Origin of the sequence: Massilia agrisoli (genome assembly GCF_020831365.1) — a bacterium.
GTDB classification, from domain to species: domain Bacteria; phylum Pseudomonadota; class Gammaproteobacteria; order Burkholderiales; family Burkholderiaceae_D; genus Telluria_A; species Telluria_A agrisoli.
On the sequence record NZ_JAJHPV010000020.1, the window covers coordinates 286,491 to 339,938 of the forward strand.

The window sequence follows — 53,448 nt, forward strand, 5'->3', positions numbered from 1 at the left end:
TCCCGCATTTCCGCGTGGTGGCGGAGGCCGACGGCGCCGACGACGCGCTCAGGCAGGCGGGAGCGGAGCAGGTGGACCTGGTCCTCATGGACATCAACATGCGCGGCACCAACGGCATCGAAGCGACCAGCCGGCTGTGTGCGGCGTTCCCTCACATGGCGGTGCTGATCTTGTCGATGCATGACAAGCTGGAATACGTCAGCCAGGCGATGCAGGCGGGCGCGCGCGGCTACGTGCTGAAAGACGCGCCGGGGAAGGACATTGTCCTGGCGATTGAAACGGTCATGTCGGGCGGGATTTACTATAGCGCAGCGCTGGCGCGGCAGCTCGCGCACCCGATGGCTCAGGACAACCAGTTGACAGTGCGTGAACAGGAAGTGCTGCAGCATATTGCCGCCGGCCAGTCGAACAAGCAGATCGCGCGAGACCTTGATTTGTCAGTGCGTACTGTTGAAACGCATCGGCTGAACATCAAGCGCAAGCTGGGCATCGAAGGGCAGGCCGAGCTGATCAAGTTTGCCGTACAGCACGCCCATTTTGAGGGCGGACGCTAAACCAGATTTCCGCCCGCTGCCCATCCGTGGATGATTTCTGTATAATGCGGGCCTGCAGGAAGCGTGGCCGAGCGGTTGAAGGCACCAGTCTTGAAAACTGGCGACGGGGGAACCTGTTCGTGAGTTCGAATCTCACCGCTTCCGCCAAGGATATGGAACAAGAGCCCCACAAGTTGGGGCTTTTTTTCGTCTTCTTATAGAAGAAATCTCAAAATCTTAATCCGGTGATGTCGACTGAAGTCCCCTAAATGTTGGTTGGAATTTTGGCCTGGGCCGGATCGAGAGCATCCTGGATTGGGCGACGGTAAGTAGATTCAGGCAGGTCGACAATCCTACTCGCTGGCGCGGGCATCTTGAAAACCTGCTGGCCAATCCACACAAGGTTGCGCCGGTCACGACCGTCCTTCGCTTCCGCGGCGCCAGACCGGTGGATTTATGACGCTGTGCGCGAGCGTTAAGGACTGTCAGTGAGGGCCATTGAGTTTGTGATCTTGGCGGCCTGCCGTTCGGGCGGAGTGCGTGGCGCCAGGTCACACGCAGCCCATTTGAAATAGCTTCCAAATACGTTCGCTTTTCGCTGGAGGTCTCCCACTTGGAGAGGTGCCGCAGTCTTCTAGTGATGGGGCGCAGTGTCCAACGTCGGAGCTGATGCGGTTGGTCCGACGATCGCGAGCCGGATGGCATCCGCCCGAGGCTTGGAACGCGACTGAAATCGCACTGTTCGGATTCCGGCCTGCTCCAGGCGGGAGTCCCGTAGTTGATCTTTGGTGGCCGAGTGCGTCCGGTCGTCCAACTCGATGACGGCAACCAGGTCACAGCTTCTTGTGCAGATGATGTAGTCGGCTCGCTGCTGCGCAATTCGAAGGCGGTCGCTATGCGATTTTTTCTTGTCACTGCTTGCGGCTTCGAGCAAGGCTGACATTGCCACCTGAGGGAACACGTAGTGGTCTGGCAGGGCTGACACAAGGCGGCCAAAGAATTCAAGTTCATTTTCCGTCATGAGCTTACGCGCGCGATATGCTCCGGCTCGTGCTTTGCCTTGTAGCCGTTTCATCGCGACCGTCAGTGCGGCGGCAAGGATGGCAAAAATTGCGATTGCGATAAAAATTTTCATGAGATCCATCTGATTAGGTTTGCGGGGAAAGCCCGATGTCGAACGCAATTCATCTTCCCCGGAGCTGCAGCGCCCCGGAACCCGATGGGCCCTTAGCGGGGAAAATACAGCGAACTTTAGGTGCGGGAATCCGTCACTCCGCTGGCCCGTCTCTCAAAATTCCGTCTATGGACACCGCTTCCACCATCGCTCCGACCAGACCCGCATTTCTTTCCCAAATGGCGATGAGGCTGGCAGGTACGGGTCAGCGAACTTGCTCCAGGCGGTTCTTGATCCTCTGCATTTGCTCGATTTCGCGCCGCTGAGCTTTGATAATTTCTCCGCACAACTTCAACAGTTCAGTATCACGTAGCTCGGCTTCACGGCACATGAGAATTGCCCCGGAATGGTGCGGGATCATCGAGTCGATGAACTGTCGATCATCGATCATTGTTTGCGCGCGTGTGGCGGCGAGCGAGGCGATGGTGAGAAATAGGAATACCGCGTAGAGCACGATATTGAGCTTCTTCAAGGGAAACATCCCCGGCATTGTAGCCAGCATGAAAATCCCCATCGGTGCCCACATGGTCACCGCCATGTACAACATGTTGAGGTTGTTCCGGAAATCGTGAACGCCGTCGATCATCGAAAACATCACTACATACATGATGACCAGGCCAAGCGCCATGTTGATCCAGAACATCAGATAGGGACGGTCAGAGCTGCCGCCGTGCTGGTGCTGACTCGTGTGTGAGGGCTGCGCCATGTCAAATCTCCCTTGTGGCTTCGGGTGACTGCGTGTGGGGATATCCGGCGCCGCTAAGGACGGCCAGAAGAGCACGCTCCTCCAGGTCGCTGTCGACCCGAACTTCGCGCGTGGGCGGGTCGGTCTCGACGCGGGCTTTCGGATCGGCGCTCATCAGAACTTTGGTGACGGTCCTGGCGCATCCTCCGCAGCCCATGTTTGGAATATAGAAACGAGGCATCCTGATCTCCTGGCTGGTTAGTAGTCCAACTAGTATGTAGTTTGCCAGTGTGGCAAGGCAAGGCGATTCTAGCGAAATTTTTTTACTTCAACTTCAACTTCGAAATCGTGACCCCGCGTGGTCGAGAACCAAACCGGGATAACTGCAGTGACCCCCTCCGAGCAGGGTCCTGCTTGACCTTTCCATTGTGGGAAGAACTACGGTAGCGCTGTCTACAACTCGGAGAGCGATTATGTTAGAGCAAGAAAACGATGGCACGGGCGTCCCCGCCGTGGTGGCCACCGGGATTGTCGCGGACGTCTGTGGAAGTCCGAAACGAGCGCCACAAAAGCGATTAATCGACCGGGGTGGGAACCGTGATGAAGTGCCGGGTCCAACAATCGACACGGGCAGGCCCAACAGGCCAGTGAGCGCATGTCTTATTTGTCGATATCGAAAGCCAGCTGAGCTGGCCAGGGAGGGACGCTAATGCCTAAGCTCACGATATTGCCGCGACTGGCGGCGTCGCGAATTGACCTGACAGTCGCTGCCTTTAAACCGGGCACTGTCAGGTCAAGTTGGGATTACTGCAGAAGTTCAATGGTTATCCCGGCTCGCCACTCATGTATGCCAGCTCCCAGGTATGCCCATCCAGGTCCTCGAAAGCGTGGCCATACATGAAGCCATGATCCTGTGGAGGGCGCGGCGCCTTGCCGCCGGCCGCCAACGCTTTTGCCACCAGGCTGTCGACTTCCTCACGGCTTTCGCACGACAGGCAGGTCAGTACTTCCGTTACCTCATGCGCCTTGGCAATCTGTTTGTCGGTGAACGTTTTGAAGAAATCTTCCACCAGAAGCATCGCGTAAATGCTGTCTTCCGAGATGATCATGCAGGCGCCTTGCTCATTCGTGAACTGGGGATTGAACGTGTAGCCCAAAGCAGAGAAGAAGGCCTTCGATTTATCCAGGTCTTTTACCGGCAGGTTGACGAAAATTTGCTTGTTCATGGTATGCCCTTATAGTTGGTTGAATGGGTGCTTCTATACCTACGACGTTTGAGCTTTTGGAAAATCGACAGGCTGGCAGAAATTTTTTTTACGCCGCCAGCCCGGCCCGCCAGGATTGCGGAGGTCGTTTTTCGTCGTGTATCATCTGCAAAAATTACGGGGGAAATATGAAGAAACTGATGTTCTTGGCTGCCATTGCATTGGCTGGCTGCGGAAAAAATGAGGCGCCTGTCAGCCCGCTGGATGCTGCCGCGCGTCGTACCTGCATGGATACCATCGAGTCGCGCGCAACCAATAAAAAGTCGGTTGACTATGCCAACGAAGATCCCGCGGTGACGAAGGATGAAAAAGGGCAGCTGCAAGTGTCCATCGAATTCTCGGCAAAGAATGAAATTGGCATGGCTTCGCGAATGGCCGCAAAGTGCGTCGTCAGCCCCGACGGTAAGACCCTGGTCGACATCGCTGTCAGGGAAAAGCGCTAAAAGCGGGCGGAGCACGGCGTGGCCATCCGGCCCGCGCCTGCTATTCGCCGATCTGTCCCGTCGATCTCGGAATCGGGTAAATCTGCCTCTGTCGCCCATCGATGTAGCGGAAGCCTGATTCATCAAAGTATCCGTCTTCTTCGAGCATCACGCGAATCTTCTTGCCCCACTCGGGTACGGTCGATTCGGCGTTGAGCTCGATCGAGTAGGCTGTCTTGTAGTGCATCGGGAACTCGCCGCTGCCGGGGACGCCGCCTTGCATATCCCACATGCCAATCGTTGGTCCCGCTGCGTGCCCGTGCATGCCAAGCGGGTGGGTGTAGATCGTCGCATTGATGCGCTCGGATTTCGCCTGTGCCAGCGCCGCCGCCAGGATCTCGTTGCCGCTGCGGCCCTGCTTGAACTGGCTCGTTAAGATATCCTGCAGTCGGTTGCCGTTTGCAAAGGCGGCCCTGAGCGACGCCGGAATGTCCTTCTCACCTGGTTTGAGCACGTAGGCATGCTGTTGTACGTCGGTGTTGAGGCGCAGGTAGCTGATGCCGATGTCGACGTGCAGCAGGTCGCCCGGAACAATGACATTGCTCTTTGGGCGGACAGCGAAGTTCTTGGCTTCCGCGGTGTCCTTGCGCTGCAAGGAAACCGTTGGGTGAAACCACGTGTCGTAGCCGCTGTCGCGGATTTTTTGACGGAACCACCACTCGACGTCTTCCGTCGTCGTCACGCCCGGCGTGATGACCTGTTCCGAGAAACCGGTGGCGATAATCTTATGGGTTGCGTTGACCAACTGCGGGTAGAGTTGCATTTCCCGTTCGGTGCGCGACTCCAGCCACATCACGGCCAGCTTTTCGGCGGAGACGACTTTATTTTTGTAGTCAGCGGGCAGGGTCCGCATGAACTCCGCGTAGTCCGTCTGGTCCATGCCGTCCGCGTGCCCGTACGCGGCTGAGGTGTTGATTCCAATCCTGTTGGGCATGCGCGTCTTGATGAGGTCCGCCAGGGCATCCCACTGGTCGGGGAAGCGCTTCAGGTCCCACGCGCCTTTGATCGCGGTTCCCACGTCGTAGCGGGCGATCGCCAGCTTTTCGTACTTGGATGTTTTGGGATTCTGGTAGAACACGAGAATGGTGCGGCGGCGCGCGTTGAGCCATTCTGCCGGCAACATGGTCTTGAGGACAGGGTCTTCGTTGTATTCGCGCGAGATCAACACCCACATGTCGATGTCGTTTTTCTTCATCAACGCGGGAAGCAGAATATCCAGCCGCTCGGCCAGGATGTCATTGACGATGCGCGCTTGCTCTCTTACCGGCAGGGCTTGGGCCTGGGCTACACCGGCGGCAGTTAAAAGTAAGGCTGCTAACAGCTTTTTCATTGCGATTCCAGTTCGGTGTTCGGGTGAGTACGAGGGATTCAGCGTGGATGGCTGACGAAGACAAATACGAAGGCGACGATTCCCAGGACGATCAGGCCGATGATGAAGTAGCGCATCGTCGTCGCCAGCGACTTCACCGCCTTGTTCGCGCCTTCGTTGAGCTTGCCTCGCTTGCTCGCCTTGTTCATCACCGTCCAGAACAGGAAAAACAGGGCGGCCAGCGTGATCACGTATTTCATGCGTTCCTTATACTCCGCAGTAAGCCGTCTTCACTGTCGTAAAGAACTCGGCGGCGTAGGTGCCTTGCTCGCGCGAACCGTAGCTCGATCCCTTGCTGCCGCCGAATGGCACGTGGTAGTCGACGCCGGCCGTCGGCACGTTGACCATCACCATGCCGGCTTGCGCATGGCGCTTGAAGTGGGTGGCGTGCTTCAGCGATTGCGTGACGATGCCGCTCGATAGGCCGAACTGCGTGTCGTTGGCCAGGGCCAGCGCGTGTTCGTAGTTGTCGGCCCGGATCACGCTGGCGACCGGGCCGAAGATTTCCTCGCGGCTGATGCGCATGTCGTTGCTGCAGTCGGTGAACAGCGCAGGACGCAGGTAGAAGCCCGGCGTTGCGCATTCGATGCGTTCGCCGCCAAATGCCAGTGTCGCGCCTTCGTCCTTGCCGATGCGGATGTAGTCCAGGTCCTGGTCGAGCTGGCTTTGGTCGACGACCGGGCCGATGTCCGTGCCGGCCGCGAGTGCGTCGCCTATCGTCAGGCTTGCCAGCTTTTCTTTTACTGCGGCCACAAATGCCGGGTAGATGCCTTTCTCTACGATCAGGCGGCTCGACGCGGTGCAGCGTTGGCCGGTGGAGTAGAACGAACCCTGCACGGCGCAGTTCACTGCCGTTGCCAGGTCGGCGTCGTTCAGCACCACCATGGGGTTCTTGCCGCCCATTTCCAACTGCATCTTGGCCAGGCGGCCAATCGCCGCCTGCGCAACCTTCGCTCCGGTTCCCACTGAACCCGTGAAGCTGATCGCATTGACGCGGCGGTCATTGAGGAAGGCCTGGCCGACCACGCTGCCGCGGCCCATCACCAGGTTAAACACGCCATTCGGCAAGCCCGCGCGGCTGATGATTTCTGCCAGGGCCCAGGCGCTGCCGGGCACGAGTTCCGCCGGTTTCAGCAGTACGCAGTTGCCGTAGGCGAGGGCGGGGGCGATCTTCCATGCAGGAATCGCGATCGGGAAGTTCCATGGCGCGATGATGCCGACCACGCCTACCGGTTCGCGCGTGATCTCGATGTCGAGGTTCGGTCGTACGGACGGCAGCTTGTCGCCGCGCAGGCGCAGGCATTCCTGGGCAAAAAACTTGAAGATGGCGCCGGCACGGGCCGCTTCGCCGATGCCTTCGACGCGGGTCTTGCCTTCCTCACGCGACAGCAGTGTGCCAAGTTCTTCCTTGCGGGCGATGATTTCGGTGCCGATCTTGTCGAGCGCGTCGGCGCGCATCTGGATGTTCGACAAGGCCCAGCCAGGCGCAGCCGCAGCGGCCACGGCAATGGCCAGCTGCGCTTGCTGTGCATCGGCCTGCGCGTAGTGGCCGATGACGTCGTTCGTGTTCGATGGGTTGATGTTCGCGGTGCTGCTTGCACCGTCCAGCCAGGCGCCGTCGATATAGTTCTGCTTCATTGTTGTCCTTATTTTTTTGTGTCGATCTTCCAGGTCCAGGCCGCCATGGTCTTGCGCGCCTTGGCGCCACCGAGGGTGTACTGCTGCGGGACGGCGGATACATTGGCGACGACGGTCACGCTGTTGCCATCCAGCTTGCGGCGGTAGGCAATGACCTTGTCGTTGGCGGTGTCGATAAATTCCAGCGTGCCGCCGTACTGGCCATTCCACAGGGCCTTGTTGTCTTTTTTAAGCTTGAGCAGGTCGCGGTAGAAACCTTCGAGCGGGTAGTCTTTCCAGTCGATCTGGTCCTTCTCGAAGAAGGCGAGGCGTTTGTCGAGGCCCGATTCCTGGCCACTGTAGATCAGCGGCATGCCAGGCAGGGTGGCGGCAAGCACGGCCATCGTCTTGAACGCTGGGCCGTACAGCTCGGTGTCGCTGCCTTGCCAGGAGTTGAAGTCGTGGTTGTTGGTGAAGCGCATGCGGTAGGCGTGCGCAGGGAACACTTTGTCCGGGTGCGTGAACACGCGCTTGAGTTCGTCCGCGTCAGCCTTGCCTTTGGCGACTTGTTTCATGACATCGGCCAGGTCCCAGCCATAGGTCATGTCAAAGGCTTGCTCGTGCAGTTTCGGTTCGGCCCACTCGGCCAGCATGAACATCGGCTTGATCTTGTCGAGCTCGGCGCGCGCCTGGTTCCAGAAGGGAATCGGGAGCAGGCCGGCGACGTCGCAGCGGAAACCGTCGATGCCGGCTTCGCGCACCCAGAAGCCCATCGCGTCGGTCATTGCCTTCCAGACTTCCGGCTTGCTGTAGTCGAGGGCCACAACGTCTGTCCAGTATTCGGGTTCCGGGCCTTCATTGAAGGTGACCGGGTAGATTTCACCCTTTTCGTTCTTTTTATACCAGTCGTTGTGCTGCGTTACCCACGGGTTATCCCAGGCGGTGTGGTTGGCTACCCAGTCGAGGATGACGCGCATGCCGAGTCCGTGCGCTTGATCGACCAGGCGCTTCATGTCGGCCATGGTGCCGAATTCCGGATTGACGGCGGTGTAATCGCGCACCGCGTAGTAGCTGCCAAGCTTTCCCTTGCGGTTTTTTTCTCCAATCGGTTGCACCGGCATTAACCACAGGATGTCGACGCCCATCTTTTTTAGCCGCGGAAGGTGGGCGGCGAACGCATTTAACGTGCCTTCTTTCGTATATTGGCGTATGTTAACTTCATAGATGTTCGCGTCGCGCGACCATTCAAGATGTTTTACCGCTGCGGGGACATGGGATGAAGGCGTTTGCGCATGGACTAGCGGGGCGGCAGCGCACAGCGCAATAATGAGGGAAGCGAGGGGGCGTGCGGCGAATCTCATCTGTGTCACTTTCTGTCAGCAGTAAAAGAAATAGTTGCGGTGAGAATAATACACGCTGCCAGACGCACGGCAGAGGGAAGATGAGGCCAGCCTGCCTATTGGCCAGTCGAGCTTGGTTTAAAGCAAGCTGCGCTTATGTGTGGTAACTGACGGAACTCAGGTAGAAATTGAGGGATAAAGGGGCATGTCGAAAGATTAACTCCGGATCACTGTCATGAAAGCATCCTGCCTAGTTGTCGCCGCCTTCAGCGCTTGCGCTGGGCTGGCGCATGCCGAGTCGCCCGTTGCGGTTTTCGGATTGTTGGAAACGGACGCCGTGGCCGATAGTGTCTGTACTGATTGCGCTCCGCAAATCGACAGTATCTCCGTGTTGAATCCCTATAGTTTCCGATACCTGAGCTTGCTCGAAGTGGGTGAGGCATTCGAGGGCGTTTCCGAGGCGCCGTTCGCGCTTGGCGCCAGGCGCGAGGGAAAGCGCATCACTGGTAGCGTCCAGTATTACAGCCGGGAAAACGATAGCGTTTCGCAAGCGAGTCGTTATGGCCTCATCGATTCGCGCGGCAATGCTTCCGGCAATCGCGCATGGGGCATGTCCCTGGGCCTCGAACGCGGCGGGGTCACGCTGCGCATCGCGCACCAGAACAAGAACGTCGCCAAAGTGATTCCAAATATGTCGCTCGGCAATAACCTGTCTGCGAAGAACAGCGTCATTGCCGCGAACATCAAGATTGGCATCGCCAAGGCCTATGCCGCCTACAGCGCCAGCCGTGGCTGGGGCAGTTCGCCGTTGTGGAACCCGGATAATCCGTATGGCGCCTCGCTCAGCGCGACGCCATCGACCGACAGCCGCGACAAGCTGGTCGGCATCGCGTTGCCAATGGGCGATACCACCTTCCTGGCTTCGTTTATCCGCAAGAATGACCGTGATCTCGCCAATCATGACGCGGACCAGTTCGCGCTCGGCGCTACCTACGCGGTGTCGCGCCGCACCGATTTCTACACCACCTGTTCGGTGACGAAGATCCGCAATATCGCCGGGCAGGCCATCCACAGTTCAGTTATGCCGGGCAGCAAAAACGCTGCCATTAATGTCGGCATGCGGCACGCTTTCTGATTGCCTTTGTGCGCCGCATTGCGGCAAGAAAGCGTAGTCTCTTTTAACACATCCACTCACCATCGTTGGAGGCAGTATGTCTGGCAATAGCACATTAGATCCTGATAATTTCCCCGAAAGCCCGGACCGCGTCGTTGGGCGCGGCCACGGAACCGGCGCGCTGGGCCCGAGCGATTCGTCCGACAGCGGTAGCGATATTGCCGGTGGGGGCGGGCTGGGCCTGGACCTGGAGCGGACCGAGGCGCTTGACCTCGGCGAAGGCACGACCTCCGACCTGGACACCAGCAGCGCCGGCGGTTCCGCCGGCCCGGACGTTGGCGACGCCAACCTGGACAGCGACAGTGATTCCGGCGGTACCGGCGAGCGCGCATCTGCCGGGCGCGATACCGTCGCGCGCGACGGCGCCGACATCGATGTCGATCATATCGAGACGATGCCGACAGACTCCCTTAGCGAGGAGGATATTGATTTCCTCGGCAGTGCACCGCCGGGCGAGGATACCGGCCGCCGCGGGGACGCAGGCCGTCGATAAAAGCTTGCCGTAAACGACGCCAGGCCGCGCAAACTTGCGCAGCCTGGCGTTTTTACGTGTGCCTGGTCAGGCCAGGTGTTTTTTGAAGAAGTCGATCGTGCGTTGCCATGCAAGCTTGGCGGCGGCTTCGTCGTAGCGCGGGGTGGTGTCGTTGTTGAAGCCGTGCTGGGTGCCCGGATAGATGAAGTGCTGGTAGTCCACCTTGTTGGCCTTCAGTGCCGCTTCATAGGCAGGCCAGCCTGCCAGGATGCGCTCGTCGTGCTCGGCATCATGGATCAAGAGTGGCGCCTTGATTTTCTTGACGTCCGCCGCCGGTGCCTGCTGGCCATAGAATGGCACGGCTGCGTCGAGGTCGGGCAGCACTGTCGCGAGATAGTTGGCAATGCCGCCGCCGTAGCAGAATCCGACCACGCCCACGTTCCCGGTGGCGTTGGGAAGCTTTTCCAAGACCTTGGTCGCTTCGACAAAGTCGGCGCGCGTTTTTGTCTGGTCCAGCTTGCCGAACAGCTCGCGGGCCTTGTCTTCGTCGCCAGGGTAGCCGCCAAGCGGGAACAGTGCGTCCGGTGCGAAGGCGATAAAGCCTTCCAGCGCGACGCGGCGCGCGATGTCTTCAATATGCGGATTCAGTCCGCGGTTTTCGTGCACGACCAGTACAGCCGCCAGTTTGCCCTTGGCATTGGCAGGCTGGACCAGGTAGCCGCGCATTTCGCCGTAGCCATTTGGCGACGGGTAAGTGACATAGTTGGCTTTGATGCGTGTATCCGTTGGTGCTACCTGCTGGGCGGCCCAGCTGGGGGAAAGCGCAGCGAGCAAACTGGCGGCAGTGGCGCCGCCGACCGCATAACGGCTGGCCGAGGACAAGAAGCCGCGGCGGTCAATCTGGCCGTGTACATACTGGTCAAACAGTTTCAGTACTTCTGGATCAAAGTCGTTTGCGGTCTTGCGGGTCATTGCCGGTCTCCTTGTTATTGGTCGGATTCTCAGGACTGTTGCTCTGCATGAGAAGCGATCATAACGCGGTTTCAATTCGCTCGCGCACGGGAGGCGATGCGAGGTGAGCCGGAGATGTGGTCTACTACTGCCCGGGCTTAGTGCGCTTTCGACAGGATCAGCAGCCAGCGGCTGAACAGCAGGATCTCGACGTGGCCAGGCTCGACGCCGGTATCGCATTCGATGAACGGGTTGACCGCGTAGAAGCGCTTGCGGAAGTCACGCGTCACCAGCATTTCGCGACGGCCGAAGCGCATCATGAATGGGGTTGGGGCGTATTCCATACCGAAGGTGCTGTTCAAGGTGGTCATGACAAGGTCCTTTAAAGGTTTGCGTTGATCGAGTGGTTCCAGAATAGCACAACCACTGTATAAATCTACAGTTACTGTACGAATAAACAGGTATTTTCAACATGTGTGGTTTTTTGACCAACAACAAGAAATGAATGGCTCTATGAAAGAAATCTATCCTCGCGTCCATAAATTCGTGGCCGCGCGCCTGACGCCAGGCGAAGAGCTTGGCCTGCATTTCACTGTCGGCATCGCGCTGATGCTGTTTGCCGCCTGGGTGTTCGGCGGCATCGCGGAGGAGGTGGTCGAAGCCGAAGAAATCACCTTGCTCGATGACTGGCTGGCGCGCTGGTTCAATGCGCGGGCGACGCCAGCGTTCACGCAAGCGATGATGTACATTACCCACGCCCACAACACGGCGGGCATGCTGATCATGACCACGGCGCTTGGCGTCTATTTTTACCTGCGCAAAGCGCAATACTGGCTGCTGGCGCTGCTGGTATCGGTGCCGGGCGGCATGCTCCTGAATGTGATCCTCAAGCATATATTCCAGCGCGCACGGCCGAGCCTGGAGAATCCCCTGCTGACGCTGACGACGTACAGTTTCCCCAGCGGGCACACTGTCGCGGCCACGCTGTTCTACGGCCTGATCGCCGCCTACCTTGTGTGCCAGAGCAGCCGATGGAAGACCCGTTTCCTGATCGTGCTTGGCGCCTGCGTGATGGTGGGCCTGGTCGGCCTTAGCCGCATGTATCTTGGCGTGCACTACCTGACCGACGTCCTGGCCGCCATCGCCGAGGGTTGCGGATGGCTGGCCATCTGTATTACCGGCGTGTCGACCTTGCGTCGGCGCCGCGCGGCACGCGCCACGCGCTGACCTTGCCATCCGTGTGGCCTGTCAACCTGAAGTCGCTGTAATGTTGATACGTTGCGCACGCGGAAACCGCGAGGCGCGTCTTGAGGAGCTTACATGCGTACCCTGGTCCACCTGTCCGACCTTCACTTTGGCAGGGTCGATGCCGAACTGCTCGACCCGCTGCGCGACCTGCTACATGGCATCGCGCCCGATGTCGTGGTGGTGTCGGGCGACCTGACCCAGCGTGCCAAGAGCGAGCAGTTCGAACAGGCGCGGGCGTGGCTCGACACCTTGCCGGGCCCGCAGATCATCGTGCCGGGCAACCACGACATTTCGCTGTACAACGTGTTCCGCCGCTTCGTGCTGCCGCTTGACCGCTACAAGCGCTACATCACGGACGAGCTTGAGCCGGTATATATCGACGATGAGATCGCGGTAATGGGAATTAATACCGCGCGTTCGCTGACCATCAAGGACGGGCGCGTCAACAAGGAGCAGGTGGCGGCAATCCGCGCACGGCTCGGCGGGCTTGACCGGCACATCACGCGCATCATTGTGACCCACCATCCGTTTGACCTGCCGGCGCATGCCGACCAGGACGCGCTGGTTGACCGCGCGCCGATGGCGATGCAGGCTTTCTCGGAATGCGGCGTGGACCTGCTGCTGTCTGGGCACATGCACGCAAGCCATTCGGGCAGCACGGCGGACCGGTACCAGATGAGCGAGTACGCCGCGCTGGTGGTCCAGGCAGGTACGGCTACATCAACCCGCGGTCGCGGGGAAGTGAACTCCTTTAACGTGGTGCGGGTCGAACATGACAAGGTGGAGGTCGATCGCTACGGCTGGGATATGGTGGGAAAGATGTTTTCGGTGATGAGTACCGAGAAGTTCCTTCGTTCAGGCAATGTGTGGGCGGCGCATACGGATGGCTTGTACGCCGCAGGCTTGTAGCGGTGTGGGTAGGGCGGGTAAGCGCTTGCGCGCAGCCGCCGTTTTCAGCGTCAACACGGCTCGGCGGGTGCGCTCGCGCTTACCCGCCCTACGGGTCACGACAACGCGGGGTCGGCAAGGTATTCAATCCGGCACGCGCCCACGTCCAGTATTTAGGGGTCAGATCCAGTATTCCGTCAGGCGCGCAGCCCATTCCTTGAGGCGGTCCGCCCACGGTCGCTTGCGCCATCGCTCCAGCGTTACCTGCTTTGAGTCGCGCAGGTCTTCATTGAACGCGCTTTCCATCTCCATGCCGAAGGCCGGATCGAGAATGACGACATTCAGCTCGTAGTTGTGAAGGAAACTGCGGCGGTCGATATTTGCCGAACCAACCGTCGACCAGGTGCCATCGATAACGGCCGCCTTGGCATGCAGCACCGCAACCTGCAGTTCGTAGATCTTGACGCCATTCTCCAGCAGTTCATCGTAAAACGCCCGCCCGGCATGGAACACCAGCCCATGGTCGGTGACACCCGGAAGCACCAGCTTGACGTCCACGCCGCGGCGCGCCGCCGCGCTCAGTTCATGCACGACCTGCGGATCGGGCACAAAGTATGCCGACGTGACGTGGATCGATTTCTTCGCTTCCTGGATCGCAACAATAAACGACTTGTAGATTTCCGAGTCGCGCCCCGGTTCAGTGGCCAGTATGCGCAGCATCTTGTCACCGACCGGCGCCAGCTTCGGGAAGTATTCGCGCTCCGGCAGTTCGCCAGCTTCCTGCTGCACCCAGGCGTTGATGAAGGTCCACTGTAACTGGGCCACCGCAGGGCCTTCGATCTTGATGTGGGTGTCGCGCCAGCCGACGTCTTGCGCGTTGGTCGTGCCGGGCGACTGGCGCGAGCGGAAGAATGAGCTGTTGGCGTAGGTGCTGCTGATGTTGATGCCGCCGGTGAAGGCGACCTTGCCGTCAACCACCATCAGCTTGCGGTGGTCGCGGTTGTTGAGTTCCCACTTGCCGCCCCGGGCGGCAGGGTTGACCGGGTTGAAGGCGATCAGGCTGACGCCGGCATTGCGCATCCGCTCGAAGAATTCCTTCGGCGTGCCGAGCGTGCCCACGCTGTCATACAGCACGTTGACGGTCACGCCTTGTTTCTGTTTTTCGATGAGGATGTCGGCAAACTGCATGCCGATCTCATCCTGGTCGAAGATGTAGGTCTCGAGGTTGATTGTGCTCTTTGCCGCCTTGGCCGCCTCCATCATGGCGCGCATCGTTGCGGGGCCGTCGAATAGCAGGGTGACTTTGTTGCCTGCAATGAGAGGCACGCCCGTGGCAGCCTCTTCGAGCACAGCAAGTTCCTTGAGGTCGGGCGCGGCCCTGGCCCAGCGCCGCTTCAGCAGTTCGGCCGCTTGCTTGCCCTTGAGCCGGCCGTTTGGCGTGGCAACGGTCGGATTGGCCTTGGCGGCCGTGCCCTGGTTGAATTCGGATGCATCGGGCAGCGAGGCGCAAGCGGCCATGCTTGCCCCGAATGCGAGTGTTACCAACGATGTGGCCAGCCAGCGCGCGACGTTCATTTTGTTCCCCTTGCTTGTATGCCAGGCTCGCCTGGCGCACTATCTTTTGGCCCGATGAAAAATTGGATCGGCGCGGCCACGAAGCGCCGACCCAGGCTTTTGAGTAATTGAATACCCTGGTCGAAATGGATTTCACGGGCGCGCAGCGCCACCCACAGTGCCAAGCCGAAACTGACCACGAGGTTGACGGTGCCGATGGCAAAGAAGCCGGCCACCGACAGCGCCACCAGACGCCAGGTAACGTTGTAGTCGAGCGCGACCATTGCCGTGGAGAAGTTGGCGGCCGAGAAGGTGACGTGGCGGATGTCCAGCGGCAGGCCCAGCAAGTAGCCAATCGTGCCCATCGTGCCGAGCAGGATCCCGAAGAAGAAGTTACCCATCAGTCCCCCGAGATTGTTCTCGACATACGCCGCGAAGCGCGGCAGCCGTTCCGGGCCGAGCAGGCGTGCGAGCCAGCGCAGCTGGGAAACGCGCTGCGCCATGCGGGTGTAGAGGGCCTTGTTGTCGTAGTAGCCGGAGATCAGGCCGGCAACAAACAGGCAGACGCCGGCAATCGCCGCGTAGAACAGCGCCAGGCTGTTGAGCGGGTCGATGTCGTGCAGCAGGACGAGCGCCTTGTGGGGCGAGACCAGGTGTTTGCCGGTAATCCATTGCCAGCTGAAGGCGATTGCCCATGCGGCAGGGATCACGGTCGCCAAGTTGCCCAGCACCGCAATCGTCTGGGTGCGGAACACCTTGTTGACCAGCTCGGCCATGCTGTCGATGTCAAGATGGCGGCCGTCCTTGACCGACAGCTCGGCGGCAATGCGCGAGGCAGTCATCGCCGGCTGCTTGGTGGCAATGGTGAAGTGGAGTATGTGGATCAGCACGAAGCCGAGCGAGTAGTTCAGGCTGAACAGGAATGCCTCGACCAGCGGCGCGGCGCGCAGGTAGCCGAACAGGATCTTGATCAGCGCCATGATGCCGACGATGAAGCCGGCGCCCGCCGACGACAGGAACATGGCGCCCAGCTGGCGGCGCGTGTCGGCAATGTAGTGTTCGCCAGTCCGGCTGGCATTTTCGGTGACGTTGCGCGCCAGCAGGTCGATGTTGTCGGCGACCAGGTCGCGCATCACGTATTTATTGTTGTGCGCCTCGACCAGTTCACGCGCCAGCGAAATGGCGGCGGCGCGGTGCGGGCTGGGCGGCGCAACGCTGGCCAGCGCCGCATCGCTGGCGATCGTTTCCAGGTCAAGCGTGGGCGTGGCCGGCAGCTCGCCGCTGACGTCGACCAGGAACAGCAGCTTGCGCAGGCGGTCGATGCTCTGGCTGAGCGCAACGAGCAGGTAGGTCAGCGCAATGCTGGTGCCCTGGCTCATTGCGTTGCGGCGGATCTTGGCCACCACCGTGTCGCACTGGTCGAGCATCACCAACAGGTGCTTGGCGTCATCGAGGTCCCCCTCGGCCCCATCCAGCAAGCGGGCGTAGCCGTCGAGGTAGTCGTTGACCTCGATATTCTGCATCAGGAAGGGCGAATCGAAGTCCTCGATTTCGGCGTGGCTGCGCAGCAGGCGCGGCTCCAGCCCCAGCGCGCAGACGCGGCAGGAGAGGGTGCGGATCGCTTCGAGCATGCCGAGCACCGTGGTCTGGCGTACATCGGCGGGTTGCGCGCCCGCGGCAGGCGGCGCATCGTGGACGATATCGAACAGTTCCAGCCAATAGACGGCGGGGACGGCATTGACCCACAGGTAATCGGTTTCGACATAGAGCACCTGGTCGATGGCGTCGGCCAGGTAGGTGTCGCCCAGCGCTGGCGGCAGGAAGCGGTAGGCGAAGCGCGTCTTCAGCTCGGTAACAAAACCGTCGTTCGACAGGATCCCGATGTCGGTGTACAGGCTGGAATGGCGGCGGCTTTCGAGCAGGCGCGTCATATAGCTATGCAGTGCGGAAGCCTGCGCGGGATTCCCCTTGAGCAGATGACACAGCAGCCGCACACGCTCGATCGCGTAGTCGGCATCGCGCGGTCGTCGCGGGCGCAAGTGATCCACCAGCTCGACGAGAACGTCGATGCGGTCGCTGTGAGGATCGATGCGTTCAAGGGTGGACAGCATGGCAGGCAAGACATTTGGTACTAAAGGCACAGTGTACGTCCGTTGCGGCGGGAACTTTGTACGGTAGCGAACAAACTCAGCAATAGAAGGGCCCCCAGCGAGGGGTGGGGCACTTCGGTTACACTTTATGCGCACTCACCGGGCGCGGCAAAAGCATCGCGCGCGGGACCGATCATTACTGGGGAAGATTATGTACCTGACTTATTTCAAGGGACAATGGGCCGAGGGTAATACTCCCTTGTTCGGGGCGATGGATCACAGCGTATGGCTGGGTTCGTCCGTGTTCGATGGCGCGCGCGCCGTGCGCGGCCACATGCCTGACCTGCGCCTGCACCTGAAGCGGGTGGTCCAGTCGGCGCAGCAACTGGGCCTGAATTGCCCTTACACCGTGGACGAGATGGAAGCGCTGGTGCGCGAAGGCGTCGCCCGGTTTCCGGCCGATGCCGAGCTGTACATCCGTCCGCTCGTATATGCCGCCGATGGTTTCCTGATTCCCGACGCCGACAAGAGCGGCTTCGCGCTGACCCTGTTCGACGCGCCGATGCCTGCGTTTACCGGATTTTCCGCCTGCCTGTCGACGCTGCGCCGGCCCGACGCCAGCATGGCGCCGACCGACGCGAAGGCGTCGGCGCTGTACGCCAACACCACGCGGGCATTGCGCGAAGCGAAGGAGCGCGGATTCGATAACGCCGTCGTCGTCGACGGCCGCGGAAATGTCGCCGAGTTTGCGTCTTCCAATTTGTTCCTGGTGACTCCCGCTGGCGAGGTGGTGACGCCGGTTCCGAACGGCACATTCCTGGCGGGCATTACGCGGGCGCGCGTGATTGCGCTGCTGGAGGAGGCTGGCGTCAAGGTTGTCGAGCGTACAGTTGATACGGCCGAGCTCGATACTGCGGTGGAAATCTTCAGTACCGGGAACTATGGCAAGGTGACGCCGTGCGTCCGCTATGAGGGACGCACGCTGGAGGTGGGGCCGATTGCCACGCTGGCGCGCGACAAGTACCTGGCGTACATGGAGCGGGAGTAAGGCCTGCGGGCTACTTGGCTTTCGGCAACACCGGCGGCTTGATGTCGCCGCAATCGGCGCCGAGCCAGCGCCCGGTGGCATCCATGTTCATCGTTTCCGGCTTGCCGCTGGCGCTGGTGGTGACCCGCATCTTCATCGCATAGTCGGTATCGCTGTTGAAGGTGACCGTGCCGTCGCCGCGGGCATCTGGCTTGCTGCAGCTGAACGATACCTTCATCGTATTGCCGACAACGGGCGAGCGCTTGTGGGAGCAGTTGCCGGCGTCCTGCATCGGCATCTTGTTTTGGGCCGCCATCTCGCGGGTCATGCACATCTTGACCGACATGCTGCCGCCCGCTCCGACGGTCGGCATCTGCATGCCGTTTTTCGACATCATCGCCTCCATCGACTGGCGCTGCTCGGGCGTCATCTTGGCCATCTGCTCGTGCACCATCGCCATCGCCTGTTCCAGCTGGCCATTGCTGCTTTGCATCTTGTTATTGACCTCCCACAAACCTGGCTTCATGTTTTGCGCAGAACATGGCACGGCAATCAACAGCGCCGCGCTGACAACGGCAATGACGGTATGGCGGACGGGCATGGCTGGCTCCTGGACTGTTTACAGATGCCCTAGCATAGCTGAAAACGCTATCGCCAAGGCGTCACGTATGCATGTAAAACAGGTTTCCCGGCCATGCGGCCTGTGTCATACTTTTCTCCCGTCACTTACTCTTACCGATAGGAAGCATCACGTGAAACTACTCACCGCCTTCATGCTCAGCGCCGGCATCCTGACGCCAGCGTTCGTTTCCGCCGCAGGCGCACCGGCGGCCCCGGCCGCAGTCAAGTCCGCGCGCGTTGCCGCGCCTGTCAAAGTGACGACTGTCGAAGGCATCACCGAATATCGCTTGGGCAACGGCATGCGCGTGCTGCTGTTCCCTGACAACAGCAAGCCTACGCTGACGACCAACATCGTCTACATGGTCGGCTCGCGCCACGAAAACTATGGCGAAACCGGCATGGCCCACTTGCTGGAACACCTGCTGTTCAAGCCGACCGCCAATTTCGGCATCAAGAAGGGCACCAAGACCCCGGTTGAAGTGCTGAACTCGACCGGCGCCGAATTCAACGGCACCACCTGGTACGACCGCACCAATTACTACTCGACCTTCCCGGCCAACGAGGAAAACCTGGCGACCATGCTCGCGCTTGAGGCGGACCGCATGGTCAACTCGCCGATCGACCAGAACGACCTGTGGAATCCAAAGACCCAGAAGGGCGAGATGACGGTCGTGCGCAACGAGTTCGAGATGGGCGAGAGCGACCCGATCGGCGTGACCACGGAACGCCTGCAGGCTGTCGCCTTCGACTGGCACAACTACGGCAAGTCGACCATCGGCGCGCGCTCGGACATCGAGCAAGTCAACATTCCGCGCCTGCGCGCCTTCTACAAGAACTACTACCAGCCGGACAATGCGGTGCTGATGGTGGCTGGCCGCTTCGACGAAGCCAAGGTGCTCAAGCAGATCAATGACAAGTTCGGCCGCATTCCGAAGCCGGCGCGCGTCATCCAGCCGACCTACACGGCCGAGCCGACGCAGGACGGCGAACGCTCCGTAACGGTGCGCCGTAACGGCGGCACCCAGTTCGTCGGCGCCGGCTACCACGTCGCGCCGTCGGGCCACGCGGACGAAGCGGCGCTGTCGCTGCTGGCGCGCATCCTCGTCGATGCGCCGAGCGGCCGCCTGCACAAGGCGCTGGTGGAAACCAAGCTCGCCACCCGGGTGCAGGTCGACTCGGTCAATAACCTCGAACCGAGCTACCGCATCTTCGGCGCTGTCGTGCCAAAGGACGTGAAACTCGAGGCGACCCAGGACGCGATGCTGAAAGTGCTGGAAGACCTGAAGTCGCAGCCGATCACCGAAGCGGAAGTGGCGCGCGCACGGGTGGCGATCAACAAGCAGATCGAACTGGCCACCAACGACACCGCCCAGCTGGCCATCGCCCTGACCGAATCGATGGCGGCCGGGGACTGGCGCCTGTTCTTCCTGGAACGCGACCGCATCGAAAAGACCGACGCGGCAGCCGTGCAGGCGGCCGCACTGAAGTACCTGAAACCAACCAACCGCACCCTCGGCCGCTTCATCCCGACCGACACCGTGGACCGCGCCGAAGTGCCTGGCACGCCAGACATTGCCGCGCTGGTCAATGGCTACAAGGGCCGCGCAGTTGTCGCGCAGGGCGAAGCGTTCGACCCGAGCCCGGCCAATATCGAAGCCCGCACCGAGCGCTTCACCTTGCCAAACGGACTGAAGGGCGCGCTGCTGCCGAAGAAGACCAAGGGCGGCATGGTCAGCGCCAACCTGGTGCTGCGTACCGGCACTGCCGACAGCCTGAAAGGCAAGGCCGATGCGGGCGCATTTGCCGCATCATTGCTGATGCGCGGCACCGAACGGCTGTCGCGCCAGGAAATCAAGGACGCGTTCGACAAGCTCAAGGCGCAAGTATCGGTAGGCGGTGGGGCCGAAGGCGTCAGCGCGTCGGTCACCACCACGCGCGAGAACCTGGCGCCGGCGATGGCCTTGCTGGCGGAAGTGCTGCGCAAGCCGGCATTTGCCGACAGCGAGTTTGCCGAACTGCAGCGCGAGCGCATCGGCCGCATCGAGCAGGACATGCCTGAGCCGCAGCCGCTGGCGTTCAACGCCTTCCAGCGCCTGCTTGACGCCACGCCCGAAGGCCACGTCAAGCACGTCGACACGCTGCCCCAGAAGCTGGCGCAAGTGCGCGCGTTGAAGGTGGCGGACGTCAAGGCCTTCCACTCGGCGTTCTACGGCGCAGGCGACGCCACGTTCGCGGCGGTGGGCGACTTCGATCCGAAGGAAGTCAAGGCGCAGCTGGCCAGCCTGTTCGGCGACTGGCGCGCAGCCCAGCCGTACGAGCGCATTCCCGGCACCATCAAGCACGCCGCCGGCGAAAAGATCGCGCTGGAAACGCCGGACAAGGCCAACAGCGTGCTGATCGCGGTCCACCCGCTGCCGCTGAAGGATGACGCGCAAGCGTTCCCTGCGCTGCTGATGGCCAACCACATGCTCGGCGGCGGCGCGCTGCGCAGCCGGCTGGCGGACCGCATCCGCCAGAAGGAAGGCCTGTCCTACGGCGTCGGCTCGCAGCTCAGCATCCCGGCGCGCGACCCGGCCGGCCTGTGGCTGGCGTACGCGATCAGCGCACCGCAAAACACCGCCAAGGTAGAAGCGGCGCTGCGTGAAGAGATCGACCTGGCGCTCAAGGAAGGCTTCACCGCGGCCGAACTGGCCGAGGCGAAGAAGGGCTGGAAGCAGGGCGAGGAAGTCTACCGCACCGAAGACGGCCCGCTGGCAGGCCGCCTGGCCAGCTACCTGACGCTGGACCGCACGATGGCCTTCGACAAGGACCTCGAAACCAGGGTGGCTGCGCTGACGGTGGCGCAAGTGAACGAAGCGCTGCGCAGCAACCTGAAGCCAGGCAGCGTCTCGATCGTCAGCGCCGGTGACTTCGCGAAGTCCGGCAAGCCAGCCGAGGCGAAGAAGTAAACGCGGCAGCAAGGCGGATGCTGCTTCCATCCGCCCTGTTGTCAGCCCGGCCCGCATCAATTTTCTGCAACAAGCTCGCGGCCAGGCCAGCCACGGTCGCGAGCATTCCCACTACCGCATTCCATCCCAGCCATTTGCGCATGACAATTGTCAGGCCAAAGTCATGGCGGATGCGTCTGGCAGGTGTCGGTCGCCAACCTCATACTTGCCATACCAAAAACTGAGGAGATGACATGAACTTGACGCGCTTGAATGCAGTGCTGCTGGGGCTTGGCCTTGGCATATCAGCCGTAGCGGTGGCGGCGCCGACGCTGGTGCAGGACGTACGCGTGTTCGATGGGAGCGATGTGCATGCGCGCCGCTCCGTGCTGATTGACGGCGGCCTGATCGTTGACGCCGATTTCCACGGGCCTGCGCCGCGCGGAGCACGGCTGGTCAGCGGTGCCGGCCGTACCTTGCTGCCCGGCCTGATCGATTCACACGTGCACGCTTATCGCCATTTCGACCTGCCATTGCTGTTCGGGGTAACCACGCAAGTCGACATGTTTACCGGCGTGCAGGCAATGCAGGAAATCACCCGCGCCATGGCAGCGAACAATAACCGCCATCAGGCCGATTTATTCTCGGCCGGCACGCTCGTGACCGCTCCGGGTGGCCACGGAACCCAGTTTGGCATGCCGATCCCGACCCTGGCAAGGGCAGCCGACGCGCAGGCATTTGTCGATGCCCGCATCGCCGAGGGCTCGCACTTCATCAAGATTGTCCTCGAAGATGGCAGTCACGCGCACCGGGTGAACAGCCTGGACCTGGCGACGGTGAAAGCAGCCATCGACGCCGCTCACAAGCGTGGCAAGCTTGCCGTTGTGCACATCAGCACCCTGGCCAATGCGCGCGCAGCGCTCGTGGCCGGGGCGGATGGCCTGGTGCATCTGTTCAATGGCGAACACATCAGCGACCAGGAAACTGCGGACTTCGCGCGGCTGGCCAGGGCGAAGGGTGCTTTCGTCATCCCCACCTTCAGCGTGCTCGAAAGCGCAGCGGGCGTGCCGGTTCGGCCACTGGCTGCCGGCAGCCCGCTGGCCGGTTTGCTTGACAAGGAACAGCAGGTGCCTTTGCAAACGCGGTACGGAAAGAAGCTGGCGCCGGAGCGGCTGCGGGTGCCGGCAGCGGTGACGGCGGCATTGCACAAGGAAGGCGTGCCGGTGCTTGCCGGAACCGATGCAGGCAATCCGGGCACCCAGTACGGCATCAGCATGCACCGCGAACTGGCCGCGCTGGTCGAAGCCGGATTGACACCGCGGGCGGCGCTGGCGTCGGCCACCTCCGTACCAGCTGCTGCATTCCGGCTTGGGAAGCGGGGGCGCATCGCGAACGGCTACAAAGCAGACCTGTTGCTGGTCAAGGGCGACCCGCTGGCCGACATCTCCGCCACCCAGCAGGTCGAGGAAATATGGAAGGATGGCGAGAGCGCGCGCGCGCTGCGCGACCAGCAGCGCCTGCGGGTGGCGCAGGAAGCCGCGCCGTCGCCGGCAAACCGGGTCCGCTTGCCGGCCGACGGACGCATCAGCCTGTTTAGCGCGGCCAAGCTGGGCAGCCCGGTCGGGACGGGGTGGGGCCCGTCCCACGACGGCATGATGGGCGGCAGTTCGACGGTCGAGCTGGCGCTGCTGCCGGACACGGTTGAGGGCCAGCCTGCGGTGTCGGTCAGCGCCACGGTCGCGCCGGGCTTCCCTTATCCTTGGGCGGGCGTCGCATTCCTGCCGGGGGCCAAGCCCATGCAGCCTGCCGACCTGAGCGCAGCAAAATTAATCCGCTTCAAAGTGCGCGGCGATGGCAAGCGCTACCAGCTCAGCATGATGTCGCGCGGCGTCACGATTCCCGGCCAGGTCCCGTTTACCGCCGGCGCCGAGTGGTCGGAAATATCCGTGCCGTTCAGCGAATTTGCGGGAATCGATCCGGCAGCAGTGACCATGATAGGATTTAATGCAGGACCGAAACCTGGCGGCTACCGCTTCGATATCGCCGACGTCCGGTTGCTCGAGCGCTGATCATCGAAGAAAGGGTGTCATGAACAAGATCAAGGGTGTGCTGCGCGGCCCGTGGGTGCCGCCCGAGCACGGCAAGATGCCCTACCTGTGGGTCTTCTCGCTGTCGTTCATGCTGTGGAAGTACCTCAACGTGCCCCCTGGACCGCTGGAACTGGCGCTGCTCCTGATCACGATCGTCGGGTTCATTCCGCTTTACCTGGCAAGCTTCTGGGCCAGGGGAGAGCAGGCGGTGCTGTGCGTGCTGGTGACCGTGCTGATCGGCGTGCTGTGGGCGCCTTGGAACGTCGGCGCGAGCGCCTTTTTCGTGTACGCCGCAGCAATGTGCGCGAGCCTGAAGCCCATCCGCGCCTACCTGCTGCTGGCCGGGGTGATGATGCTGGCCCTCGTGGTATCGCTCGCGGTGCCGGCATGGGTGCGGATGGCTTTCCTGCTGCCTTCCGTTGCGGTTGGCATTCCGGTCGGAATCGCGTCGGTGATGCAGGCGGGGTTGGAGCAGTCTCGCCGGCAATTGTTGCGTAAGCAGGAAGAGGTGGAGCATATGGCGACCATCGCCGAGCGTGAGCGAATTTCGCGCGACCTGCACGACCTGCTCGGGCATTCGCTGTCGCTGATCGCCCTCAAGGCCGAGCTGGCCGGCAAACTGGCCGGAAACGACGACGACGGCTGCCGGACCGAGATCCGCGATATTGAAACCAGCGCCCGGCGCGCGTTGTCGGAAGTGCGCGCCGCGGTCAGCGGTTACCAGCAAAGCGGCCTGGCCCATGCGCTTGCCAGTGCGCGCGCCAGCCTGGCGGCAGCCAACATTTCGCTGCGCGAAGACATCGGCATGGTCGCGCTGTCCCCTGCGGCCGAGCATGTGGTGGCGCTGGCGCTGCGCGAAGCGGTGACCAACGTGGTGCGCCATGCCGGCGCGGCACATTGCACCCTGAGCCTGGCGTTGCGCGACGGTGCGATCGTGCTGAGGGTGGCGGACGACGGCAGTTCCACGCGCACCGGCATCCGCCACGGCAATGGCCTGACCGGCATGCGCGAACGCGCGGCAACGCTGGGCGGCACGCTCGCCATCCATGTTGCCAAAGGACTGGCGCTCGAACTGCGCCTGCCGGCGCAAGGGGCCGCATGATCCGCATCCTGATCGCCGAAGACCAGGCCCTTGTGCTGGGGGCGCTTGCCGCCTTGCTCCGGCTCGAGTCCGACATCGACGTGGTGGCGACGGCGGGCAACGGCAGGGACGCGCTGTCCCTTTGCCAGCAGCTGGCGCCCGATATCGTGCTGACCGATATCGAGATGCCGCACATGACCGGGCTGGAACTGGCCGCCAGCCTCGCGCAGCTCAGTTCGCCATCCCGGGTCATCATTGTCACCACGTTTGCGCGCAGCGGCTACCTCAGGCGCGCGCTGGCGGCAGGCGTGCGCGGCTATTTGTTGAAAGATGCGCCTGCTGACACGCTGGCCGCTGCGATCCGCACCGTGCACGGCGGCGGCCGGGCAGTGGCGCCGGAGCTGGCGCTGGAGGGCTGGAGCGGTGGCCAGGACCCGCTCTCCGAGCGCGAGCGGCAGGTGCTGCGGCTGGCAGGCGAGGGCAGGAGCAGCGCCGAGATCGCGCGCCAGGTGCACCTGTCGGAAGGCACGGTAAGAAATTACCTGTCGGAGGCGATCAGCAAGCTCAATGCCGGCAACCGGGTCGAGGCATTCCGCCTCGCGCGCGACGCCGGCTGGTTGTAGCGCTCATCCGCCGACAGCGGAACGTAGGGCCGGATAAGCAAAGCGCATCCGCCGATTACGTCAGCTCCGCCAACATCCATTGCAGCACCAAACTCGCGCCCAGGTAAGCCACAGCCGCGAGCAGCCCCAGCACCACCACGCTATCCCAGCCCCTGCGCGCATAGGCCGGGCCCACGGCCCTGGAATGACCAGGCAATGTCGCCCAGACCCAGGCCAGAAACACCACCCCGTTCACCCAGTCGAACAAGGGCGTATCCAAGCCCAGCCGCTGTCCGATCGCGCTGGCCAGCGCATTCCACCCAAGCACCGCCAACCCGCCCAGGCACCAGCGCCACGCCACCGCAGCGGCTGCATCATCCCCCAGCCGCCGGTAGTTGTACATCTGCAGCCAGGCCCCGAACGCGGGCGTGAACAGCACGCTCCACAGCACGATCCCCACCGGGCTCCACAATGGCAGCGTGCCTGCCTCGGCCACCTCAACAACCTGTTCCGATACCTGATCTCCTTGCATCGCCGCCCCCGGATGAGAGTTTCCACTGCTCAACTCTCGCTCATCCGCGCGCGGCGGTGTTGATCCGGCTTACCGCGCCTCGCTTCCTTGCTCACCGTCAATCTGAATGTGGCGCAACTGCAGGTACTGCAGCAGGATCACCGTCTTCGCGTCGACAATCTCACCGCGCGCCACCATTGCCAGCGCTTCATCGAACGCCAGCTCGACAACTTCGATGTCTTCGCCTTCCTCGTCCAGCCCGCCACCGTCGCCGACCCGCTTGCCGGGATCATATTCACCGATGAACAAGTGGACGCGCTCGGTCACCGAAGCCGGGCTCATGAACAGCTCCAGCACCTTTTCGAGGTTCTCGGCGCGGTAGCCGGTTTCTTCCTCGACTTCCGCGCGCACCCGCTTTTCCGGCGGCTCGCCATCGAGCATGCCGGCCGGGGTTTCGATCATGAAGCCGTCATGCTTGTTCAGGTAGGCGGGCACGCGGAACTGGCGCGTCATCAGCACTGTCCGGTTCTTCTTGTTGTAGAGCAGGGCGGTCACGCCATTGCCGCCGACATAGGCCTCGCGTTCCTGTTTCTGCCAGCGCCCGTCGGTACGGCGCAGCTCGTAGGTAATCTTCTTTAGCGTATAAAAATTATCGGAGAGGATTTCCTCCCCGGTGATGCGTACTCTTTCGTTCTCCATCAATCGCTCCTGTCAATAAAAAAGGACGCCGCGCCCCGCGAATCATCGCGGCAGCGGGGCGTCCCCGGCAGCCTGGTCCCGCGAACGGGCGACTGCTATTTAACCGCGTTCAGCAACGTAGATTTCAACGCGGCGGTTGCGTGCACGGCCGCTCGCGTCGTCGTTCGATGCAATCGGCTCGCGCTCGCCGCGGCCTTCGATGGCAATGCGGTTCGACGCTACGCCGCGCTGGGCCAGGTAGTTGCGGGTATTGGCCGCGCGGTCGACCGACAGCGGCTGGTTGACGCTGTCGTCGCCGACGCTGTCGGTGTGGCCGATGATGGTCACGCTAGCCGCCGGGTTCTCGTTCAGCGTCTGCGCGAAGCGTTCCAGCACAGGGCGGAAGTTCGCCTTGATGTCCGAACGGCCGGTGTCGAACGACACGTCGGCCGGGATCTCCAGCTTCAGGCGGTTATCCTGGGTCTGGGTGACTTGCACGCCGGTGCCGCGGGTTGCCTGCTCCATGGCCTGCTTCTGCTTTTCCATGCGGTTCGACCAGATGTTGCCGATCAGCGCGCCAGCTGCGCCGCCGATGACGGCGCCCTTGGCTGCGCGCTCGCCGCCGCCACCGCCGGTAGTGCCGCCCAGCAGTGCGCCGATGCCTGCGCCAACGCCGGCGCCGGTTGCGGTGCCGCGCTGGGTAGCGGACATGTCAGCACAGCCGGACGCGGCCAGTGCGATAACGGTTGCTGCGATGATCGACTTGTTCATAATTTTTCTCATGTGGGTGCTCCTTAAATTTTTGATCCGTTTCGCTGTCACACCAGGCTACGCCGGGCACGACCGCGAAACGGATCTTATCAAACATTAAACATTGTCTGAGGCCTTAATTGTTACTAAATGCCTCGGCCGGTGATCAGGCGTACCAGGATCATGATGACCGCGACGACCAGCAGGATGTGGATGAAACCGCCCACGGTGTAGGAAGTGACCAGGCCCAGGAGCCACAGGATCAGGAGAATGACAGCGATTGTATAGAGCATGATTTAGTCCTCGGTGATGTTTTAGAAGACCCGTAGGCCGTGACTTCAGTATGCTCAGGGGTGTATTTGCGCTCTGTTCGGTGCCGTACACTAAGCACAAGTTTTTTGTTCATTGCGCAACCCCGGCACCCATCCCATCAACCCCAACAGGCCGACCAGGCCGATCAGGCAAGTCAGCAGGCCGCCGGCGATCAGGAAGACCACGTCTTGCGGCTGCATGTCGCCGGACTGCGCTTCCGGCGGCCCCGCCATCGTCAGCCCGAATACGGTGACGATAATTCCCCAAACGATGATGCCAATCCATGCAAGGCTGTTCATATAAGCACCCCTCATTCATTTTATGTGTCGCCGGATTTGTTTCCAACGTGAATCTAGTTTGCTCGTAGCTCAACAGTACTTCCGTGCGGTGGCTCACATTGCACAAATGAAAAGACAACGCCCCGGGGCAAGCAGCCGCGGGGCGTTGTTTTTTGGAGGAAAGGCGGCGTTTGCCGCCGTGGTTCAGGCTACCGAGCGCAGCGATCCGTTGACCACTTTGACGCGCTGTCCGGTGCGCCACTGCGGCTGGGTGTCCTGGCGGAAGGTGCGCGCCGTGCCGTCATCAAGGCGGACCTTGATTTCGTAGCTGGTGGTGGCGCGCGTGTTGCCTTCGACCTGGTTGCCGACCACTGCACCGCCGACCGCGCCGGCGACGGTGGCGAGCTTCTTGCCGCTGCCGTCGCCGATCTGGCTGCCCAGCAGGCCACCCAGTACCGCGCCGCCCGCCGCGCCAAGGCCGCTGCCTTCGGCGCGCTGGGTGATGGTGCGGATCGACTCGACGTTGCCGCAGTTGGAGCACCACGCTTTGGCCGACGCTACCTTGGCTGGGGCGCGCTTGACCGGCTCTTCATAGCGGTCTTCGCGCGGTGCGGTCTCGGCATAGCGTTTCGGCTCGGCGTACTTGCTGGAAGGCTCGTCGCGCAGGTCGATGCCGGCCGGGGCCAGTTGCGATGCGCCGACCGGCGCCATCTGGGCCGACAAGGCCAGGCGGTCGGCCTCGGTCAGGTCGCCGCGCGGCGTGGTGCTGCCGACCGACGAGGGAATCCAGCCCATGATCGCGGCCGTGCCTGCCAGGCAGAACAGGATGACGGCGAGGGCGGCCAGGATCAGCATCGGGTGCATGCCGGGACGTTTATAGGTGCTGTGGAGGGGAGTGTTCATGGTGGGATCCTTTTTGTCGTACTTGCTGTTTTTTTTAACCGGCCATTTCCGGTGTCAGACAGGCCCAGCACATGGTCCATCCGATGCGGCCATTCTCCCTATGTAGTACCGGCGCTTCCGTGCGTCACCGTACATACCTTTACTATTATTGCCGCTACGCTGATTGAAATTGTTTGCAAATGTAAGCTCTACTACAGGCAAGCTCCATTCATGTATGTTTGTAACCGGTCCTGAATTATGTTTGAACACACCCATCGCGTTCGGGAGGGGCCGATGAAGGCAGGCGCCTCTCCCGACTTAGCGCAGCAGAACGGCAACAAGCTACTGGCAGCGCTGCCGGAGGATGACTTTGCGCGCCTGGTCCCCATGCTGGAACCCGTACAAATCGAAGTGGGCGCCGTATTGTGCGAGCCGTCCGAACCACTGCAGCACATCTATTTTCCGCACGACAGCCTGATTTCATTGCTCGGCGTGGCGGAAGGGCGCATGACGCTTGAGGTGGGCCTGGTGGGCAGGGAGGGAATGCTGGGCGCGACAGTCGCGCTGGGCCATGACCTGCCGCAGGTGCGCGCGATCGTCCAGCGCGCCGGCAGCGCCAGCCGCATGGACAGTGCCGAGTTCCGCACGGAGTTCGCGCATAATCCTTCGCTGCAGCGGGTGCTTTACCGCTACACCGACACCTTGCTGGCGCAGGCGATCCAGATTGCCGTGTGCAGCCGCTTCCACGTGCTCGAAGCGCGGCTGGCCCGGTCGTTGCTGGTCACGCGCGACAGGCTGCAGTCGGATAAGTTCCACCTTACCCACGAGTTTCTCGCGCATGCCCTGGGCGTGCGGCGCGTTGGCGTGACCAAGGCAGCCAGCGCCTTGCAGCAGCAGGGGCTGATTATTTACAGCCGCGGCAATATCGAGATCCTCGACGTGCCCGGCCTGACCGCGGCCTCCTGCAAATGCTACGAGATCGTCAAGGACGCGGGCGAGGAAGCGCTGTCGACTGCCTTCGTCTAGCGCCTGGTGTGGCGCGCGTGCAAGCAGCATAAGCCGCGCCGCCGCATCCAGGCAGGCAGGGCTGCCGCATTCCAGTCGCCTGATCTTGCACACTGTCCCGGTATCTTGCCGTTTGTCGCGTTTGCCACCGACATGCTTTCCTTTCCTGCAATGATAGGTTTTTCATTGATGAAGGAAAGCACGTGTCCGATCCAGTCTGCAATGACCTCACTCGCCAGCGCACCCCGCGCCTGGTGCTTCCCCTGTTGCTTGCGACGGCGGGGCTGCTTGCCAGCGCTACGGCATGGGCCGCGGCGGACCAGGCGCGCATCGACCTCATCGAGGGGCGCAAAGTGGAGTCGGTGACGATCAGGCACCCGGCGTCGAAGGTGGTGGTCGTGTTCGAGAGCGGCTTGCGTGGCACGCTCGACAAATGGGACAAGGTACTCGACGCCGTCAGCCCGGACGCCACGGTATTCGCCTACAACCGGCCGGGCTATGCGAACAGCGAAGCGAGCGATGCCCCACGCGACGGCGAGACCATTGTCCGGCAGCTGCGCCAGGTCCTCAAGCATAAAGGGCTGGCGCCTCCCTATGTCCTGGTAGGCCATTCGCTCGGCGGGCTGTATGTGCAGCTGTTCGCCAGGCGGTATCCGGATGAAGTTGCAGGCATCGTTCTCGTCGATGGCCTGTTGCCGCGCATGGTGAAGAAACCCGAGGAGTTTCCATTCACCACGCGCCTGGCAAAACGGGTGCTGTTGTCGAACGCGGTCGGGCGCGAGGTGGATGGCATTTACGACACAGGCGAAAAGATCCTGGCGTTGCCGGGAATCGACGATAAGCCGATGATCAGGCTCATCAACGTGCCGAAGTCCGCCACCGCGATCCCGGTGGATTTCGGCGCTTTTCACCGCGATGCGGACACGGTGGCTTTTGTGCGCGGACTGTATCCGAACGCCAAGAAGGTGATTGTCGATTCGGATCACCAGATGCAAACTGCCCACCCCGAAGCAGTGAGCAAGGCCATTCGCGAGCTGATTGCCCGCCAGGCGGGGCAGGCGGCAAGCGCGGCGCGCTAGCGGCTCGAACGCCGCCGTTTTGCACGCAAGGATGACCGCCATGAAAAACGCCCCGTCGAGGCGGGGCGTTCTTCTGCAAGCAAGCTAACAGGTCACTTCGGTGGCTTGACCTGGTTGCCGATCACGCCGCCGACTGCTGCGCCGCCAACCGTGCCGGCAGTGCTGCCGCCGGTCAGTACGCCGCCGATCACTGCGCCGGCGCCAGCGCCGATCGCGGTGTTCTTGTCTTGCGCCGACATGCTGGAGCAACCGCCCAGGCCGAGGGCGACGGTGACCAGTGCTGCGGTTGCTGCGAGGTGTTTAATGGATTTCATAATGGGTCCTCCTTAGTTGGTTTTATTTCAGGCGGATGTCATTCTTGACCGACTTCACACCCTTGACACTGCGCGCGACCGACGATGCGGTTGCCACGCTGTCCGCCGAGGACACAAAGCCGCTCAGCTGCACCACGCCCTTGAACGTCTCGACATTGATTTCGGAGACTTTCAGGGTAGGTTCGTTCAGGATCGCCGCTTTTACACCAGCGGTGATCGCGGTATCGTCAATGTATTCGCCCACGCTTTCCTGCCTGGCGCTGGAGGCGCAGCCGACGACCTGGGTCAGCATCAGGGCGGCCAGCAGGGTCGCGGCAAACTTCAGGTTTTTCATGTTCTTATCCTCTGTAGTGGGTTGTAATGCCTGCTTTGCGGCGCGGCTTTGCCTGCACCGTTATGGCTAGAGTAGAGCCTGGTCAGCGGGTGGTCTGTTCGCCAACGCACGTAGTGCCGAAAAGCTAATGTTGACCAGCGTCAGCGCCCCGTGGGCTTGCCAGGCGGCGGCGCCACCGGCTTCTGGCGCGCCGCGGCGAGCAACTTGCCGCACTCGCTGTCTTCGCCAGGCCCGGTATTGACCAGGGGCACCAATGCCGCGGCCGGGGCGGCCAGCGTGGCCAGCGCAATCGCGCCGCCCGCCTTCATCGCCAGCACGCCCTTGTCGACGCTGACCGTTGGCTTCTTGAACGGCCCGCGCACGTAGAGCGGGGCGCGCAGCGAGATGATGCGCAGGCCCTTGGTTTTCGGATTGATGGTCAGGTGCAGAGTTTCATCGGCCAGGCTGATGACGCCATCGACGTTGATGATGGCTTCCTCGGTGTCGACGATGAAGGTGCGCGAATACATGATGCCGCGCTCGACCGCGAAATCCGTGGCCATGCAATTGATCTGCACCTGCTTGTCGCCAAACAGCGTGGTCAGCACGATGTTGCCGATGTTCAGGCCCATCTTTTCAAGCAGCATCTTGCTGACCGTGCCCTCGTTGATCAGCGAGTGGATCTCGCCGTTCGACGCCCCCAGCAGGGTGGCGATCGAATTGCCGGTGGCCGACAGCGCGGCGTCGCCGTTGATCTGGCCGACCGACGCCTGCAGGCCTTCAATGGCGGGGAACAGCTGCTTGATCTGCAGGCGGCGGGCGGTGACTTTGGCGGTGGCCTTGATGGCGTTCTTGCCCTGCCGGCCGCTGCCGTCGAGCTTGATGTTCGAGTTGAGCGTGCCGCCCGCCATGTCGAAGGTGAGCGGCGCCAGCGTGATGACCCCGTCCTTCAGGATCAGGTGGGTCGACAGCTTGCGGATCGGCAGCTGTTTTTCTCGCACGATACTGTCCGCCGCGTAGCGCACATCGGCGTCGATCGCGGTCCAGCGCTCGGTGCGGAAGGTCTCGACCGGCAACACCTTGTTGGGCGGCTGCACCGGCGGCACGCCGCGCCGCGTCTTGCTGGCGTTGGAGTCGGCGCCGATCAGGGGGCCAAGATCGTCAAACTGCAGCAGCTTCGACCGCACGCTGCCGCTGAGCTTGCCACGCGGCGCGCCGGTCTGGAAGGTCAGGGTGCCGCCGAGGTCGCTCGAACCCACCTTGCCGGTGAACTTGTCGTAGGTCCAGCGCCGGCTTTCCGGGCTGAGCGCGCCGATCAGGCGGCCCGAGGTGCTGAACGCCGGCGTTTCCGGCAGCAGCACGCCGAGCAGCGGATACAGGCGCGCCATGCTGGGACCGGACAGCTTGAGGTTCATGTCCAGCGCGGCCAGCCTGGTGGGCTTGGTGAGGGTGCCTTCAAACGCGATGCGGGTTGGGCCCATGCGGAAATCGGCCTGCAGCGGGTAGGGCGTGGTCTGCTGTTTGAGCGACAGCACCGCGCCGGCCTTGCCGCTGCCGGTCACCGGCGCGCCGTTGTAGGTGCCGCGCAGCTTCCATCCCACGCCGTACTCGGGGTCGCCTTCGAGGGTGTCGACGTCGGCCCTGACGTCGGCCTTCTGGATCGCGTCCTTGTAATAGACGATGCCCTTGGTAAACACCACGCGCTCCAGGTCCAGCACCCATGGCGACTTTTTCTCTTGTTTCTTGAAGGTCCAGTTGTTCTTGCCATCGCTGTGGCGCTGCAGGCTGACAACCGGCGCCTGGAACTGCAGCAGGGGGATGGCGATGCGTTTGTCCAGCAGAGCCAGCGGGTCCAGCGAGAACGAGAACTGGCGCACGCTGGCCATGTCGCCAGCCGGCATGCCGGGGGGATTGCCGACGTGGACGTCGTTGGCGACCAGGTGAGGCCAGGGAATGAAGTCGCGCCAGGTGCGGTTACGTTCGGCCATCTTCTCTGACGGGCGTTCCCACGACAGCGACAGGTCGCCGGCAATCTGGAAGGGCCGGCCGATCGCCTCGCTGGTGCGCGCATTCAGCCAGGGCCTGGCCTTGTTCCAGTCGTAGGTCAGCAAGATCACCAGCGCGATCGCCGGGATGGCGACCAGCACGCCGGCGATGGCCAGGATGATCTTGGTGCGGCGCGATACCGGCTTGCCGGCGCCGCTGGCGGCTTGTGCTTCGGTCATGGCGATCCTTCCAGTCGAGAAGCCCAGCTTAGCGTGAAACAGGGGCAGTCTTTGTGCGCTGACGCACCCACCACCAACGCTGAGATTTCTTATCTGGATGATATGTGCGTCAGCGAACCGAACTTGCTTTTGAATCAGCTTATAAAGTTACTACGACATCAATCAACGCTGAATGGAGAACAAGATGAACAGGGAATCGAAGAATCGTCTGGCAACGGTGCTGTGCAGCACGATGCTGCTGGCCATGGTCGGTTGCGCATCGTCGCAGAAAGCGCCAGCGACCGCCGATGTCGCGGTCTCGAAGGCAGCGGTCGAAAACGCAGTGAGCGCCGGGGCATCGGACCTGGCGCCGGAAGAAATCAGCGCGGCGCGCGCCAAGATGCAGCGCGCCAGCCAGGCCCTGGCGGCCAAGGACTACACGCTGGCGCGCGACCTGGCCAACCAGGCGCAGGCTGACGCCAAGCTGGCCCAGAGCAAGGCCAACTCGGCCAAGGCGACGGCGGCGTCGAACGCACTGCAGGAAGACCTGCGCGTGCTGCGCGAAGAAGTCGAGCGCGCCAAATAAGCAGGCAGAACGGCGCGCCTGGCGCGCCTGGCTCTTCACTTTAAAACAATAAAGGAACGATCATGAAACACCATTTGCTCAAGTCGGCCATCCTGGCTGGCGCCGTCTTCCTGTCTGCCTGCAGCAGCACGCCCCTGACCACGCCGATCCTGGACCAGGCCCGCGGCGATTTCATCGCGGCCAACAACAACCCGCAGGTGGCCACGTACGCGCCGCTCGAGTTCAAGCAGGCCAGCGACGCCCTCGACCAGGCCAACGCCGCAGCAGCCAAGAACGAAAGCCTGGAAACGGTCGACAAGCTGGCCTATATCGCCAAGCAAAAGATCGCCACCGCGCAAGAGGTCGCCAAGCAGAAGGCGGCTGAAGCCGACATCGCCAAGGCCGGCCAGCAGCGCGACCAGGTGCGCCTGGAAGCGCGCACCGCCGAAGCCGAGCGTGCCAAGGCCGACGCGGCCGCCGCCCAGGCCCAGACCGCCGAAGCCCAGCGCCAGGCCGCCGACGCCGAAGCGATGGCGCGCGCCGCCCAGGCCAAGGCCGCCCAGCTCGAATCGATGATGGCCGAACTGCAGGCCAAGAAGACCGAGCGCGGCATGATCATCACCATCGGCGACGTGCTGTTCGCCACCAACCAGGCCACCCTGACCCCTGCCGGCGTCGCCACCGTGCGCAAGCTGGCCGAGGTGCTGGTGCAGAACCCGGAGCGCACTGTGCTTGTCGAAGGTTTTACCGACAGTACCGGCGGCACCGCGCATAACCAGGCCCTGTCGGAGCGCCGCGCCAACTCCGTGCGCGACGCACTGCTGGGCATGGGCGTCGGGCGCGAGCGCGTTGCCGCGCGCGGCTATGGCGAAGCGCACCCGGTGGCGCCGAACGATACTGCCGGCAACCGCCAGCTGAACCGCCGCGTCGAAATCGTGCTGTCGAATGAAGGCCGCACGATTCCACCGCGCTAACCGATTTTCAAAGCAAGGAACACATCATCATGGAAGAAACCAACAAGCCCCTCGCGCACGGATTTGACGTGGCGGCGATCCGCGCCGCCGCGGCCAACATGGACGAGGGCGCGGTAACGGAAGGCTACGCGGCCGACCGTGAAGCCGTGATCGCGATGCTCAATGACGCACTCGCTACCGAACTGCTGTGCGTACTGCGCTACAAGCGCCACTACTACACCGTCAGCGGCCCCAACACCGGGCACGTCAAGGCCGAGTTCCTGGAACACGCGCAGCAGGAACAGGATCATGCCGACACGATCGCCGAACGGATCGTCCAGCTGAACGGATCGCCAAACTTCAACCCGGCCACCCTGACTGCACGCAGCCATGCCGAGTACGACGAATCGGAAGACGTGCAAGCAATGGTGCGCGCCAACCTGATCGCCGAACGTGTCGCCATTGAGTCGTACCGGCAAATGATTGCCGCCATCGGCGACAAAGACCCGACCACCCGCCAGATGCTCATCAACATCATGGCGGTGGAGGAAGAGCACGCCGATGATATGCGCGATCTTCTGTCCCACTAAACCACCTTTTTAATCACACACGGAGTCCATCATGATCGATACCAATATCCGCACCAACAGCACCTCGTCGTCGGCCCTGAACCACAACCTGGACACCGTCCAGACCGACATCAAGACCCTGGTCCGTGACGCGCAGTCGCTGCTGACCGCGGCGGCCTCGCTGACCGGCGAGAAGGCCGAAGAGATGCGTGGCCGCGGCATGCAGCTGCTGGACCAGGCCATGGGCAAGGGCAAGGAATACCAGGGCCAGGCGATGGTGCGCGGTAAGGAACTGGCACACACCGCCGATGTCTACGTTAAAGACAACCCATGGCGCACGATCGCTGCCGCCGCTGGCGTCGGCCTGCTGGTCGGCGTCATCCTGGGCCGCAAATAATTCACGCCGGGAGAAGCCATGGACCACACGACCACAACAGTACATGGCCCCGGCTTGTTTAGCGGCCTGACCGGGCTGGCAAAAAACATTCTCGGACTCGTGGTGTCGCGCCTTGAACTGGCGGCACTCGAGTTATCCGAGGTGCGCAACCACGTCATCGAGCTGGTCGCGATCGGCGCGCTGGCGCTGATCTGCAGCTGGTTTGCGATTGCGTACGGCACCGCGATGATCGTCGCGCTGGCGTGGGAGTCGATGGGATGGACGATCCTGTTGGTGATGTTCCTGGTTTTCATCGCCATTACCGCGGCCCTGGTATTCAAGGCCAAGGCAATGCTCAAGGAAGGCAAGCTTGCCTTCCCGGAGACGATGAACGAACTCAAGAACGACCGCGACATGCTGCTGTGACCGGCCAATAACAAGAGGGGAACTACATGGACAAAGACGGCGAACTGATCAAGAAGGACCGGGAAAGTACCTCGGACGTGTCGGAGCGCAAGGCGCGCCTGTTGCGCCAGGGTGATTTTTACCGCGCCGGCATCGTCCAGGCGAAAGCCCACATCAAGCATGGGGCAAAGCCTGAAACAATTTTCCACAACGCGATGGACCACGCAACGTTCGCGCTGCGTTCCCGGGTGGATGGCCTGTTGAGGCCGACGGGCATCAATGTCGGCACCGTCATGCCTTACGCCATGAGCGCCATGAGCTTTATCAACCGCCGGCGCCTGCAAAAGCCGGCGATTGGCCTGGCTGTACTGATGGCTGCGGCAGGCTGGTATGCCAACCGCCACCGCGCGCGGCTGGCGCACATGTAAAGCGGCCGCAGGGCCGGCAGACCTGAAATATGGTGGGGCTTGGGCGGCGTCGCAATCGCAGATTCGGCGCCGCTTTTTTTCTGGAGAAGACATGTCCTTACTGCTTCGCAAGGCGGTGCTGGCTGGCCACGGACATTGAACGTGGCAACACCCAACGTCCTGAATCCCCACGGCTTGCGCATTGCACTGGTGCTGCAAGGCGGCGGCGCGCTGGGCGCCTACCAGGCTGGCGTCTACCAGGCGCTGCACGAACACGACCTGGTGCCCGACTGGATCGTCGGCACCTCGATTGGCGCGGTCAACGCAGCCTTAATTGCCGGCAACCGCAAGGAAGACCGGCTCGCGCGGGTGCGCAGTTTTTGGGAGCGAGTCTCCCATCCCGACCGGGTCGACATGGAGCGCGTCAGCGACAGCCAGCGCCGCTCGAATATTACCTTCAGCACCATCGACACAGTGTTCCATGGCGTGCCTGGCTTCTTCATGCCCCGCCCATTCAACGGGTTTGCCTTCGGGCTGCCGGTCGCGCCGGAATTGGCCTCGTTCTACGACACGACGGAGCTGAGCAACACGCTTGCCGAGCTGGTCGACTTCGACTACCTGAACAGCCCCGACTGCATGCGGCTGACGGTCAACGCGGTCAATGTGGCGACAGGCCAGCTGACACACTTCGACAGCCGGGCCATGCGGATCGAGCCCGACCATGTCCGCGCCAGCGGCAGCCTGCCGCCCGCATTCCCGCCTGTGCGCATCGACGGCCAGCTGTACTGGGACGGCGGACTGTACTCGAACACCCCGCTCGAGTCGGTGCTCGGTGCAATGCCCGAAGGCGACGTCCTGTGCTTCATGGTCGACCTGTGGAGCGCGCGCGGCCCCGAACCCTACACGCTCGACCAGGTGCAAACGCGGCAGAAGGACGTCACCTACGCGTCGCGTTCGACCCGCCACATTGCCGATTACGCCAAAATGCACCGGCTGCAATACAAGCTGCGTGACCTGTACGCCCGGCTGCCGCCCGAACAACGCACGGTCGAAGACGAGCGCGACCTCGCGGCGCTGGGCTGCGAAAGCACGCTGCACATCGTGCGCCTGCCGTATTCGGGGCGCGACTGGCACATGGCCGCCAAGGACATCAATTTTTCGAAGGGATCGATCGACTGGCGCTGGGACCAGGGATACGCCGACGGCATGCGCGCTGTCGGCGACGCCGCGTGGCTCAGGCATATCGAGGAAGACACGGCGGTGGTCGTGCACGAACTGCCATCCGACCGCGACCGCCGGACCGCTTTGGGCCGGGAATAGGCCGCGAGCTGATGTCGCCAATGTTCCAGGTCGCGATTGCCTCAATGGTGCGCGACGGCAAAAATTATCAGCGAATGAGCACCTGCCACGTGAGGTTGGGCGGACAAGCGTAGCGCCTCCGCCGAATTGGCCTGAATCACGACCACGCTGTGGCCAACCGGTGGAGGCTTCGCTTGTCCGCCCGGCCGCGTCAACAAATCCCGCGGGAAGTGTTTCAGCGCGCCGCGCCAGCCATCGCCTTGCTCCTGGCCTCGGACATTTCACGCTGATACGTTGCCCGCGCTTCCTTCATGCAGGCCGCGCGTTCGGCAGTCGGCTGGCGCCGGCAGTTTCCCTGCGCCTCCTGCAGTCCTGCGGCGATTTCCTTCTGCATGGTGCGCAGGCGCGCGGCCGGCGTTGCGTCTTCGCGGTACCAGCGCTGCGGATCGCCCGCCGCCACTTCGGCAGCCTGCTTGCGCGCCGTCGCCGGTGGCACGTTCTGGTCGCTCGAATCCTGGGGCAGGGCGGTGGCGGCAGGCTCCGCCGATGCGCTCGCGCTGGCCGATGGGGTCGCGCCCGTCGCCGGCGTCGCAGGCCGTGGTTCCGGCTGTGCGGCCTGCGCGGAAGGCGGCGCTTCCGCTTGCTGGGCCTGGGCTGTCGCTGCCGCCAGCATCAGGGCCAGGGCGGCTGGAATTATGCGCAGAAATCTTTGCCTCGGGTGTGTCATGTCACCTCCTTCGAAAATGTGCTTCAGAAAAGAAAACCGGCGCACGCGGCGCCGGTTCAGCTTGTTTTACAACCGCCCAGTAAGCAGCAGGATGATCAGGATAATCACCAGTATGCCGGTGATGCCGACCGGTCCGTAGCCCCAGTTGCGGCTGTGGTTCCAGGTCGGCAGGACCCCGATCAGTGCCAGGATCAAGATGATCAGCAGTATTGTTCCCATGGTCAGCTCCTCAGTAAGATTCAGACGAGATGAGCTTCGCCAGTGTTGTGTTTATCTGCTGCCCAACCTTCTGGATTAATAGCGGTAGGCGCGGCCGTCGACGATACGCACGCGGTTGCCCACGCGCAGGTCATAGACGCTGTCTTGCACCACCGAGCGGTACTCGCCGTTATCCATGCGGATGTTGATCTGATACATGTCACGGCCGGCGGCAGCGCGGTCGCCTTCGACCTTGTTGCCCAGCGCCGCGCCACCGACGGCGCCGGCAACGGTTGCTGCGGTACGGCCGCTGCCGCTACCAACCTGGTTACCCACCAGTGCGCCGACCAGGCCGCCGACCACTGCGCCGGTGCCGCTGGTGCCGGCCTGGCTACGGGTTACCTGGATGGAATCAATGGTGCCGTAGCCCATTGCTGCGCTCGATGGCGAGCCATAGGCGCCGTAGGTGCCCGTGTTGTACGGGTCGGAGGAGGTGCTTGCGCAACCGCCCAGCAGGGCTGCGCTGGCAATCATCAGTGTTGCAATGGTGGTATTCGTCGACTTCATGTTGTTCTCCTTTTGCAAATGTGTGAGGTCAGGATAGTCCTGCCAGATTTGCAAGGTCTGTGCGTTTCCGCACCTTGGACAGATCGATTTCGCGACAGTTCATCGAAACCTGCGGCCGATTGCGTTGCGTCGTTAGCACGTTTGTACAAATAAAAACTTCAGTGTTCGTTAGCGTACAGAACAGCTGGCTTAAGCAGCGTAAAACATCAACATGACTGATCGTTTTGATAACTGGAGAAAAATAATATGAGAGCTCACCTCGCCATTGCCCTGCTGTGTAGCGGCGCCTGGATGTCCGGGATGGCCCAGGCAGCGACGCCGGAAGCGAAGGTTGCGTACAACGAAGCGCGCGACCGCGCTGCGCTGGAATACAAAACGACCCGCGCCAGGTGCGGCCTGATTACCGGCAATCCAAAAGACATCTGCCTCGCCGAAGCCAAAGCGGCCCGCGTTCACGCCGATGAAGAAGCCCATGCGCATTACAAGAACACGCTCAAGGCCTACACCCAGGCCCGCCTGCGTATCGCGGCAGCCTATTTCGATGTCGACAAGGCCAAATGCGCCGCCCTGACCGGCAACGACAAGGATGTCTGCCTGCAGCAGGCCAAGGCAACGCTGGTCGCGGCCCAGGCCGATGCGCGCGCCGACAGGAAAACCATCGAAGCGCGCAATGATGCGCGTGACGACAAACGAACGGCTGAATACAAAGTCGCACTTGAAAAATGCGACGCGTTTGCCGGCGCGGCCAAGGACGGATGTGTCACTGCCGCAAAAAACCAGTACGGAAAGTAAGGCCCCGCCGTACCGACCAGCTCATTTGAGCATTTTTGATTAACCACCGAAGGAGTTACACCATGAAAATCGCACAACGCATCGCCCATATGATGATTGCAGCATCCGTCCTGACCACCATGGTTGCTTGCGCACCGACCGCAAACCGTGAAGGCACCGGCGAATACATCGATGACTCCGTCATCACCGGCAAGGTAAAAGCTGCTTTCGCTGCCGACCCTAACGTCAAGGCAACCGAAATCAACGTTGAAACCTTCAAGGGCGAAGTCCAGCTGTCCGGTTTCGTGGCCCAGCCAGCCGATGCATCGCGCGCTGCAGATATCGCACGCGGTATTAAAGGTGTAAAGTCCGTAAAGAATGACGTACGCGTAAAATAATTATTGGTCCGGCCGGACCAATCCCGGGCCGGCCTTTTGGCCGGCCTTTTTTTTTGTGAAGTTAACATGCAGCTAGCAGACCCGAACCCGGTACGCGCCGCCGAGGACGCCCTCGGGGACACCCACGCCGCCAGTTCCGATTTCCCCGACGCCGCGCCAGGCCACCCGGCCGGGCTGCGCCTGCCAATCCACGTCAATGCGCGCGGCCTTGCGCTGGGCATCATTGCCACGGTCGCCTTTGTGTACGCGCTGCAGTGGTCGCAGAAATTCCTCGTACCCCTCCTGCTGGGTATTTTCATCGCCTACACCCTCAATCCCGTGGTGCTGTGGCTGGAGCGCTGGCATATCAAGCGCGCCATCGGCGCAACGCTGGTCACCGTCGCCATTGTCGGCCTGATGGGGCTGGTGATCCACCGGGTGCAGGACCAATTCTTCAACATCATCGACGACCTGCCGCAGATCACAGAAAAGCTGACCCGCGTATTGAACAAGACATCGGGCGGACAGCCAAGCACGATCCAGCAGGTGCAGGCCGCGGCCGCACAGATCGAGCAGGCCACTGCCAGCGTCGGCATGGAAGGCAAGCGCGCCGCGCCGCGCAAACCGCCGCCGGCAGTGGGCGGCAGCAGCAGTTTCAAGGTGATGGACTGGGTACTGGCCGGCTCGATGGGCCTGGTGACCTTTGTCACCCAGGCCACGATGGTGATCTTCCTCGTGTTCTTCCTGCTCCTTGCCGGCGACACGTTTAAACGCAAGCTCGTCAAGCTGACCGGGCCCTCGCTGACGCGCAAGAAGGTCACGGTCCACATTCTGGACGACATTAATACGTCGATCCAGAACTACATGTTCATGCTGCTCGTCACAAACACGATGCTGGCGCTGCTGATGTGGGTGGCGCTGCGCTCGATCGGGCTCGAGAATGCCGGCGCATGGGCCGTGGTGGCCGGGCTGACCCACATCATGCCGTATTTCGGACCCCTGCTGATCACGTCGCTGACCGCGCTGGCCGCGTTCATGCAATTTGAATCGGTGCAGATGGTGCTCTTGGTGGCCGGCGCCTCGCTCGCCATCGCCACCCTGGTCGGCAGCCTGATCGCGACCTGGATGACGGGACGCATCGCCAAGATGAATGCGGCGGCCGTGTTCGTCAGCCTGCTGTTCTGGGGCTGGCTGTGGGGCATGTGGGGCCTGCTGCTCGGCGTACCGGTGGTCGTGATGATCAAGGTCGTGGCCGAGCGGGTAGAGGGGATGGAAGTGATTGCGGAGCTGCTGGGCGAGTAAGGGGCGGGAAGGCGGCGTGCCAAATCCGCCGTGGCTTCCGAGTCGACGCACACCAACGATCGTGCGGCTGCTCCAGTAGCCGGTCGCGTAGGGCGGATAAGGCCAGGGGCCGCATCCGCCCACTTCGCAACTTACCCTACCTTCTGCAACTTGTCCGCGCCCGTTTCCTCAGCGGGCTTGTGCTTCAGGCTGCCAAGCTGCAGCGCATACTGGCGCGCGAACTCGGCCCCGAGGAAAAAGATTTGCGCCGAGTAATACACCCACAACAGCAACGCAATCATCGAGCCGGCCGCGCCAAAGCTGTCCGCCACGCCGCTGTTGCCGATATACAGTCCAATGACAAATTTACCCAAGGTGAACATGGCCGCGGTTCCCAGCGCACCAATGGTCACGTCGCTCCACGACAGCTTGATGCGCGGCAGCAGCTTGTAGATCGTGCCGAACAGGGTCGCAATGACCAGGAAACTGATGACCTGCGCGATCCAGGACAGCAGCACGGTGGCGTCCTGCCACACGCCGGTGAAATAGTTTTCCAGGATGGCGAGCACGGCACTGACCACCAGCGACACCATCAGCAGGAAGCCCAGCACCAGGATCAGGCCGAACGACAGCAGGCGCGTGCGCACGATATCCCACCAGCTTGCGTCTTTCGGTGGCGGCACGTTCCAGATTTCATCCAGGCTGTCCTTCAGCTCGGCAAACGCGCTGGTGGCGCCGAACAGCAGCAGGGCAGTGGCAACGATGGTCGCCCACATGCCGCTTTCCTTGTCGCGCGCACCGGCCAGCACCAGCTGGATCGCTTCCGCGCCCTGGGCGCCGACCAGGCCTTTCAGCTCGCTGAGGAGTTGGCCCTGGGCGGCTTCATGCCCGTAGAAGAAGCCGGCGATGGCGATGACAACCACCAGCACCGGCGCAATCGAGAACAGGGTATAAAAGGCCAGCGCCGCTCCTTTGCTGGCGGCGCGGTCGGCAAACCATTCCGTGACCGTGCAGCGCATCAGGTGTACAAGTTGCTTTGAAAACGGCACCCATTCCTTCGCTACATCCATAAACGATTCTCCAGAAATAATAAAAGGGGCAGGCTCGCCCCTTTGTTACTAACACAGCAGGGCTTATTCGGATACCCGCCGTTCGATGGTGATCTGCTCGACCTCGACCCGGCGATTCGGTTCCAGGCATTTGATCAGCTCAGCCCGGTTCTTGTTGGTGCAGGTTACCACCGGGTTCGCTTCCCCCTTGCCGTAGGCTTTCAAGCGTGCGCCGTCAATGCCCTTGGCCACCAGGTAGTCGCGCACCGCATTGGCGCGCTGTTCCGACAGCTTGAGGTTGTAGGCGGCCGAACCCAGGCGGTCGGCATAGCCGGTGATGTCGACGTCGGTAATGCTTGGGTCGGCAGTGAGCGCGGCGGCGATTTCGTCGAGGCGCGACTGTACCGGGCCCAGCTTTGCGCTGTCGAACTCGAACAGCTCGGTGGCCGACAGGGTGATTTTTTCAAACCGCGCCGGTGCTGGCGGCGGCGGTACCGGTGCCGGCGGAGGGGGCGGCGCCGGCTGCTCGGCGACTGGCGGTGGCGGCGGCGGCGGTGCGGGCGGCTTGTTGAATGCGTAGTTAAAGCCGATCGTCAGGTATTTGTTATTGCTTTTGTCGAAGCCAAAATCTTCGTCGTGGCGCAGGCGACCGCGCACGCTGCGCAAGTCTGCCTGCATCGACCACTGGTCGGTAAAGCCCAGCTGGAAGCCGAGGCCGGCGGTCAGGTAGGGCGAGGTTTCGTGCACGCGGCGCAGCGGGTTTTCGACCTTGTCGCGCTGGGCGCCGACGCCGAACAGCAGGAAGGGACGGAATTTTCTGCGTGACATCATCAGCAGGGCATCGGCGCCGACCAGCGTCTGGCGGTAATTGAAGGGTCCGCTCTCCGAGCGCGAGTGGCTGGCGCCGATCTGCAGGTCCCACATTTCGGACAGCGGCCTGCCGAAGCGCAAGCCGCCGCCGTAGTCGCGTTCGTCCGTGCCGAACTCGACGTCCGGTTCAAAGTAATTAATGCTGGGCTGGATGTACCAGGACGGATTTATTTCTTGTGCGAAAGCAGCGCCAGCACAGCAGGCCAAGCCGACAGCCACCGCAATATTTTTCATGTTGTTCACAGGAACTCCCGAAATGTAATTAAACGTAATTGTTGACAGTGTTCTGTGAGGTTCGACTGGAGAATAAGCGTACGAGTTCAACCACTCGGTGCGTTCCCGCACTACGGTGTCCAGGTTGTCATTTTTTTACAACATAACGTCGTTTCGATCCTGCGCAGCATGAAAAAAAGCGCCGGACCGGAACTTAACCGGTACGGCGCTGTCTCATCAAGCGCTATACAGCTTACTTCGCTGGCTGCTCTGGAACGACCAGGACGGTATCGCCGTCCTTGCCAGGCTCGCCAGGGGCGCCAGGAGCACCTGGTTCGCCTTTTTCACCAGGTGCGCCGGCTGGGCCAGGCACTGGTACCGGGACAGGAACCGGCACTGCGGCAGGGGCGGCCGCCGGGGTTTCAACGACGGTGGTCGCAGGCGGGGTGACGGTGGTGCTTTCGGTCTTTTCGCAAGCGGTCAGGCCGGCGACGGCCAGCAGTGCTGCCAGTAGGGTGATCTTCATGGTGGCTTCCTTATAAAAATTGTTCATCAATGTCGATGCGCACGCTGTCAGCGCGGACAACCACAGAATAAATACCCAACCCCGTTTGCTCTGTACGGGAACGCACACAGCCGGGCCTGCTTGCATGATCGTCAGAAAAAGATGACGACGAGCAGGAAATTTCTTGAATGTTCGATGGCGCACAGACCTGATGATGTGAAACAGGCATTCTTGAGCCCAAGGAGTACGGAACCCGCGAAATTGTCAGGCTGTCAAACGACATGAGCGGTTCGTACCAAATGACTATCTCTTCGATGGAGTAACTCAACATGCATGCAACGACACCTCAATCCAACGCGGCGCAAGGCGATATGAATGCCTCGCGGTCGGCCAATTCCACCCTGATCGAGCGCGTCGCGCCTCAGCCGGCGGAGCGTGCCCCGATCTCGATGGCGCCGATTGAGCGCGTGCGTTCGACTTCCGCTACCCAGCGGCGCATTGAAAATATGCAAAAACTGATCCAGGAATTGTCGACCCACGAAATGCTGGCCGACGAAATTGCCTGGTTCCTCAAATTCTCGCCATCGGGCGCGCGTAAATACATCCGCGACCTGCGCGAAGCCGGCGTGATCGAACTGGCCCGCTATATCGAAGGCACCGCCACCTACCTGGGCAAGGCCGTGTACCAGATCTCGCCTGATCCTGAGCGGGTCAAGGCCTTCCTGGCCGCCATCGTCCAGCCAAAGCGCGAAGGGGCAGCCCCGCGCAAGGAGCGTCCAGGCCTGCGCGAGCAGAGCATGGCAGGCACCGGCCGCCACTTCCACATCCTGGCCGACGATACCCATTATGCGATCCGCGTCAACCGCAGCCCGGTCGCCCGCGATCCGCTGGTTGCCGCGCTGTTCGGCGCCGCTCCGGCGGCCAAGCAGGAAAACAACGCCTAAACAGGTGGCCGCCAGCGGCCTCCTACCCGGCACGACCGACGCCGCTGCACCTCCTGGTGCCGCGGCGTTTTGCATTTTGCGGCTTGATAGATTGAAAAGAGCTTAAGCAACCCCACTTGAGCCCCAGCGGCACGATGCCGACACCACTACCTGATCCCGAAAGGAACACCATGTTACCGACCCCCGAATCGCTGGAAGGCAAGCCTGTCCCTCAGATAACATTCAAGGCGCGGCCGGATGACCAGTGGCGGGACGTCAGCACGGATGAGCTGTTCAAAGGCAAAACCGTCATCGTGTTCTCGCTTCCCGGCGCCTATACGCCGACCTGTTCTTCCAGCCATCTGCCGCGCTACAACGAGCTGGCGCCGGTGTTTCGCGACAATGGGGTCGACGACATCGTCTGCATGGCCGTCAATGACGCCTTCGTCATGAACGAGTGGAAGCAGGGCCAGGATGCGGCCAATATCACTTTCATGCCAGATGGGAATGGCGACTTCAGCGAGGGCATGGGCATGCTGGTCGACAAGCGCAACCTGGGCTTTGGCATGCGTTCCTGGCGTTATTCGATGCTGGTGCGCGATGGCGTGATCGAGAAAGTGTTCATCGAGCCGGAAAAGGACGGCGATCCCTTCGAGGTGTCCGATGCCGAGACCATGCTCCGCTACATCAACCCGTCCGCCCAGGTGCCCGAACCGGTGGTCGTCTTCTCCAAGCCCGGCTGCCCGCATTGCGCGCGCGCCAAGGCGGCGCTGGACGATCGCGGGCTCAGCTATACCGACATTTCCCAGAGCCAGCACATCAACGCCAGCGTGCTGCGCGCCGTGTCGGGCGCGTCCACCTGGCCCCAGGTCTTCATCGGCGGCAAGCTGATCGGCGACGCCGACGCCCTCGAACAGCATCTCGCTTCCGGCGCGCCCCCGGCTTCCCCAGCAGCATGAGGCTATCCGTCCTTGACCAGTCGCCGGCCATCGCCGGCCACCAGCCAGCCGAAGCCATTACCGCTTCGCTGACGCTGGCGCGCCATTGCGACGCGCTGGGCTATAACCGTTACTGGTTGTCCGAGCACCACAACAGCAGCAGCATCGTCGGCAGCGCGCCCGAAGTGCTGATGGCGGCGGTCGCCGCCACCACCCACCGGATCCGCATCGGCAGCGCCGGCATCATGCTGCCGCATTACTCGGCCCTCAAGGTGGCTGAGCAATTCCGCGTGCTGGAAGCGCTGGCGCCGGGCCGCATCGACCTCGGCGTCGGGCGGGCGCCCGGTTCCGACCGCCTGACCGCGCGGGCGCTGAACCCGCACGCCAGTCCCGGCGCCGACGAGTTTCCGCAGCAAGTGCGCGACCTGCGCGACTGGATCGAGGGCCGCCGCATGCCGCCCGATCATCCTTACCGCGCGATCAAGGCGCAGCCGCAAGGCGAGGGCAGTCCCGCCATGTGGATACTGGGCAGCTCGAATTATGGAGCGCAGCTCGCCGCCCATCTCGGCCTGCCCTACGCGTTCGCGTATTTCTTCAGCGATGGCCAGGGCGTCGAGCAGGCCCTCGACCTGTACCGCAGCAACTACCAGCCGAGCGAGCGCTACCCGCACCCGCAGGCGACCATCTGCGTCTGGGCGCTGGCCTGCGATACCGAACAGGAAGCGGCGCACCAGCTACAGACCCGCGAACACTGGCGCGTCCGCTTCGAACAGGGACTGCTCGGGCCGCTGGTGTCGCCCGAAGACGCTGCCGCCTATCCATACACGACGGCGGAGCTCGACCGCATTGCCCAGATGCGCCGCAGCGCCATGGCCGGCAGCGCCGAACAGGTCGCCGACACCTTGCGCGCGCTGGCCAGCCGGCTCGACCTGTACGAACTGGTCGTCAACACCTGGGCCTACGAGCGCTCGGTCCGGCTGCGTTCCTACAGCCTGCTGGCCGAGGCGTTCAAGCTGAATGTGGAGGGTCCGTGGAGGCGTTAATCTTGTCACTCGCCATCGCTGCGGTGGTGGGCGCGTTCAGCGTTCCGAAGTGGCGGCTCAGGCGCGCACTGGCCCAGGCGATGCCCCAGCAGCACCTGAATATCCTCAACGCCAACATCCCGGTGTACCGCCACATGGATGCCGGGCTGCAGCAGCAGCTGCACAAGCTGGTCAGGCAGTTCCTTTATCAGAAGAAGTTTATCGGCTGCGCAGGCCAGCACATCGACGATGAGGTGCGCGTCACGATTGCCGCCCAGGCCTGCATGTTGCTGCTGAACCGGCCAAGCCGCGTCTACGCCGGCCTCGACACGGTGCTGGTCTATCCGACTGCCTTCATGGCGCCGCGCAAGCACGTCGACGAGGCGGGAGTGGTGACCGAGGCACGCCAGGACCTGCTGGGCGAATCCTGGGGCGACGGCCGCGTCGTGCTGGCCTGGGACCACGTGCTGCATGGCGCCCTCAACTGGACCGAGGGCCACAACGTGGTGCTGCACGAGTTTGCCCACCAGCTTGACAGCGAATCGGGCAGCAACAACGGCGCGCCGTGGCTGGGCGACCGCGCCAGTTACCAGCGCTGGTCGGAAGTGCTGTCGCGCGACTACGCCAACCTGCAGGTCGATGCGATGTACCGCCAGCAAAGCGTGCTCGACCATTATGGCGCCAGCAGCCCGGCCGAGTTCTTCGCGGTCGCCACCGAGGCCTTCTTCGCGCGGCCCTACGAGATGGCCAGCCACCATCCGCAGCTGTTCGGCGAGTTCCTGCGCTACTACCGGGTCGACCCGCGCGAATGGCTGGCCGCGCCGGCCGAGCCCGGGCCGGCGGCGTACTACGGCCGGCCGGCCTATGGCCAATGGCAATGATTGGCCTGGGATTCGGACGCCATAGTGCGTTAGCGAACAGAGAAAACAGCGCTGCTGGCGCATCCTGAAAACATCTTAGATGCAGGAGGGTTTTAGCATGTCCACAATTATTGCAGGTCATTTCCAACTCCAGGACGAAGTCGACATGGCTCGCCGCGAACTGGTGAACGCTGGCTTTGCGGCAGACCGCATCAGCGGCTTTTTCGTCAACCAGCCGGGACAGCACGACCTGACTGCCATCGGCGGTGACAACGTGCTGTCGCCAGGCGCCAAGGAAACCCCGGAGGGCGTGGTGGAAGGCGCCGCCACGGGCGGCGCGGTGGGCCTCGCCATCGGCGCGGCCACTTCGCCGGTGACCGGCCCGGTGGGCCCGATCGTCGGCGGCCTGGTGGGCGCCCACGTCGGTTCGCTGTTCAGTTTTTCAAAGATGAAAGACGCGGGCGAGCGCGAAGAGGGCGGCGAAAACCGGATCGAACCGCGCAAGCCGGGCATGCTGCTGGCAGTGGCGCTGCCCGACGCCGCGGATGAAGCCCGCGCGCTGGACGTGCTGCGCAGGGTAGGCGCGCACCACATTGAGCGCGCTGAAGGCACGGTGCAGGATGGCGACTGGGTGGATTTCGATCCGCTGAGCGTACCAGTGCTGGTCCGCTAAGCGGGCATGGCGCATTCAAGACCCCAGCCTTGTGCCGGGGTTTTTTTTGGCTATGTCACCGTTAAGTGTGGAAGTGCTACACCCTCGTCGTTCCCGCGCAGGCGGGAACCCATTCTGAAGACGATCAGTAATAAAGCGATTCGACCTCCAGCGCACACATCGTATGGGTTCCCGCTTTCGCGCCGAACGACGTGCTGCATTCCAAACCTAACGGTGACATAGCCTGTTTTTGCCCTTAGGGGAAATAGCCAGGTAGGGGACGGCTCAATGCGCCATCAGCACCGGTATCGTCATCCCCTCCAGCACCGAGCGGGTCGCGCCGCCGAGGATGGTCTCGCGAAAACGCGAATGCCCGTACGCCCCCATCACCAGCAAGTCCGCTGAGCGCTCCGCAGCCAGGGTCAGCAGCGCGTCGCCCACCTCATGCCGCCGGTGCCCGCGTTTCTGCTCGACCGGCACGATCGACAGCTCCGCCGTGATGCCATGCCGCGCCAGGAAAGGCACCGGATCGGCCGAGGTCGCGTCCGCCACCGTACGGGCGCCGCTGCGCGTGTCGAACACCGCAACCGTCACGGTCTCGGCCCGCGCCATCAGCGGCAGCGCCAGCTGCAGCGCGCGCGCCGCCTCGCGGCTGGCGTCCCACGACACCAGCACGTGCCGTCCCGGGTCGCACGCTTCCATGCCAAACGGCAACAGCAGCACCGGCCGCCCCGAATGGATCACCACGTAGGCCGGGAAATCGGCCATCAGCGGCGCCACCGCCTGGCCCGGCTCGGCCTGGCCGACCACCACCAGGTCGGCCGCGCGCGCATGCAGGCTGATGCCCGCGCCCGCCTCATCGTCGACCAGCCGGCCTTCGTACGAGGCCACGCCGCTGCTGTCCATTTGCCGCGTGAACAAAGCCAGCGCGTCGCGCGCCCGCTCGCGCAGGAAGTCGAGGTGCAGCGCAAGGGTCGGGTCGTTCGCTTCCGAGGGCATGGCCTGGTACAGGAAGCGCGACACGCCGCTGAGCGCGGCGCCGATCACGTGGCCGCCGCTGCGCCTGGCGATGGCGGCGGCCGCGCCCACCCTGGCGGCGGAGCGCACGCTGTCATCGACATGCACGAGGATGGTCTTGAAATCCATGGCGTCACCTCCGTGTTGGTGGAATTGCTCGGTCAGCTTAATCGTTTGATATCGCTCAACATTACGTGGCGTCTGCACTCCTAGACTTGGCCCTTCACGCTCCCTGAAGCGCGTGTACCGGATAACCGAGAATGGAGAGACAGATCAATGGAAAATAATAAAGTAGCCCTTGTGACGGGCGGAATGGGTGGCCTCGGCACTGCCATTTGCCGGCGCCTGCACGCCGCCGGCTTCAAGGTCGCGGCGACCTATTCGCCCTCCAATCCTACACCGGAAGCCTGGCTGGCGGCGCAGCGCGACGAGGGCTACCGCTTCCTGTCGTACAAGGTCGACGTCGGCAACTATGCCGATGCCGAGTGGATGATGCAAAAACTGCTGTCCGAATGCGGCCGTCTTGACGTGCTGGTGAACAATGCCGGCATCACCCGCGACCAGACCATGCGCAACATGGAGCACGCCGACTGGGCCGCGGTCATGCACGCCAACCTCGACAGCGTATTCAACATGAGCAAGCAGGCGATCGAGCCGATGATGGCGCAGAAATGGGGCCGCATCATCAACATCTCGTCGGTCAACGGCCAGAAGGGCGCCTACGGCCAGGCCAACTATGCGGCGGCCAAGGCCGGCATGCACGGCCTGACCAAGTCGCTGGCGCTGGAGATGGCGCGCCACGGCGTGACCGTCAACACGGTGTCGCCGGGCTACCTGAACACCAGGATGGTGCAGCAGGTGCCGCAGGACATCCTGGTGGGGCGCATCCTGCCGCAGATTCCGCTGGGCAGGCTGGGCGAGCCGGAAGAAGTGGCCGCGCTGGTGGCTTACCTGGCCTCGCAGGAAGCGGGCTTTGTCACCGGCGCCAACATTGCCATCAACGGCGGCCAGCACATGTGCTGAGGGCTTCAGGGCGCGCGCTTTTCGGCGCGCGTCTGGCAGGTGATGCACAGGCGCGCATCGGGGCGCGCCTGCAGCCGCGAAAAACCGATCGGGTTGCCGCATTCTTCGCATTCGCCGTAGCTGCCGTCATCGAGCTTGGCCTGGGCGCGCTTGACCGATAGCATCTGGGCCGCGTTCATGCCGGCCGCTTCCAGCGCAAGATCGTTCAGCAGGCGCACCGTGGCCTTGTCGGCGGGCGAGGTTTCAACCTCCTCGACGGGGAGGTGGTGGTTGCTCTCGACCACGTCGATATCATCCTGGCGCGCCAGCGCGGCGCGGCGCTGCTCCAGCAGCGACTCGAGGATTGCGAGCTGGCCCTGGTCGAGGCCATTCATGGCGTGCCTGCCGCTCATCATGTCGGTACCCCACGTTCTGGAAGGAAAAGAGAGCCGCCGCCACGGCAGGCTTGACCCAGTGTAGCGCGTTCAGGCGGCGATGAACATGGGCGCACGCGCAAGCGGGCGGCGCCGGCGGGGCGGCGGGTTCAGGCGGACTTGTTGACCTTGTGCGCATCGAGCGCTTCGACCTGGTGCTTGATTTTTTCAAGCGCAAGGATGATCGGCGCGGGCTGTCCCGTCGCCGCCGCGCCGGCGAGCGCCACCACCCCGGCCACCAGGCCGGCCAGGTCCTTGATGACGGCGATCTTGCGGATCTTTTCGGCGGCCGCGGCGGTCAGCTCGGCCAGGTGGCGCTGCGGCTTGCCCAGCGAAGTGACGATCAGGCTGGCCGCGTCCGCATACAGGCCATTGGCGCGCTGGCGCAGCACCAGCTCGTGGTCGAACAGCGCGCGCAGCGCGGCCTGGCGGGTGGCGCTGGGCGGCTTGCTGCGGTCTTGCTGGATCTCCTGCATGATGCGCTGGTGCAGTTCGTCGGCAATGTGCGACAGCTGGTCGGCCAGCGCCTCGACGTCTTGCACGGTGGACAGACCGCCCGCTTCCTTGTTCATCGCATACCTCGTTTGCTTTTAGTTTTCGGAAAGGCCTTCGCGGATCACGCGCAGGTCGCGCCCGAAGTTCCTCAGGGTGCCGCGCACTTCGTCCCCGGACAGGTTGTGCAGGTTTTCGCGCAGTTTCTGGTGGCCCAGCGACACCTTGGTCAGCCCCTGCAGCGCCAGCGCGTAGCGCTTGTCGACCAGCTTGTACTCCTGCGACTTGTTGAGGTAATGAACTTTCGCCAGGGTCACCAGCATGCGGTCGTTGGGCCGGTTGGCATACGGGATCTCGATGTCGAAAATGCCGAGGATCGTCTTCTTCTCATTCTCGTTGGTCTTGGCGTACAGCCGCGTGAGCGAAATCATGGCGCCGATCAGGGTCTGCAGGTCGGCGTCGCCGTCGCGCACCATGGTCTCGACGCTGCGGCCCTGGTAGCCCGAAGCGATGGCCCGCGTCAGCAGCCGGGTCAGGCCGGTGTAGGCGGTCACGTGGCGCTGCTCCAGAGCGCTTTCAGCGTTGGCCTTCAGGCCGTTGCCGAGGTCGTCCAGCTGGGGCGTCAGGTCGAAGCGGCTCTCGCCCGCCAGCAGGGCCAGCGTCTGCATGTACAGCACCACCGATTTTTGCAGGGTGCGGAAATCCTCGTACACCGCGCGGCGCTTGGCGTCGTTTTCCTTGGCGATCTTGTCGGCTGCCGGGGTCAGGTAGGGCTGTTCGCGCAGATAGGTGTCGCGGTAACGGGTCGACAGTTCCGCGTAGCCGCCCAGCCTGGCCGAGGCGCCCGCGAACTCGCGGACTTCCACCAGGCTGACGTGGGTACCCGCGCAACCGCCCAGCAGCAGGCAGGCGGCGAGCGCGGCAAGGGTGGTGCAACGTTGGAGCAGGTTCATGGGGTCCTCTCAGGCCGCATTGTTGCGTGCCGGAAGCCCCTATTCTTGCGCCTCTATCTGTAAAGCATCTTGCTGAAGGTCAACTCTGTAGAGCGTGGGCGCGCAGGCGCTCGCGCCAGCCGAGCCCCGCCACGGTACCGTGGGCGGGCGTGTACTCGCAGCCAACCCAGCCGTCGTAGCCCAGTTCGTCGAGCAGGGCGAACAGGTGCGGGAAGTTGATCGCGCCGGTGCCGGGTTCATGGCGGCCTGGCACATCGGCAAGCTGCACGTGGCGGATCAGGGGGAACAGGGCGCGCAGGGATTCCGCCACGCCGCCTTCCATGCGCTGGGTGTGGTAGATGTCGTACTGCAGGAAGATGTTGGGCGCGCCGCAATCGGCGATGATGTCGGCGGCCTGCTGGCTGCCGTTGAGGAAATATCCCGGCACGTCGTAGCTGTTGATCGGCTCGATCAGCACGCGCATCGCGCGCGGATGCAGCTTGTCGGCCGCGAACTTCAGGTTGGCCA

The 53,448-nt window shown here is 62.6% G+C and carries 62 protein-coding genes and 1 tRNA gene (2 of these 63 running past the window's edge); 30 read left to right on the plus strand and 33 right to left on the minus strand.

Going from position 1 to position 53,448, the window contains the following annotated elements; translation table 11 throughout:
• A protein-coding gene (locus LMJ30_RS17875) for a response regulator transcription factor (protein WP_229433779.1) crosses the window boundary here: on the plus strand, positions 1–554 show its 3' portion. 82 nt of this gene lie to the left of the window's left edge; the window shows 554 of its 636 coding nt (coding positions 83–636); its start codon lies off the left edge, out of view; it ends in the stop codon at positions 552–554.
• A 57-nt stretch (positions 555–611) separates the two neighbouring features.
• A tRNA-Ser gene (locus LMJ30_RS17880) sits at positions 612–701 on the plus strand.
• A gap of 466 nt (positions 702–1,167) precedes the next feature.
• On the opposite strand, the gene LMJ30_RS17885 is transcribed toward LMJ30_RS17880, so the two are convergent.
• The 4 genes from LMJ30_RS17885 to LMJ30_RS17900 form a co-directional block, all read right to left on the minus strand.
• Entirely contained in the window at positions 1,168–1,668 is a 501-nt protein-coding gene (locus LMJ30_RS17885) for a DUF2726 domain-containing protein (RefSeq protein WP_229433780.1), read from the minus strand.
• Between the two features lie 244 nt (positions 1,669–1,912).
• Positions 1,913–2,413 carry a DUF305 domain-containing protein gene (locus tag LMJ30_RS17890; RefSeq protein ID WP_229433781.1) on the minus strand — a complete coding sequence of 167 codons (501 nt, stop codon included), beginning with the start codon at positions 2,411–2,413 and terminating at the stop codon, positions 1,913–1,915.
• Between the two features lies 1 nt (position 2,414).
• Positions 2,415–2,633 carry a heavy-metal-associated domain-containing protein gene (locus LMJ30_RS21890; RefSeq protein WP_267869706.1) on the minus strand — a complete coding sequence of 73 codons (219 nt, stop codon included), beginning with the start codon at positions 2,631–2,633 and terminating at the stop codon, positions 2,415–2,417.
• Positions 2,634–3,216: 583 nt separating this feature from the next.
• Complete coding sequence (locus LMJ30_RS17900; RefSeq protein WP_229433782.1) at positions 3,217–3,618, minus strand: VOC family protein; 402 nt, start codon at positions 3,616–3,618, stop codon at positions 3,217–3,219.
• Positions 3,619–3,785: 167 nt separating this feature from the next.
• Here LMJ30_RS17900 and LMJ30_RS17905 point away from each other — a divergent pair, with 167 nt between their 5' ends.
• Entirely contained in the window at positions 3,786–4,100 is a 315-nt protein-coding gene (locus LMJ30_RS17905) for a hypothetical protein (RefSeq protein WP_229433783.1), read from the plus strand.
• A gap of 40 nt (positions 4,101–4,140) precedes the next feature.
• Here LMJ30_RS17905 and LMJ30_RS17910 read toward each other — a convergent pair whose 3' ends face one another.
• Genes LMJ30_RS17910 through LMJ30_RS17925 form a run of 4 tightly spaced genes read right to left on the minus strand, consistent with a single transcriptional unit; the run spans position 4,141 to position 8,486 of the window.
• Positions 4,141–5,469, minus strand: a complete 1,329-nt coding sequence (locus tag LMJ30_RS17910) for a M24 family metallopeptidase (protein WP_229433784.1) — start codon at positions 5,467–5,469, stop codon at positions 4,141–4,143.
• A 38-nt stretch (positions 5,470–5,507) separates the two neighbouring features.
• Positions 5,508–5,708 carry a hypothetical protein gene (locus LMJ30_RS17915; protein ID WP_229433785.1) on the minus strand — a complete coding sequence of 67 codons (201 nt, stop codon included), beginning with the start codon at positions 5,706–5,708 and terminating at the stop codon, positions 5,508–5,510.
• Positions 5,709–5,715: 7 nt separating this feature from the next.
• Positions 5,716–7,146, minus strand: coding sequence for an aldehyde dehydrogenase family protein (locus LMJ30_RS17920; protein WP_229433786.1), 1,431 nt, complete (start codon positions 7,144–7,146; stop codon positions 5,716–5,718).
• An 8-nt stretch (positions 7,147–7,154) separates the two neighbouring features.
• Positions 7,155–8,486, minus strand: a complete 1,332-nt coding sequence (locus LMJ30_RS17925; RefSeq protein WP_267869707.1) for an alpha-amylase family glycosyl hydrolase — start codon at positions 8,484–8,486, stop codon at positions 7,155–7,157.
• Positions 8,487–8,700: 214 nt separating this feature from the next.
• Here LMJ30_RS17925 and LMJ30_RS17930 point away from each other — a divergent pair, with 214 nt between their 5' ends.
• Positions 8,701–9,600, plus strand: a complete 900-nt coding sequence (locus tag LMJ30_RS17930) for a porin (protein WP_229433788.1) — start codon at positions 8,701–8,703, stop codon at positions 9,598–9,600.
• 76 nt (positions 9,601–9,676) lie between these two features.
• Complete coding sequence (locus LMJ30_RS17935) at positions 9,677–10,132, plus strand: hypothetical protein (protein ID WP_229433789.1); 456 nt, start codon at positions 9,677–9,679, stop codon at positions 10,130–10,132.
• Between the two features lie 66 nt (positions 10,133–10,198).
• Here LMJ30_RS17935 and LMJ30_RS17940 read toward each other — a convergent pair whose 3' ends face one another.
• Positions 10,199–11,083 (minus strand): dienelactone hydrolase family protein, encoded by an 885-nt coding sequence (locus LMJ30_RS17940; protein ID WP_229433790.1) that lies wholly within the window; start codon positions 11,081–11,083, stop codon positions 10,199–10,201.
• Between the two features lie 137 nt (positions 11,084–11,220).
• Positions 11,221–11,433, minus strand: coding sequence for a hypothetical protein (locus tag LMJ30_RS17945; protein WP_131422779.1), 213 nt, complete (start codon positions 11,431–11,433; stop codon positions 11,221–11,223).
• Between the two features lie 142 nt (positions 11,434–11,575).
• Between LMJ30_RS17945 and LMJ30_RS17950 the strand changes: the two genes are divergently transcribed.
• Together LMJ30_RS17950 and LMJ30_RS17955 are read left to right on the plus strand one after the other, a co-directional pair.
• Positions 11,576–12,289 (plus strand): phosphatase PAP2 family protein, encoded by a 714-nt coding sequence (locus LMJ30_RS17950; protein WP_229433791.1) that lies wholly within the window; start codon positions 11,576–11,578, stop codon positions 12,287–12,289.
• 93 nt (positions 12,290–12,382) lie between these two features.
• Positions 12,383–13,219, plus strand: a complete 837-nt coding sequence (locus LMJ30_RS17955) for a metallophosphoesterase family protein (protein ID WP_229433792.1) — start codon at positions 12,383–12,385, stop codon at positions 13,217–13,219.
• 159 nt (positions 13,220–13,378) lie between these two features.
• Here the strand turns inward: LMJ30_RS17955 and cls are convergent, their stop codons facing one another.
• Complete coding sequence (gene cls, locus LMJ30_RS17960; protein ID WP_229433793.1) at positions 13,379–14,773, minus strand: cardiolipin synthase; 1,395 nt, start codon at positions 14,771–14,773, stop codon at positions 13,379–13,381.
• On the minus strand, positions 14,770–16,863 hold the full coding sequence (locus tag LMJ30_RS17965) for a site-specific recombinase (protein WP_229434030.1): 2,094 nt from the start codon (positions 16,861–16,863) through the stop codon (positions 14,770–14,772). The genes cls and LMJ30_RS17965 overlap by 4 nt, the downstream gene beginning before the upstream one ends.
• Before the next feature lie 190 nt (positions 16,864–17,053).
• Here LMJ30_RS17965 and LMJ30_RS17970 point away from each other — a divergent pair, with 190 nt between their 5' ends.
• Complete coding sequence (locus tag LMJ30_RS17970; RefSeq protein WP_229433794.1) at positions 17,054–17,890, plus strand: branched-chain amino acid aminotransferase; 837 nt, start codon at positions 17,054–17,056, stop codon at positions 17,888–17,890.
• Between the two features lie 10 nt (positions 17,891–17,900).
• Here the strand turns inward: LMJ30_RS17970 and LMJ30_RS17975 are convergent, their stop codons facing one another.
• Positions 17,901–18,470: a DUF3617 domain-containing protein gene (locus LMJ30_RS17975; protein WP_229433795.1), complete on the minus strand. Its 570-nt coding sequence runs from the start codon at positions 18,468–18,470 to the stop codon at positions 17,901–17,903.
• Positions 18,471–18,621: 151 nt separating this feature from the next.
• Here LMJ30_RS17975 and LMJ30_RS17980 point away from each other — a divergent pair, with 151 nt between their 5' ends.
• From LMJ30_RS17980 to LMJ30_RS17995, 4 genes are all read left to right on the plus strand, one after another.
• On the plus strand, positions 18,622–21,438 hold the full coding sequence (locus LMJ30_RS17980) for a M16 family metallopeptidase (protein ID WP_229433796.1): 2,817 nt from the start codon (positions 18,622–18,624) through the stop codon (positions 21,436–21,438).
• Between the two features lie 233 nt (positions 21,439–21,671).
• Positions 21,672–23,486, plus strand: coding sequence for a CIA30 family protein (locus LMJ30_RS17985; protein ID WP_229433797.1), 1,815 nt, complete (start codon positions 21,672–21,674; stop codon positions 23,484–23,486).
• A gap of 19 nt (positions 23,487–23,505) precedes the next feature.
• Positions 23,506–24,609, plus strand: a complete 1,104-nt coding sequence (locus tag LMJ30_RS17990; RefSeq protein ID WP_229433798.1) for a sensor histidine kinase — start codon at positions 23,506–23,508, stop codon at positions 24,607–24,609.
• A complete protein-coding gene (locus LMJ30_RS17995; protein ID WP_229433799.1) occupies positions 24,606–25,211 on the plus strand; it encodes a response regulator transcription factor in 606 nt (201 codons plus the stop codon). Before LMJ30_RS17990 ends, LMJ30_RS17995 begins: the two co-directional genes overlap by 4 nt.
• Before the next feature lie 55 nt (positions 25,212–25,266).
• On the opposite strand, the gene LMJ30_RS18000 is transcribed toward LMJ30_RS17995, so the two are convergent.
• From LMJ30_RS18000 to LMJ30_RS18025, 6 genes are all read right to left on the minus strand, one after another.
• Positions 25,267–25,722 carry a hypothetical protein gene (locus tag LMJ30_RS18000; protein ID WP_229433800.1) on the minus strand — a complete coding sequence of 152 codons (456 nt, stop codon included), beginning with the start codon at positions 25,720–25,722 and terminating at the stop codon, positions 25,267–25,269.
• Between the two features lie 69 nt (positions 25,723–25,791).
• On the minus strand, positions 25,792–26,400 hold the full coding sequence (locus LMJ30_RS18005; protein WP_229433801.1) for an NUDIX domain-containing protein: 609 nt from the start codon (positions 26,398–26,400) through the stop codon (positions 25,792–25,794).
• A 99-nt stretch (positions 26,401–26,499) separates the two neighbouring features.
• Entirely contained in the window at positions 26,500–27,150 is a 651-nt protein-coding gene (locus tag LMJ30_RS18010; protein ID WP_371873049.1) for a YiaD family glycine zipper/OmpA-like lipoprotein, read from the minus strand.
• A gap of 125 nt (positions 27,151–27,275) precedes the next feature.
• The gene (locus tag LMJ30_RS18015) at positions 27,276–27,422 is read right to left on the minus strand and encodes a lmo0937 family membrane protein (protein ID WP_131422801.1); all 147 of its coding nucleotides are present in this window, start codon (positions 27,420–27,422) and stop codon (positions 27,276–27,278) included.
• A gap of 90 nt (positions 27,423–27,512) precedes the next feature.
• Positions 27,513–27,740, minus strand: coding sequence for a hypothetical protein (locus LMJ30_RS18020; protein WP_229433803.1), 228 nt, complete (start codon positions 27,738–27,740; stop codon positions 27,513–27,515).
• 183 nt (positions 27,741–27,923) lie between these two features.
• A complete protein-coding gene (locus LMJ30_RS18025; RefSeq protein WP_229433804.1) occupies positions 27,924–28,622 on the minus strand; it encodes a glycine zipper 2TM domain-containing protein in 699 nt (232 codons plus the stop codon).
• Positions 28,623–28,895: 273 nt separating this feature from the next.
• On the opposite strand from LMJ30_RS18025, the gene LMJ30_RS18030 reads away from it, so the two are divergent.
• On the plus strand, positions 28,896–29,627 hold the full coding sequence (locus tag LMJ30_RS18030) for a Crp/Fnr family transcriptional regulator (RefSeq protein ID WP_229433805.1): 732 nt from the start codon (positions 28,896–28,898) through the stop codon (positions 29,625–29,627).
• A 182-nt stretch (positions 29,628–29,809) separates the two neighbouring features.
• Positions 29,810–30,685 carry an alpha/beta fold hydrolase gene (locus LMJ30_RS18035; RefSeq protein WP_229433806.1) on the plus strand — a complete coding sequence of 292 codons (876 nt, stop codon included), beginning with the start codon at positions 29,810–29,812 and terminating at the stop codon, positions 30,683–30,685.
• Between the two features lie 92 nt (positions 30,686–30,777).
• Here the strand turns inward: LMJ30_RS18035 and LMJ30_RS18040 are convergent, their stop codons facing one another.
• From LMJ30_RS18040 to LMJ30_RS18050, 3 genes are all read right to left on the minus strand, one after another.
• Positions 30,778–30,999 (minus strand): YMGG-like glycine zipper-containing protein, encoded by a 222-nt coding sequence (locus LMJ30_RS18040; protein WP_229433807.1) that lies wholly within the window; start codon positions 30,997–30,999, stop codon positions 30,778–30,780.
• A gap of 22 nt (positions 31,000–31,021) precedes the next feature.
• Positions 31,022–31,333, minus strand: coding sequence for a BON domain-containing protein (locus LMJ30_RS18045; protein ID WP_229433808.1), 312 nt, complete (start codon positions 31,331–31,333; stop codon positions 31,022–31,024).
• A 140-nt stretch (positions 31,334–31,473) separates the two neighbouring features.
• Complete coding sequence (locus tag LMJ30_RS18050) at positions 31,474–33,537, minus strand: AsmA family protein (protein WP_229433809.1); 2,064 nt, start codon at positions 33,535–33,537, stop codon at positions 31,474–31,476.
• A gap of 184 nt (positions 33,538–33,721) precedes the next feature.
• On the opposite strand from LMJ30_RS18050, the gene LMJ30_RS18055 reads away from it, so the two are divergent.
• From LMJ30_RS18055 to LMJ30_RS18085, 7 genes are all read left to right on the plus strand, one after another.
• Positions 33,722–34,102 (plus strand): DUF4398 domain-containing protein, encoded by a 381-nt coding sequence (locus tag LMJ30_RS18055; protein ID WP_229433810.1) that lies wholly within the window; start codon positions 33,722–33,724, stop codon positions 34,100–34,102.
• 62 nt (positions 34,103–34,164) lie between these two features.
• A complete protein-coding gene (locus tag LMJ30_RS18060; RefSeq protein ID WP_229433811.1) occupies positions 34,165–35,055 on the plus strand; it encodes an OmpA family protein in 891 nt (296 codons plus the stop codon).
• A 29-nt stretch (positions 35,056–35,084) separates the two neighbouring features.
• A complete protein-coding gene (locus tag LMJ30_RS18065; protein ID WP_229433812.1) occupies positions 35,085–35,624 on the plus strand; it encodes a ferritin-like domain-containing protein in 540 nt (179 codons plus the stop codon).
• A 31-nt stretch (positions 35,625–35,655) separates the two neighbouring features.
• Complete coding sequence (locus tag LMJ30_RS18070; protein ID WP_229433813.1) at positions 35,656–36,000, plus strand: ElaB/YgaM/YqjD family protein; 345 nt, start codon at positions 35,656–35,658, stop codon at positions 35,998–36,000.
• 18 nt (positions 36,001–36,018) lie between these two features.
• On the plus strand, positions 36,019–36,405 hold the full coding sequence (locus LMJ30_RS18075) for a phage holin family protein (protein WP_229433814.1): 387 nt from the start codon (positions 36,019–36,021) through the stop codon (positions 36,403–36,405).
• 26 nt (positions 36,406–36,431) lie between these two features.
• Complete coding sequence (locus LMJ30_RS18080; RefSeq protein WP_229433815.1) at positions 36,432–36,812, plus strand: hypothetical protein; 381 nt, start codon at positions 36,432–36,434, stop codon at positions 36,810–36,812.
• A 141-nt stretch (positions 36,813–36,953) separates the two neighbouring features.
• Positions 36,954–38,111 (plus strand): patatin-like phospholipase family protein, encoded by a 1,158-nt coding sequence (locus tag LMJ30_RS18085; RefSeq protein ID WP_229433816.1) that lies wholly within the window; start codon positions 36,954–36,956, stop codon positions 38,109–38,111.
• A gap of 214 nt (positions 38,112–38,325) precedes the next feature.
• On the opposite strand, the gene LMJ30_RS18090 is transcribed toward LMJ30_RS18085, so the two are convergent.
• The 3 genes from LMJ30_RS18090 to LMJ30_RS18100 form a co-directional block, all read right to left on the minus strand.
• Positions 38,326–38,817 carry a hypothetical protein gene (locus LMJ30_RS18090; protein ID WP_229433817.1) on the minus strand — a complete coding sequence of 164 codons (492 nt, stop codon included), beginning with the start codon at positions 38,815–38,817 and terminating at the stop codon, positions 38,326–38,328.
• Between the two features lie 66 nt (positions 38,818–38,883).
• A complete protein-coding gene (locus LMJ30_RS18095) occupies positions 38,884–39,036 on the minus strand; it encodes a DUF3309 family protein (RefSeq protein WP_229433818.1) in 153 nt (50 codons plus the stop codon).
• A 75-nt stretch (positions 39,037–39,111) separates the two neighbouring features.
• Positions 39,112–39,582 carry an outer membrane lipoprotein gene (locus tag LMJ30_RS18100; protein ID WP_229433819.1) on the minus strand — a complete coding sequence of 157 codons (471 nt, stop codon included), beginning with the start codon at positions 39,580–39,582 and terminating at the stop codon, positions 39,112–39,114.
• 246 nt (positions 39,583–39,828) lie between these two features.
• Between LMJ30_RS18100 and LMJ30_RS18105 the strand changes: the two genes are divergently transcribed.
• The 3 genes from LMJ30_RS18105 (at position 39,829) to LMJ30_RS18115 (ending at position 42,032) form a co-directional block, all read left to right on the plus strand.
• Positions 39,829–40,374 (plus strand): hypothetical protein, encoded by a 546-nt coding sequence (locus LMJ30_RS18105; protein WP_229433820.1) that lies wholly within the window; start codon positions 39,829–39,831, stop codon positions 40,372–40,374.
• A gap of 62 nt (positions 40,375–40,436) precedes the next feature.
• Entirely contained in the window at positions 40,437–40,751 is a 315-nt protein-coding gene (locus tag LMJ30_RS18110; RefSeq protein WP_229433821.1) for a BON domain-containing protein, read from the plus strand.
• A 66-nt stretch (positions 40,752–40,817) separates the two neighbouring features.
• Entirely contained in the window at positions 40,818–42,032 is a 1,215-nt protein-coding gene (locus LMJ30_RS18115; RefSeq protein ID WP_371873043.1) for an AI-2E family transporter, read from the plus strand.
• Between the two features lie 131 nt (positions 42,033–42,163).
• On the opposite strand, the gene LMJ30_RS18120 is transcribed toward LMJ30_RS18115, so the two are convergent.
• From LMJ30_RS18120 to LMJ30_RS18130, 3 genes are all read right to left on the minus strand, one after another.
• On the minus strand, positions 42,164–43,081 hold the full coding sequence (locus LMJ30_RS18120; protein WP_229433822.1) for a YihY/virulence factor BrkB family protein: 918 nt from the start codon (positions 43,079–43,081) through the stop codon (positions 42,164–42,166).
• A 63-nt stretch (positions 43,082–43,144) separates the two neighbouring features.
• Positions 43,145–44,164: an OmpA family protein gene (locus LMJ30_RS18125; protein WP_267869722.1), complete on the minus strand. Its 1,020-nt coding sequence runs from the start codon at positions 44,162–44,164 to the stop codon at positions 43,145–43,147.
• 232 nt (positions 44,165–44,396) lie between these two features.
• Positions 44,397–44,669: a collagen-like protein gene (locus LMJ30_RS18130; RefSeq protein WP_229433824.1), complete on the minus strand. Its 273-nt coding sequence runs from the start codon at positions 44,667–44,669 to the stop codon at positions 44,397–44,399.
• A gap of 308 nt (positions 44,670–44,977) precedes the next feature.
• On the opposite strand from LMJ30_RS18130, the gene LMJ30_RS18135 reads away from it, so the two are divergent.
• From LMJ30_RS18135 to LMJ30_RS18155, 5 genes are all read left to right on the plus strand, one after another.
• Complete coding sequence (locus LMJ30_RS18135; protein WP_229433825.1) at positions 44,978–45,592, plus strand: winged helix-turn-helix domain-containing protein; 615 nt, start codon at positions 44,978–44,980, stop codon at positions 45,590–45,592.
• A 170-nt stretch (positions 45,593–45,762) separates the two neighbouring features.
• Positions 45,763–46,530: a glutathione peroxidase gene (locus LMJ30_RS18140; protein WP_229433826.1), complete on the plus strand. Its 768-nt coding sequence runs from the start codon at positions 45,763–45,765 to the stop codon at positions 46,528–46,530.
• Positions 46,527–47,552, plus strand: a complete 1,026-nt coding sequence (locus LMJ30_RS18145) for an LLM class flavin-dependent oxidoreductase (RefSeq protein ID WP_229433827.1) — start codon at positions 46,527–46,529, stop codon at positions 47,550–47,552. The genes LMJ30_RS18140 and LMJ30_RS18145 overlap by 4 nt, the downstream gene beginning before the upstream one ends.
• A gap of 2 nt (positions 47,553–47,554) precedes the next feature.
• Positions 47,555–48,412, plus strand: coding sequence for a M90 family metallopeptidase (locus LMJ30_RS18150; protein ID WP_229433828.1), 858 nt, complete (start codon positions 47,555–47,557; stop codon positions 48,410–48,412).
• A 97-nt stretch (positions 48,413–48,509) separates the two neighbouring features.
• Positions 48,510–49,064 carry a glycine zipper domain-containing protein gene (locus LMJ30_RS18155; RefSeq protein ID WP_229433829.1) on the plus strand — a complete coding sequence of 185 codons (555 nt, stop codon included), beginning with the start codon at positions 48,510–48,512 and terminating at the stop codon, positions 49,062–49,064.
• Positions 49,065–49,328: 264 nt separating this feature from the next.
• Here the strand turns inward: LMJ30_RS18155 and LMJ30_RS21695 are convergent, their stop codons facing one another.
• A complete protein-coding gene (locus LMJ30_RS21695; protein WP_267869708.1) occupies positions 49,329–50,189 on the minus strand; it encodes a universal stress protein in 861 nt (286 codons plus the stop codon).
• Positions 50,190–50,336: 147 nt separating this feature from the next.
• Between LMJ30_RS21695 and phbB the strand changes: the two genes are divergently transcribed.
• Positions 50,337–51,083, plus strand: coding sequence for an acetoacetyl-CoA reductase (gene phbB / locus LMJ30_RS18170; RefSeq protein ID WP_229433830.1), 747 nt, complete (start codon positions 50,337–50,339; stop codon positions 51,081–51,083).
• A 5-nt stretch (positions 51,084–51,088) separates the two neighbouring features.
• Here the strand turns inward: phbB and LMJ30_RS18175 are convergent, their stop codons facing one another.
• The 4 genes from LMJ30_RS18175 to otnI all read right to left on the minus strand — a co-directional run.
• Positions 51,089–51,478 carry a TraR/DksA family transcriptional regulator gene (locus tag LMJ30_RS18175; RefSeq protein ID WP_229433831.1) on the minus strand — a complete coding sequence of 130 codons (390 nt, stop codon included), beginning with the start codon at positions 51,476–51,478 and terminating at the stop codon, positions 51,089–51,091.
• Positions 51,479–51,606: 128 nt separating this feature from the next.
• The gene (locus LMJ30_RS18180; protein WP_229433832.1) at positions 51,607–52,068 is read right to left on the minus strand and encodes a hypothetical protein; all 462 of its coding nucleotides are present in this window, start codon (positions 52,066–52,068) and stop codon (positions 51,607–51,609) included.
• Between the two features lie 18 nt (positions 52,069–52,086).
• Complete coding sequence (locus LMJ30_RS18185) at positions 52,087–52,941, minus strand: hypothetical protein (RefSeq protein WP_229433833.1); 855 nt, start codon at positions 52,939–52,941, stop codon at positions 52,087–52,089.
• A 79-nt stretch (positions 52,942–53,020) separates the two neighbouring features.
• On the minus strand, positions 53,021–53,448 hold the 3' portion of the coding sequence (otnI, locus tag LMJ30_RS18190; RefSeq protein WP_229433834.1) for a 2-oxo-tetronate isomerase. Its footprint extends 367 nt past the window's final position; 428 of the gene's 795 nt are visible here — the last part of the coding sequence; its start codon lies beyond the right edge, outside the window; the stop codon is at positions 53,021–53,023.

What these genes read in the sequence shown, in the direction of transcription:
- LMJ30_RS17885 (WP_229433780.1), bottom strand. Translation starts at nt 1,668, where the DNA reads ATGAAAATTTTTATCGCAATCGCAATTTTTGCCATCCTTGCCGCCGCA.
- LMJ30_RS17890 (WP_229433781.1), bottom strand. Translation starts at nt 2,413, where the DNA reads ATGGCGCAGCCCTCACACACGAGTCAGCACCAGCACGGCGGCAGCTCT.
- LMJ30_RS21890 (WP_267869706.1), bottom strand. Translation starts at nt 2,633, where the DNA reads ATGCCTCGTTTCTATATTCCAAACATGGGCTGCGGAGGATGCGCCAGG.
- LMJ30_RS17900 (WP_229433782.1), bottom strand. Translation starts at nt 3,618, where the DNA reads ATGAACAAGCAAATTTTCGTCAACCTGCCGGTAAAAGACCTGGATAAA.
- LMJ30_RS17905 (WP_229433783.1), top strand. Translation starts at nt 3,786, where the DNA reads ATGAAGAAACTGATGTTCTTGGCTGCCATTGCATTGGCTGGCTGCGGA.
- LMJ30_RS17910 (WP_229433784.1), bottom strand. Translation starts at nt 5,469, where the DNA reads ATGAAAAAGCTGTTAGCAGCCTTACTTTTAACTGCCGCCGGTGTAGCC.
- LMJ30_RS17915 (WP_229433785.1), bottom strand. Translation starts at nt 5,708, where the DNA reads ATGAAATACGTGATCACGCTGGCCGCCCTGTTTTTCCTGTTCTGGACG.
- LMJ30_RS17920 (WP_229433786.1), bottom strand. Translation starts at nt 7,146, where the DNA reads ATGAAGCAGAACTATATCGACGGCGCCTGGCTGGACGGTGCAAGCAGC.
- LMJ30_RS17925 (WP_267869707.1), bottom strand. Translation starts at nt 8,486, where the DNA reads ATGAGATTCGCCGCACGCCCCCTCGCTTCCCTCATTATTGCGCTGTGC.
- LMJ30_RS17930 (WP_229433788.1), top strand. Translation starts at nt 8,701, where the DNA reads ATGAAAGCATCCTGCCTAGTTGTCGCCGCCTTCAGCGCTTGCGCTGGG.
- LMJ30_RS17935 (WP_229433789.1), top strand. Translation starts at nt 9,677, where the DNA reads ATGTCTGGCAATAGCACATTAGATCCTGATAATTTCCCCGAAAGCCCG.
- LMJ30_RS17940 (WP_229433790.1), bottom strand. Translation starts at nt 11,083, where the DNA reads ATGACCCGCAAGACCGCAAACGACTTTGATCCAGAAGTACTGAAACTG.
- LMJ30_RS17945 (WP_131422779.1), bottom strand. Translation starts at nt 11,433, where the DNA reads ATGACCACCTTGAACAGCACCTTCGGTATGGAATACGCCCCAACCCCA.
- LMJ30_RS17950 (WP_229433791.1), top strand. Translation starts at nt 11,576, where the DNA reads ATGAAAGAAATCTATCCTCGCGTCCATAAATTCGTGGCCGCGCGCCTG.
- LMJ30_RS17955 (WP_229433792.1), top strand. Translation starts at nt 12,383, where the DNA reads ATGCGTACCCTGGTCCACCTGTCCGACCTTCACTTTGGCAGGGTCGAT.
- cls (WP_229433793.1), bottom strand. Translation starts at nt 14,773, where the DNA reads ATGAACGTCGCGCGCTGGCTGGCCACATCGTTGGTAACACTCGCATTC.
- LMJ30_RS17965 (WP_229434030.1), bottom strand. Translation starts at nt 16,863, where the DNA reads ATGCTGTCCACCCTTGAACGCATCGATCCTCACAGCGACCGCATCGAC.
- LMJ30_RS17970 (WP_229433794.1), top strand. Translation starts at nt 17,054, where the DNA reads ATGTACCTGACTTATTTCAAGGGACAATGGGCCGAGGGTAATACTCCC.
- LMJ30_RS17975 (WP_229433795.1), bottom strand. Translation starts at nt 18,470, where the DNA reads ATGCCCGTCCGCCATACCGTCATTGCCGTTGTCAGCGCGGCGCTGTTG.
- LMJ30_RS17985 (WP_229433797.1), top strand. Translation starts at nt 21,672, where the DNA reads ATGAACTTGACGCGCTTGAATGCAGTGCTGCTGGGGCTTGGCCTTGGC.
- LMJ30_RS17990 (WP_229433798.1), top strand. Translation starts at nt 23,506, where the DNA reads ATGAACAAGATCAAGGGTGTGCTGCGCGGCCCGTGGGTGCCGCCCGAG.
- LMJ30_RS17995 (WP_229433799.1), top strand. Translation starts at nt 24,606, where the DNA reads ATGATCCGCATCCTGATCGCCGAAGACCAGGCCCTTGTGCTGGGGGCG.
- LMJ30_RS18000 (WP_229433800.1), bottom strand. Translation starts at nt 25,722, where the DNA reads ATGCAAGGAGATCAGGTATCGGAACAGGTTGTTGAGGTGGCCGAGGCA.
- LMJ30_RS18005 (WP_229433801.1), bottom strand. Translation starts at nt 26,400, where the DNA reads ATGGAGAACGAAAGAGTACGCATCACCGGGGAGGAAATCCTCTCCGAT.
- LMJ30_RS18010 (WP_371873049.1), bottom strand. Translation starts at nt 27,150, where the DNA reads ATGAACAAGTCGATCATCGCAGCAACCGTTATCGCACTGGCCGCGTCC.
- LMJ30_RS18015 (WP_131422801.1), bottom strand. Translation starts at nt 27,422, where the DNA reads ATGCTCTATACAATCGCTGTCATTCTCCTGATCCTGTGGCTCCTGGGC.
- LMJ30_RS18020 (WP_229433803.1), bottom strand. Translation starts at nt 27,740, where the DNA reads ATGAACAGCCTTGCATGGATTGGCATCATCGTTTGGGGAATTATCGTC.
- LMJ30_RS18025 (WP_229433804.1), bottom strand. Translation starts at nt 28,622, where the DNA reads ATGAACACTCCCCTCCACAGCACCTATAAACGTCCCGGCATGCACCCG.
- LMJ30_RS18030 (WP_229433805.1), top strand. Translation starts at nt 28,896, where the DNA reads ATGAAGGCAGGCGCCTCTCCCGACTTAGCGCAGCAGAACGGCAACAAG.
- LMJ30_RS18040 (WP_229433807.1), bottom strand. Translation starts at nt 30,999, where the DNA reads ATGAAATCCATTAAACACCTCGCAGCAACCGCAGCACTGGTCACCGTC.
- LMJ30_RS18045 (WP_229433808.1), bottom strand. Translation starts at nt 31,333, where the DNA reads ATGAAAAACCTGAAGTTTGCCGCGACCCTGCTGGCCGCCCTGATGCTG.
- LMJ30_RS18050 (WP_229433809.1), bottom strand. Translation starts at nt 33,537, where the DNA reads ATGACCGAAGCACAAGCCGCCAGCGGCGCCGGCAAGCCGGTATCGCGC.
- LMJ30_RS18055 (WP_229433810.1), top strand. Translation starts at nt 33,722, where the DNA reads ATGAACAGGGAATCGAAGAATCGTCTGGCAACGGTGCTGTGCAGCACG.
- LMJ30_RS18060 (WP_229433811.1), top strand. Translation starts at nt 34,165, where the DNA reads ATGAAACACCATTTGCTCAAGTCGGCCATCCTGGCTGGCGCCGTCTTC.
- LMJ30_RS18065 (WP_229433812.1), top strand. Translation starts at nt 35,085, where the DNA reads ATGGAAGAAACCAACAAGCCCCTCGCGCACGGATTTGACGTGGCGGCG.
- LMJ30_RS18070 (WP_229433813.1), top strand. Translation starts at nt 35,656, where the DNA reads ATGATCGATACCAATATCCGCACCAACAGCACCTCGTCGTCGGCCCTG.
- LMJ30_RS18075 (WP_229433814.1), top strand. Translation starts at nt 36,019, where the DNA reads ATGGACCACACGACCACAACAGTACATGGCCCCGGCTTGTTTAGCGGC.
- LMJ30_RS18080 (WP_229433815.1), top strand. Translation starts at nt 36,432, where the DNA reads ATGGACAAAGACGGCGAACTGATCAAGAAGGACCGGGAAAGTACCTCG.
- LMJ30_RS18090 (WP_229433817.1), bottom strand. Translation starts at nt 38,817, where the DNA reads ATGACACACCCGAGGCAAAGATTTCTGCGCATAATTCCAGCCGCCCTG.
- LMJ30_RS18095 (WP_229433818.1), bottom strand. Translation starts at nt 39,036, where the DNA reads ATGGGAACAATACTGCTGATCATCTTGATCCTGGCACTGATCGGGGTC.
- LMJ30_RS18100 (WP_229433819.1), bottom strand. Translation starts at nt 39,582, where the DNA reads ATGAAGTCGACGAATACCACCATTGCAACACTGATGATTGCCAGCGCA.
- LMJ30_RS18105 (WP_229433820.1), top strand. Translation starts at nt 39,829, where the DNA reads ATGAGAGCTCACCTCGCCATTGCCCTGCTGTGTAGCGGCGCCTGGATG.
- LMJ30_RS18110 (WP_229433821.1), top strand. Translation starts at nt 40,437, where the DNA reads ATGAAAATCGCACAACGCATCGCCCATATGATGATTGCAGCATCCGTC.
- LMJ30_RS18115 (WP_371873043.1), top strand. Translation starts at nt 40,818, where the DNA reads ATGCAGCTAGCAGACCCGAACCCGGTACGCGCCGCCGAGGACGCCCTC.
- LMJ30_RS18120 (WP_229433822.1), bottom strand. Translation starts at nt 43,081, where the DNA reads ATGGATGTAGCGAAGGAATGGGTGCCGTTTTCAAAGCAACTTGTACAC.
- LMJ30_RS18125 (WP_267869722.1), bottom strand. Translation starts at nt 44,164, where the DNA reads ATGAAAAATATTGCGGTGGCTGTCGGCTTGGCCTGCTGTGCTGGCGCT.
- LMJ30_RS18130 (WP_229433824.1), bottom strand. Translation starts at nt 44,669, where the DNA reads ATGAAGATCACCCTACTGGCAGCACTGCTGGCCGTCGCCGGCCTGACC.
- LMJ30_RS18135 (WP_229433825.1), top strand. Translation starts at nt 44,978, where the DNA reads ATGCATGCAACGACACCTCAATCCAACGCGGCGCAAGGCGATATGAAT.
- LMJ30_RS18140 (WP_229433826.1), top strand. Translation starts at nt 45,763, where the DNA reads ATGTTACCGACCCCCGAATCGCTGGAAGGCAAGCCTGTCCCTCAGATA.
- LMJ30_RS18145 (WP_229433827.1), top strand. Translation starts at nt 46,527, where the DNA reads ATGAGGCTATCCGTCCTTGACCAGTCGCCGGCCATCGCCGGCCACCAG.
- LMJ30_RS18155 (WP_229433829.1), top strand. Translation starts at nt 48,510, where the DNA reads ATGTCCACAATTATTGCAGGTCATTTCCAACTCCAGGACGAAGTCGAC.
- LMJ30_RS21695 (WP_267869708.1), bottom strand. Translation starts at nt 50,189, where the DNA reads ATGGATTTCAAGACCATCCTCGTGCATGTCGATGACAGCGTGCGCTCC.
- phbB (WP_229433830.1), top strand. Translation starts at nt 50,337, where the DNA reads ATGGAAAATAATAAAGTAGCCCTTGTGACGGGCGGAATGGGTGGCCTC.
- LMJ30_RS18175 (WP_229433831.1), bottom strand. Translation starts at nt 51,478, where the DNA reads ATGATGAGCGGCAGGCACGCCATGAATGGCCTCGACCAGGGCCAGCTC.
- LMJ30_RS18180 (WP_229433832.1), bottom strand. Translation starts at nt 52,068, where the DNA reads ATGAACAAGGAAGCGGGCGGTCTGTCCACCGTGCAAGACGTCGAGGCG.
- LMJ30_RS18185 (WP_229433833.1), bottom strand. Translation starts at nt 52,941, where the DNA reads ATGAACCTGCTCCAACGTTGCACCACCCTTGCCGCGCTCGCCGCCTGC.